This is a genomic window from Streptomyces sp. NPDC058000, from assembly GCF_042886435.1.
GTDB lineage: Bacteria > Actinomycetota > Actinomycetes > Streptomycetales > Streptomycetaceae > Streptomyces.
Map to the genome: position 1 here is coordinate 1 of NZ_JBHVQS010000036.1, position 56,387 is coordinate 56,387.

Genomic DNA, 56,387 nt, shown 5'->3' on the forward strand with positions numbered 1-56,387 from the left:
GTGCCGGACGTAAAGCGAAGCAGTCCGGCACACCCCAACCCCACAGCCCCGGCACCGCACCCAACAGCCCCGCGCAGCGGACCCGCCCGCCGCAGGCGAAACGACGCCGCACAGCGGCAACGTACGAAACCCAGCCAAGCGCAGCGGACCGGCCCAGGACGTGGGCCCCCCGGGGAAGCGCCGCGCTCCCCTATACGGCATCGTGTGCATGACCGGTCGGCAGGAGGCGTAGGTAAGAGGAGCGGAGAGACGTGGCGTCGGATCCACCACGCGGCAGCAGTGACGGCGGCAGCGGTAGAAGTAATGGCAGCGGTACCTCGGAGCAGGCCGGTCTTCCGGAGGAGCGCAAGCCGCAGTCGGACGAGGCGCGTAGTGCCTTCACCCCGCCGCTGGGCGTTCCGTTGCCCCCGCCGCCCGAGGAGGAGCACCCCACCTCCGAGTTCGCGTTGCCGGACGGGCTGCGGGCGGAGGTGCCGGCCGAGCCGGAGGGGTCGGCGTTCGCCCGGCCGGGGGGCACCACCGGTCAGACCCCGCTCTCCACGTTCACGCCGCCACACGGCATACCGGTACTCAGCCTGACCAAGGAAGCGCCGTGGCAGGACCGGATGCGCACCATGCTGCGGATGCCGATCCACGAGCGGCCGGTGCCCGAGCGCGCGGAGCGCGCCGAGGAGGAGGGCACCGGGCCCGCCGTGCCGCGCGTCCTGGACCTGACGCTGCGTATCGGCGAGATCCTGCTGGCCGGTGGTGAGGGCGCCGAGGACGTCGAGGCGGCGATGTTCGGCGTGGCGCACGCCTACGGGCTGGAGCGGGTCGAGCCGACCGTCACCTTCACCCTGTTGTCGATCTCGTACCAGCCGTCCCTGGTCGACGACCCGGTCACCGCGAGCCGGACGGTGCGGCGGCGCGGTGTCGACTACAACCGGCTGTCGGCGGTCTTCGGGCTGGTCGACGAGATCACCTCGGAGGGGATCAGCCTCGAAGAGGCGTACCGCGGCCTGGCCGAGATCCGTCGTAACCGGCACCCGTACCCGAGCTGGGGACTGACGCTGGCCTCCGGGCTGCTGTCCGGCGCGGCGAGCATGCTGGTCGGCGGCGGGACGCTGGTGTTCATCGCGGCGGCGATCGGCTCGATACTCGGTGACCGGATCGCCTGGCTCGCGTCCGCGCGCGGACTGCCGGAGTTCTACCAGTTCGTGGTCGCGGCGATGCCGCCGGCCGGGATAGGACTCGTCTTCGCCCTGGCGCATTCCAACGTGCAGTCCTCCGCGGTGATCACCGGTGGGCTGTTCGCCCTGATCCCGGGGCGGGCGCTGGTCGCCGCCGTGCAGGACGGGCTGACCGGCTACTACATCACCGCCTCCGCGCGCCTGTTGGAGGTCGGCTACCTGATCGTCGGCATCGTGGTCGGCGTGCTGTCCGTGCTCTACCTCGGGTTGCAGGTCGATCCCGGCCTCAAGCGGCTCAACCCGGAGCAGGCGCTGCAGCTGTACAACGAGCCGTTGGTGCAGACCGCGGCGTCGATGCTGCTGGCGCTGGCGTTCTGCGTCCTGCTCCAACAGGAGCGGCACACGGTGGCGTTCGCGACCATAAACGGCGGGGTCGCGTGGGTGGTGTACGGGGCGCTGACCTCCACCGCCGGATTCAACGCGGTGCCCTCCACCGCCATCGCCGCGGGGCTCGTCGGCCTCTTCGGCCAGCTGCTCTCCAGGTACCGCTACGCCTCGGCGTTGCCCTATGTGACCGCGGCGATCGGCCCGCTGCTCCCCGGTAGTGCGACCTACTTCGGGCTGCTCAACTTCGCCCAGGGGAATCTGCTGGAAGGCTTCTCGTCGCTGATCAAGGCCGCCTCGCTGGCGCTGGCGATCGCCGTCGGGGTCAACCTCGGAGGCGAGGTCGCCCGGCTGTTCCTCAGGGCGCCCGGGCTCACCGAGGCGGGCGCGGGACGCCGAGCGGCCAAGCGGACCCGCGGCTTCTAGGACCTGATCCACCGGACAGGGACACGTCCTGGGTCGGCGGACCCGCGACACGCACGACGGGCGGCCCCCAGATGGGTGCCGCCCGTTCGCGTATGAAAATCAGAGCGCGTCTGCGGGCGGTCGGGGCCCCGGAGAACCCCGTCCGCCGGCCGGATCGGCTCCGGTCGGGTCAGTGCCCGCCCTGCGCCTCAAGGCGCTTGTAGGACGCCTCGATCTCGGCCTCGGCCTCGGTGCGGCCGACCCAGTTGGCACCCTCGACGGACTTGCCGGGCTCCAGGTCCTTGTAGACCTCGAAGAAGTGCTGGATCTCCAGGCGGTCGAACTCCGAGACGTGGTGGATGTCGCGGAGGTGCTCCACACGCGGGTCGGAGGCGGGCACGCACAGCAGCTTGTCGTCGCCGCCGGCCTCGTCCGTCATCCGGAACATGCCGATGGCGCGGCACTTGATGAGGCAGCCCGGGAAGGTCGGCTCGTCCAGGATGACCAGGGCGTCCAGCGGGTCGCCGTCCTCGCCGAGGGTGTTCTCGACAAATCCGTAGTCGGCCGGGTAGCTGGTCGAGGTGAAGAGTCGACGGTCCAGGCGGATCCGACCGGTCTCGTGGTCCACCTCGTACTTGTTCCGCGAACCCTTCGGGATCTCGATGGTGACGTCGAACTCCACGGGTGGCTCCTCCATGATCAACACATACGTCTGGTGATTAAGTGTCCCCCACGCAGGTGTGTGGTGGCGAAAGGGGCTGGTCCGAAGTGCCCGAGACCCGAACGTGGCAGGTCAGATGGCAGTCGGCGCAGCGTTTCGCGCGGGTGGCGGCACGCCGGGCCGGGCGTTCCGCACGGACCGCGGCACGAGCCGCACAGCGCGCTGCGCACACGACGTCGAACGCCGCACAGCAGGCGTGGCAGAGCGCACCGCGGCATACGAGGCAGACCTGGCAACTGACCGCGCTGTCCGCCGCCACCGGTCTGTCGGTCGCGGTCGTCGCGGTGGCGGCGGCCGGGCCGTGGGACTCGGGTCAGCGTACGGCCGAGCGGGCGGCGGCGGCCCCCGCTCCGGCAACAGGTGGCGAGCATCACGATGACGGCCGGGCGCCCGGCCCGGCGCCCAGCGCGCCGGCCGTGCTGACCGCGCTCGGCACCCCGGCGCGCGGTGCGGCGGGCCGGGGCGCGGCGCCGGTGCCCACCGACGCGGGGCTGGCCGACGCCCTCGCGCCGCTGCTGGCCGACCCGGCGCTGGGCCCGCTGCGGACCGCGTCCGTCGTGGACGTCGCGAACGGTCGGCAGGTCTTCGGCGAGAAGCCGGACGAGGCGGCCACCCCGGCCTCCACGGTCAAACTGGCCACCGCGGTGGCCGCGCTCTCCCTGCTCGGTGCCGACCACCGCATCGACACCGGTGTCGTGCTGGCCGGCAAGGACCGGATCGTCCTGGTCGGCGGCGGCGACCCGACGCTCACCGCCCGGGCGTCCGGCGCCGGCCCCGGCGAGCGGCCGGCCAGTCTGCGGGACCTCGCCGACGCCACCGCCCGCGCCCTGAAACAGCGCAAGCTCACCACCGTCGGCCTCGGCTACGACGCCTCCGCCTACGCGGGGCCCGTCGAGCACCCCATCGGCCCCAACGAGAACATCGCCCCGGTCACCGCCCTGATGACCGACGAGGCCCGCCTCGACGACAGCGACCACGGCACCGCACCGCGCTCCACCGACCCCGCCCGCGACGCCGCCGGCGCCTTCGCGGGCCTCCTCAAGGAGCGCGGCATCACGGTCACGGGCGATCCCGACGAGGCCCGCGCCCCGAAGGCCCCCGAGCGGATCGCCGTCGTCCGCTCCCTGCCGCTCTCCGCCCTCGTCGAGTGGATGCTGACCTACAGCGACAACGACATCGCCGAGGCGCTGGCCCGCCAGACCGCGCTCGCCGCCCATCAGCCCGCCAGCTTCGACGGCGCCGCCCAGGCCGTACGGGACGCGCTGGCCGCCCAGCACCTCCCGCTGACCGGCGCCGTCTTCGAGGACGGCAGCGGCCTGGACCGGGACGACAAGGTCTCCGCGAACCTGCTCTCCCACCTCCTGTTGGCCGCCGCCGCCCCCAACAAGCCCGATCTCCGCCCGATCGTCACCGGCCTCCCGGTGGCCGCCTTCACCGGCACCCTCAGCGGCCGTTACGTGGGCGACACCGCCGGCGCCGGCACGGTACGCGCCAAGACCGGCACCCTCACCGGCGTCAACAGCCTCGCCGGCACCGTCGTCGACGCCGACGGCCGCCTGCTGGCCTTCGCCTTCATGACCACCGGCACCACCGACCCCCAGGCCGCCCAGAAGGCCCTGGACCGCATGGCCTCCACGGTGGCCAACTGCGGCTGCCGCTAGACCGGCCCCTCGGCCCTTCCGGTCCGTCACCGCATCCCGAAAGCCCCGCGCGGCGGGCATCGCCTGCCGTAGGCGCCATGGCGGGACAGCCGACAACGTGGACCGACCACCCCAGTCGGCTACCCCATAGCGGGGCGTCCCCGTACGGTGAACCCATGACGAGCATCGGTGGTGTGGAGATGGTCGACTGGAATCTCGCGGTGGCGACCGCGACCCGGTTCGTACGGCCCGGACCGGAGGTGAGCCGGGACGAGGCGCGGGCGATCGTCGCCGAGCTGCGCAAACACGCCAAGGAGTCCGAGGCGCACGTCCGGGGGTTCACCCGGATGGCGCAGCCCGGTGCGGAGGGCGAGGCGGCGCCGCACGACACACCGGTCCTGGTGGTGGACCGCCCCGGCTGGATCCGCGCCAACGTCGCCGGGTTCCGGGCGGTGCTGAAGCCGCTGCTCGCCAAGATGGAGGACCGGCGGTCCTCGACGCCCGGCGGTGCGGTGCTCGGCGCGGTCGGCGGCAAGGTGACCGGCGTGGAGCTGGGGATGCTGCTGTCGTTCCTGGCCTCGCGGGTGTTGGGCCAGTACGAGACGTTCGCCCCGGCCTCGCGGAACCTGCCGGCCGGGACGCAGGGCGGCCGGCTGCTGCTGGTGGCGCCGAACATCGTCCACGTGGAGCGGGAGCTCGACGTGGCGCCGCACGACTTCCGGCTGTGGGTGTGCCTGCACGAGGAGACCCACCGGACCCAGTTCAGCGCCGTGCCCTGGCTGCGGGACCACATCGAGGGGGAGATCCAGTCCTTCCTCGCGGAGACCGACGTCGACCCGGGGACGCTGCTGGAGCGACTGCGGGAGGCCGCCCAGTCGCTGGCCGGCGCCAAGCCGGAGGGCGAGGAGAGCGACGAGAGCCGGTCGCTGGTGGACCTGGTGCAGACGCCCGCGCAGCGGGAGATCCTCGGGCGGTTGACCGCGGTGATGTCGCTCCTGGAGGGACACGCCGACTTCGTCATGGACGGGGTGGGGCCCGAGGTGGTGCCCTCGGTGGCGGAGATCCGGGAGAAGTTCCAGAAGCGGCGGGCCAGCGGCGCGGGCCGGCTGGACGTGGCGCTGCGGAAGCTGCTGGGGCTGGACGCGAAACTCCGGCAGTACCGTGACGGCGAGCGGTTCGTGAGCTCCGTCGTCGAGGAGGTCGGCATGGACGGCTTCAATCGCATCTGGACGTCGCCGAACACCCTCCCCACCAAACAGGAGATCGCCAAACCGGCGGACTGGGTCGCGCGGGTGCACCGCAAGGTTGACGGGGCACCGTAAGCGCAGGACGTGAGCTGGGCACGCCGTGCGGCAGAAGAGCGCCCCTTCAATCACCCGTCTGAGGGACCGTGACCGATGGATAGGCGTGCAATGCTCGGGGAACTGCTCGTCTCTGTCACCATCTAGGCACTCTGTGTGACGAAGTGCCGTCCACGGCCCGAGCTCGCCCCCCAGCTGAACGATTGGAAACGGACATGGGTCCCCATCCAGCGGTCGCCGCGATACGCCTGGCGGTCCGCCGCGTACTCCACGACGTGCTCAACCACCACTGCGCGCAGGACCGGCACGGTGCCCCCCTCGTGCTCGTCGCGTGCTCCGGCGGCGCCGATTCGATGGCGCTCGCCTCCGCCCTCGCTTTCGAAGCCCCCAAACTGGGCGTCCGTGCCGGGGGCGTGACCATCGACCACGGCCTCCAGGAAGGCTCCGACCTCCGTGCCGCCGAGGTCGCGCTGCGCCTGCGGGCACTCAAGCTCGACCCCGTCGACGTGGTCAGCGTCGAGGTGGGCCGGGCCGGCGGCCCCGAAGCCGCCGCCCGGGACGCCCGTTACGCCGCTCTGGACGCCACCGCCGACCGCCACGGCGCCAGTGCGGTCCTCCTCGGCCACACCCGCGACGACCAGGCGGAGACCGTCCTCCTGGGGCTGGCCCGTGGCTCCGGGATCCGCTCGCTCTCCGGGATGGCCGCGACCGCCGGGACGAACGGCCGCTACCGCCGCCCCTTCCTGGACGTGGACCGGCAGACCGCCCGTACGGCGTGCCTCATCCAGGCCCTGCCCGTCTGGGACGATCCCCACAACACCGACCCCGCATACACCCGTTCACGACTGCGGCACGAGGGGCTGCCCGCCCTGGAGAAGTGCCTGGGCAAGGGCGTCGTCGAGGCCCTGGCGCGGACCGCCCAGCTCTCCCGCGACGACGCCGACGCGCTGGACGCCTGGGCCGCCGAAGCCGAGGCGTCGGTGCTCGACGAAGCCGGCGCCCTCGACGTCGCCGGGCTCTTCGCGCTGCCGCCCGCGGTGCGCCGTCGGGTGCTGCGCCGGACGGTCATCGCGGCCGGTTCGCCGGCCGGTTCGCTCTTCGCCCGGCACATCGAGGAAGTGGACCGACTGATCACGGCCTGGCGGGGGCAGGGGGCCATCAACCTGCCCGGGCGCGTGGGTGTGCGACGGCAGGGTGGCAGACTGGTCATTCGGCAGGGCTGAGCCGCAGGAGATCGAGCCCTGTTTCGTGACCTCGCGACCGGTTCCGGTTTCGTGAGCTCCGATCTGCACACCGAACCGAACGAGAGTGGCACGGGTGGACGACAAGGACATGGGCGCCGACCTTCAGTCGGTGCTCATCACCAAGGAAGAGATCGACGCCAAGCTGGCCGAGCTGGCTGCGAAGATCGACGCGGAGTACGCGGGCAAGGACCTGCTCATCGTCGGTGTCCTCAAGGGCGCGGTGATGGTGATGGCGGACCTGGCGCGTGCCCTGTCCAACCCCGTCACGATGGACTGGATGGCCGTGTCCTCCTACGGCGCGGGCACCCAGTCCTCCGGTGTGGTCCGCATCCTCAAGGACCTGGACACCGACATCAAGGGCAAGCACGTCCTGATCGTCGAGGACATCATCGACTCGGGCCTGACGCTGTCGTGGCTGCTGTCCAACCTCGGTTCGCGCGAGCCCGCCTCGCTGGAGGTGTGCACGCTGCTTCGGAAGCCCGACGCGGCCAAGGTGGCGATCGACGTGAAGTGGATCGGCTTCGACATTCCCAACGAATTCGTCGTCGGCTATGGCCTGGACTTTGCGGAGAAGTACCGCAATCTGCCGTTCGTCGGTACCCTCTCGCCCCACGTGTACGGCGGCTGAGGGCGCACTCCGCGCTCGCCGGTCACCGTGCCGGACGAGGGCTCGGACGGCCCGTTTCGCCCGGCGGGAACCCTTCGGGGTTTCCCGCCGTTGGAGCAGGGAGAGGGGAATCCCGGGCTTCATTGCTCCCCACCGGCGCAGGCGCCGGGTGACAATGCTGGGGTACCGTCCGAAGGCAATCTGTTTTCGGGCCAGTAATACACACCGTACGCACGACCAGCCCTCCCAAGGGCGTTGTGCCTCACTGTGGCAGGAGGGACGGGGCCTTACGCGGCTCCGTATGGATGGACGTGAAGCGATACTTCCGTGGGCCGGTCATGTGGATCGTGCTGGCCGTCCTCGCCGTGGTCGTGTTGATGCAGGTCGTCGGCTCGTCCGGCGGCTATAAGACGGTGGACACCGGTCAGGTCGTCAAGGCGATCGCTGACAACAAGGTGAAATCCGCCGAGCTGACCACCGGCGACGAGAACAAGATCAAGATCGAGTTGTCGGGCGACAACAAGATCTCCGGCTCCAACAAGATTCAGGCCAGCTACATCGGCGACCAGGGCGTTGACCTGGCGAAGAACCTGCAGGCCAAGTACCAGACCGGCGAGATCAAGGACGGGTACACCGTTGCCCCGTCGAAGCAGAACCCGTTCGTCGGTGTGCTGCTCTCGCTGCTCCCGTTCGTGCTCATCGTGGTCGTCTTCCTGTTCCTGATGAATCAGATGCAGGGCGGCGGCTCCCGGGTGATGAACTTCGGCAAGTCGAAGGCGAAGCTGATCACCAAGGACACCCCCAAGACGACGTTCTCGGACGTCGCGGGTGCCGATGAGGCCGTCGAGGAGCTCCACGAGATCAAGGAGTTCCTCCAGGAGCCGGCGAAGTTCCAGGCCGTCGGCGCCAAGATCCCCAAGGGTGTGCTGCTCTACGGCCCGCCCGGTACGGGTAAGACGCTGCTCGCGCGGGCCGTCGCCGGCGAGGCGGGCGTCCCGTTCTACTCGATCTCCGGCTCCGACTTCGTCGAGATGTTCGTCGGTGTCGGTGCCTCCCGGGTCCGTGACCTCTTCGAGCAGGCCAAGGCGAACGCCCCGGCGATCGTCTTCGTCGACGAGATCGACGCCGTCGGCCGGCACCGCGGTGCGGGTCTCGGTGGTGGTCACGACGAGCGTGAGCAGACCCTCAACCAGCTCCTCGTCGAGATGGACGGCTTCGACGTGAAGGGCGGCGTGATCCTGATCGCCGCCACGAACCGTCCGGACATCCTCGACCCGGCGCTGCTGCGCCCGGGCCGTTTCGACCGGCAGATCGCCGTCGACCGTCCGGACCTTCAGGGCCGGCTGGAGATCCTCAAGGTTCACCAGAAGGGCAAGCCGGTCGCGCCGGACGTCGACCTCTCGGCCGTCGCCAAGCGCACCCCCGGCTTCACCGGTGCCGATCTGTCCAACGTCCTGAACGAGGCCGCCCTGCTGACGGCCCGGAGCGACGAGAAGCTGATCAACAACCACTTCCTGGACGAGGCGATCGACCGCGTCGTGGCCGGACCGCAGAAGCGGACCCGGATCATGTCCGAGAAGGAGAAGAAGATCACCGCGTACCACGAGGGCGGACACGCCCTGGTCGCGGCGGCTTCGCCGAACTCCGACCCGGTCCACAAGATCACGATCCTGTCCCGCGGTCGGGCCCTGGGCTACACCATGGTCCTGCCCGACGAGGACAAGTACTCCACCACCCGCAACGAGATGCTCGACCAGCTGGCATACATGCTGGGCGGGCGCGCGGCGGAGGAGCTGGTCTTCCACGACCCGACCACGGGCGCCGCGAACGACATCGAGAAGGCGACCGCGACGGCCCGCGCGATGGTCACGCAGTACGGCATGACCGAGCGGCTCGGCGCGATCAAGTTCGGCTCGGACAACTCCGAGCCGTTCCTGGGCCGTGAGATGGCTCACCAGCGCGACTACTCCGAAGAGGTCGCCGCGCTGGTCGACGAGGAAGTCAAGAAGCTCATCGAGACCGCGCACAACGAGGCGTGGGAGATCCTGGTCGAGAACCGCGACGTGCTCGACAACCTCGTGTTGGAGCTCCTGGAGAAGGAGACCCTCAACAAGGAGCAGATCGCCGAGGTCTTCAAGCACATCGTGAAGCGCCCGGCCCGCCCGGCGTGGACCGGCTCCTCGCGCCGTACGCCCTCGACCCGTCCGCCGGTGCTGACGCCCAAGGAGCTGGCCCCGGCCAATGGCTCCGTGGCGCCGGCGGTCTCCATGGACAAGGCGGAGGCGTCCGAGGAACCGCGTCCGGAGAGCTGAGTCGGCGGGTCGTAAGGCCCCGGAATACATGCCGCGCCCCCCGTGGTTTTAGCCTGGGGGGCGCGGCATTCCGCGTTCAAGCGGGCCCAGAAGGAACGAGGCACCAATGACGGACCCTGTGACGCTGGACGTCGAGGGCGCGATCGGCACGTTTGACGAGAAGCGTGCCGAGAACGCCGTGCGAGAGTTGCTCATCGCGGTGGGCGAGGACCCCGACCGTGAGGGGCTGCTGGAGACGCCGGCGCGGGTTGCCCGGGCGTACAAGGAGCTCTTCGCCGGTTTGTGGCAGAAGCCCGAGGACGTGCTGACCACCACCTTCGACATCGGCCACGACGAGATGGTGCTGGTCAAGGACATCGAGGTGGTCTCGAACTGCGAGCACCACCTGGTCCCGTTCGTCGGGGTGGCCCACGTCGGCTACATCCCGTCCACCAACGGGAAGATCACCGGGCTGTCCAAGCTGGCCCGGCTGGTCGATGTGTTCGCCCGGCGCCCGCAGGTCCAGGAGCGGCTGACCACGCAGGTCGCCGACTCGCTGATGAAGATCCTGGAGCCGCGCGGGGTGATCGTGGTCATCGAGTGCGAGCACATGTGCATGACCATGCGCGGGGTGCGGAAGCCGGGGGCGAAGACGACGACGTCCGCGGTGCGCGGGCAGCTGCGCGATCCCGCGACGCGGGCCGAGGCGATGAGCCTGATACTGGCCCGCTGAAGTCTTAGGACCGGCTTCGGGGCGTCCTGCGGGGCGCCGCGGTCGGAAACGGAGAGCGGCCCGGGGCCCACGGCAATCCGCCGTGGGCCCCGGGCCGCTCCCGGGCTGTGAGGGCCTGGTCAGGCGCTGAGGTGGCCGCCCATCCACGCCAGGGCGGACGGGATCTCCCGGCGCCAGGTGTTGAAGTTGTGGCCGCCGCTGTCGAGGATGATCGACGCGACGGTGGAGGGCGACTTGGTGCCCTCGATGAACTTCAGGGTGGGCTTGTAGTTGCTCTCGCCGTGCTTGCTGCTGGTGACCAGCAGGTTCACCGGGGGAGCGGGCACGTGCTTCTGCCGCCAGTGGAGGTCGTTCTCCCGCTCCAGCTGCTTGCTGCCGCCGAAGAGGGCGCCGGTGGTGGCGTCGATCGGCGCCTTGTAGTCACCGGAGAGGGACACCGCGGTGGAGTACGCCTTGGGGTTGCGCATGGTCAGCTTCAGGGCGCAGTAGCCACCGGTGGAGTCGCCCATGATGCCCCAGCTCTTGGCGTCCTTGCCGACGCGGTACTCGCCGCTGATGTCGTGGCGCAGGTCGTGGGCGAAGAACGTCTCGGTCTGGGGGCCGTTGGGTATGTCCACGCACTCCGTGTCGCGGGGCGGGGCCACGGTCGGGCGCATCATCACCAGGACGGTCGGCTGGATGCGGTTCTGCTGGAGCAGGTCGTACTGGGTCTGCGGGTAGTGCAGCTTCTTGTAGAGCGCCTCGGCGGTGCCGGGGTAGCCGGTCAGGACCACCGCCGCCGGGAACTTCTTGTGCGCGTACTTCTGCTGGAAGTACTGCGGCGGCAGGTAGACGTACGCCGGGCTGGCGATCTTGGACTTCCCGCCGCGGATCAGGACCTTGTCCAGCCGGCCGGCGGTCGCCGGGACCGAGGCGCCCTGGATGCTCAGGCGCTCGGTGCCCAGCATCTTGAGGTTGGTGCCGTTCGGGGTGGACTTGTAGTTGGTGACCACGCCCGGTTCCTGCTCCTGGCCGAAGAGGTCGGCCCAGGAGGCGTAGAACCCGAAGCTGTTGTTGGCGAAGAGGCCGATGGCTGCGAAGAGTGAGAGCTGCGTGGCGAAGAGCAGACCGATGCGGCCGAGCACTGCGCGCCAGTTGCCCTTGGAGAGCCGCGGCCAGAGCCAGATGGTGAGAACGAACAGTGCCACCGCGACGAGGACGGTAAGAAGCAGCACTTTCTTGCTGGTGAGACCCATGTGGTGCTTTCTTCCGGGCGGCCGGGCCATCCGGACCGCAAGTGGAACCCCGAGCCCTGAGACGCCGTCATACAGGGCGCATAAGTCCAGATGCTGCGACTAAGGCTCGCACGTTCTCTCGACCGGGGCGACGGGAAAGTGATGTCTGACAGGCTAGATGGCGAAAAGTCGGAGAAGGTTGCGTGGTCTGCGCCACGCTGGCTCCGCGGCCCGCGGCCCGCATCGGTACCGGGGCTGGTGGGCACGGCCGGAGCCGTGGTCGGTCTGTTGAATCTGGTGTCCGGGATGTTCCCGCGCTTCCGGCACAGTCGGGTGCACGCGGTGGCCGAGGTGCTGCCGGGGGCGGTGAGCCCGCTGGCGGCCTCCGCCTCGCTCGTCGTCGGGATCCTGCTGCTGCTCCTGGCCCACGGGCTCAAGCGGCGCAAGCGGCGGGCCTGGGTGGCGGCGGTGGCGCTGCTGCCGGTGGGGATCGCGGCCCAGCTGGTGTACCGGCACTCGGTCTTCGGGGCGGTGCTGTCGCTGGTGCTGCTGGGGTTCCTGATCCGGCACCGGCGGGAGTTCGCGGCGCTGCCCGATCCGCGCAGCCGCTGGAAGGCGGTGGCCAACCTCGTCGTCCTGGGTGGGGTCAGCTTCGCCCTCGGCATGGTGATCGTCAGCTCCCACCCGCACAAGATCGTCGGCTCGCCGTCGTTCGGGGAGCGTGCCGAGCACGTGCTGTGGGGGCTCTTCGGCTTCGAGGGGCCGGTCGCCTACACCAACGGCGTGGACTACACCGTGGGCTACTCACTCGGTGCGCTGGGCCTGCTGACCGTGGCCACCACCGCGTATCTGGCCTTCCGCCCGGAGCATCCCGCGGCCCGGTTGACGGACGAGGACGAGCAGCGGCTGCGGGAGCTGCTGGACAAGCACGGCAGCCGGGACTCGCTCGGCTACTTCGCGCTGCGCCGGGACAAGGGCGCGGTGTTCTCGCCGTCCGGCAAGGCCGCGGTCTGCTACCGGGTGATCTCCGGCGTGATGCTGGCCAGCGGCGACCCGATCGGGGACGTCGAGGCGTGGCCGGGCGCCATCGAGCGCTTCATGGAGGAGGCGCGGGCGCACTCCTGGACCCCGGCGGTCACCGGGTGCAGTGAGACCGGCGGCCAGGTGTGGACCCGGGAGACCGGGATGGACGCGCTGGAGCTGGGCGACGAGGCGATCGTGGACGTGGCCGACTTCACCCTGACCGGCCGGTCGATGCGCAATGTGCGGCAGATGGTCAAGCGCATCGAGCGGAACGGCTACGAGACCCGGGTCCGGCGGGTCCGCGACCTGGATCCGGAGGAGCTGGCCCGTATCCAGAGGGCGGCGGACGCCTGGCGGGACACCGACACCGAGCGCGGCTTCTCCATGGCGCTGGGCCGGATCGACGCCGAGGCCGACGGCGACGCGGTGATCGCCACCGCGCACCAGGCGCCGGCCGAGGGCGAGGAGCCGGGCCCGTTCGGGGACCTCGAGGCGATGCAGCACTTCGTCCCGTGGGGGCGCGACGGGATCTCGTTGGAGCTGATGCGGCGGGACCGCAGCGCCGACCCGGGGATGAACGAGCTGCTGATCGTGGCGGCGCTGCAGGCGGCGCCGGAGCTGCGGATCAAGCAGGTGTCGCTGAACTTCGCGGTGTTCCGCTCGTCGCTGGAGCGCGGCGAGAAGCTGGGCGCGGGGCCGGTGCTGCGGGTCTGGCGGGGCATGTTGATCTTCCTGTCCCGTTGGTACCAGATCGAGTCGCTGTACAAGTTCAACGACAAGTTCCAGCCACGCTGGGAGCCGCGGTTCGTGGTGTTCCGCAACAGCCGGGACATCCCGCGGATCGGCCTGGCGACGTTGCAGGCCGAGGGGTACCTGGAGCTGCCGCGGGTGCTGCGCCGTCGGAAGGCCGCCGCGTCGCAGCCGTGCGGGCACCTGGAGGAGTCGGTGCTCGCGGCCGGGGCGCTGGAGAAGGTGGCGTAACGTCCCGGCGGCCGGGCCGGCCAGGCGTCCTTCAGAGGGCCCGACAACGGGCGATCCACGCAGCCGGCGGCGGCAATCCGGCCGGTCGGCACACGGCCTACGCTGGTGCCATGAGTACCTTGCGCGGCCGGGTGGCCGGACTGCCGGACTGGGACCGCTGCGCGGTGATGGGCGTCGTGAATGTGACGCCCGATTCGTTCTCCGACGGCGGCGACTGGTTCGACACCGAGCTCGCCGTCAAACACGGTCTGGACCTGGTGGCCCAGGGCGCCGACATCGTGGACGTCGGCGGTGAGTCGACCCGCCCCGGTGCGCCTCGGGTGGACGTGTCCGAGGAGCTGCGCCGGGTCGTCCCGGTGGTCCGGGAGTTGGCCGCGGCGGGGGTGGTGGTGTCCGTCGACACCATGCGCGCCGCGGTGGCCGAGCAGGCCGTGGAGGCGGGGGCGTGTCTGGTCAACGACGTGAGCGGGGGCCTGGCCGACCCGGCGATGGTGCCGGTGGTCGCCGCCCACCACGTCCCGTTCGTGGTGATGCACTGGCGCGGCCAGTCGATCGACATGAACAACCGGGCGGTCTACGCCGACGTCGTCGGCGAGGTGGTCGACGAGTTGGCGACGAGCCTGGAGCGCGCGGTCGCCGGCGGGGTGGACCCGGAGCGGATCATCGTCGACCCCGGACTGGGCTTCGCCAAGGAGGCCGGGCACGACCTGGCGCTGGTCGCCCAGATGGGTCGGCTGCGGGCGCTTGGCCGACCGCTGCTGGTGGCCGCATCGAGGAAACGGTTCCTGGGCAGGGTGCTGGCAGGCGGCGAGGGTGCCGCTCCACCGCCGGCCCGGGAGCGGGATGCCGCTACGGCGGCGGTGTCGGCGATCGTGGCGCGAGAGGGGGCCTGGGCGGTGCGGGTGCATGAGGTCAGGGCGAGCGCGGACGCGGTGCGGGTGGCCCGCGCCGTCGAGGGCGCGGTGCGGCCGGTCGGGGGCGCCGGGGCGTCCGGCGCGGTGCGGGCGAGCGGTACGGCGACGACGACGGGGACGAAGTGAGCGGCTTGGGCCCACGGACGGACATCGAGCAGGTCGAGCAGGCGAACACCGCGCTGTACGAGACCATCGAGCGGGGCGATCACGAGGCGCTGTCCGAGCTGTGGCTGGACGGGCAGGTGAGTGTGGTCCACCCGGGGTGGCCGGTGCTGCGCGGGCGCGGGGAGGTGCTCCGTTCGTACGCGCTGATCATGGCGAACACCGAGTACATCCAGTTCTTCCTGACCGATGTGGAGATCGACGTCATCGGTGACACCGCGCTGGTCACCTGCACGGAGAACATCCTCAGCGGCGGCCCCGCCGAGGACGACGGTTCCGTGGGGCCGTTGATCGGCCAACTGGTCGTGGCGACCAACGTCTTCAAGCGGACCGAGGACGGCTGGCGGGTCTGGTCGCACCATGGTTCGCCGGTGCTCGCGGACCGTGAGGACGACGACGGGGATGACGACGAGGACGAGGACGAGGAGAACGGGCCGGCCGGGCGGCTGTGAATCCCCCTCCGCAGCCCCCTCCACATCCCAGTCCGCGGACATGTGAGTGGCTTCACAAGCGCTGTGTCGGTGGGGGCGTGAGCTGGTGCGCCCGGTGTCAGCGGCCCGGGTGGGGCGCACCCGTTCGAGCCAAGTGCGGCATGGGTAGGGGTGGGGCGGGTGTGCGCGGGTAAGAGGCCGCGCGGACGATCTCCCGTGCTTTGCAAGGCTGGCCGCGCGACACGGCCTAGCAGTAGAGCGGGGTCTTGTCCATAGCCCCCATGGGCGAGCGCTGTCGGTGCTCGCAGGTAGATTCGAATGGGGCAGTGTCGCCGGCCGACTTTGGCGCCTGCCCGAATCCGACGAACAGTGGCGCCAGTGGCGCCGCGGGACCAGTGGGAGTGATTCGCGTGGATCGTGTCGCGCTGCGTGGGCTCAAGGCCCGAGGGCACCACGGGGTGTTCCCCCGGGAACGCGAGGAAGGCCAGACCTTCATCGTCGACCTGGTCCTCGGCCTGGACACGCGCCCGGCGGCAGCCTCCGACGATCTCGCGAAGACCGTCCACTACGGCATCGTCGCCGAGGAGGTGGTGGCCGTCGTCGAAGGCGAGCCCGTCGACCTCATCGAGACCTTGGCGGAGCGCATCGCCGACCAGTGCCTGAAGCACGAGGGGGTGCAGGAGGTGGAAGTGGTGGTCCATAAGCCGGACGCACCGATCACTGTCCCCTTCGACGACGTGACCATCACCATCACTCGGAGCCGAGTATGAAAATTACCCAGCAGCCGGCCCCCGCCACCTCCCGCACCTCCCACGCCGCATCCGTCAACGACCCGACCGTCCAGCCGGTGCCCGCCTCGGTGGTGGAGCAGGTGGACGCGGCGGACGTCACACTCTCCAACCCCAAGCGCGCGGTGATCTCGCTGGGCAGCAACCTCGGCAACCGCCTGGAGACGCTCCAGGGCGCCATCGACGCGCTGGAGGACACCCCGGGCGTCCGGGTCAAGGCGGTCTCCCCGGTGTACGAGACCGCGCCGTGGGGCGTCGACCCCGCCTCGCAGCCCGCGTACTTCAACGCCGCGGTGCTGATCAAGACGACGCTGCCGCCGGAGTCCCTCCTGGAGCGCGGGCACGCCATCGAGGAAGCCTTCGAGCGGGTGCGGGACGAGCGCTGGGGTCCGCGCACGATCGACGTCGACATCCTCGCCTACCAGGACGTGGTCTCCGACGACCCGCGGCTGACGCTGCCGCACCCGCGCGCCCACGAGCGGGCGTTCGTCCTGGTGCCGTGGCACGACGTCGACCCGGAGGCGGAGGTTCCGGGCCGTGGTGCGGTGGCCGCCCTGCTGGCCGCGATCGGCGTCGAGGGTGTGAACCACCGGGCGGACCTGGAACTGCGGCTGCCGGAGTAGTCGTTAGGGTTGCGGGCCGGTTGCGTACGGTGGCGATGCGCCCGGGACGCCTGATGCGCTGATGTACTGGCGTGTGGACGTCGCGGTGGCGCGCTCACGCGTGCGCGGACGGCCGGACGGATACGGCGGCCGCATCGACAGGTGCGGCCATGAGGCGGACTCGGTCATCGCGGTAGGGATGGCGGGGGACGGTGCGAGGGGCGATCGCTCGGTGAAGCAGCTACGGATCAAGGTCCTGGTCGGGCTGTTCGTGGTGGCCGGGATCCTGGCCTGGGCGGGCGCCCGGCTGTGGGACTCGTTCGGCACGCTCCCCGGCGTGCCGGTGGCGGCGCCGATCGTGCTGGCGCTGATCGCCGTGGTGCTGGCCGCCACCGCCCTCTCCCTGCGCGCCCGATTGCGGGCGCAGCGCGATCGGCAGCCCGATGCGAAGGGCGTCGATCCGCTGGTGGCCGCCCGCGCGGTGGTCTTCGGCCAGGCCAGCGCCCTGGTGGCGGCACTGGTCGCCGGGCTCTACGGCGGCGTCGGGGTCTTCCTACTGACATCGGGCGTGGACGACGCACGCCGCACCCAGGCGGTGTACGCCGGGTTCTCGGTGCTCGCCGGTGCGGGGGTGGTCGCCGCGGCGATCTTCCTGGAGCGGGTCTGCAAGCTGCCCGAGGGCGAGGACGGGGACGACGACGACCCCGGGGCGGCGCGGGCGTGACGTGGCCCCGGCCGGGTCGTGTCGGTCCGGCCGGGCCGCGGGCGGTTCAGGTGCTCGGGACGGTGTCCAGGGCGACCTCGTCGCGCGGGAGGTCGGCGGCGTCCGCGGTGGTGGCGCGGCGCAGGGCGCCGTGCAGTCCGGCGGGCGTGAGGACGCCCCGGTAGCGGTCGCCGTCGAGGACCGCGAGCCAGCCCGCGTCGTGTTGGAGCAGGGTGCTGAGCGCCTGCCGGAGCGGGGTGCCGAGCGGCACGGCGGCGGTCATCGGGCGGGCCAGGCCACGGACCGTGGTGGACCGGTCCGCGGCGGGGCCGGAGGTGCCGGTGAGCGCGTCGGCCGCCACCCAGCCGTACGGCGATCCTTTGGAGTCCAGGACGACGGCCCAGGGGGCGTCGGCGGCGGAGAGCGCGTCGGCGGCCCGGGAGGCCGGGTCGTCCAGGCGGACCACCGGGGGCTCGTCGAGGTCGGCGGCTTCGACGGGGGTGACCGCGAGTCGCTTCAGGCCGCGGTCGGCGCCCACGAACTCCGCGGTGTACGGGGTCGCCGGGGCGCCCAGGACCGTCGCCGGGGTGTCCAACTGCTCGATCCGCCCGGTGCCGTAGACGGCGATGCGGTCGCCGAGCCGGACCGCCTCCTCGATGTCGTGGGTGACGAAGAGGACGGTCTTGTGGAGCGTGGACTGTAGCCGCAGGAACTCGTTCTGGAGGTGCTCCCGGACGACCGGGTCGACGGCGCCGAAGGGCTCGTCCATCAGCAGCACGGGCGGGTCGGCGGCGAGCGCGCGGGCCACGCCGACGCGCTGGCGTTGGCCGCCGGAGAGTTGGTCGGGGTAGCGGTCGCCGTAGACGGACGGGTCCAGGCCGACCAGGTCGAGGAGCTCGGCGGCGTGGGCCCGGGCCGTTTTGCGCGGCCGGCCGAGGAGGTGCGGGACGGTCGCGGTGTTGTCCAGCACGGTCTTGTGGGGGAAGAGCCCGACCTGCTGGATGACGTAGCCGATGCGCCGGCGGAGTTCGACGGGGTCGGCGTCGGCGATGTCCTCGCCGTCCAGGAGGATCCGGCCGCTGGTGGGCTCGATGAGCCGGTTCACCATCTTCATCGTGGTCGTCTTGCCGCAGCCCGACGGGCCGACGAGGGTGATGAGTTCGCCCTTGGCGACCTCGAAGGAGAGGTCGTCGACGGCCGTCGTGCCGTCGGCGTAACGCTTGGTGACGTGCTCGAAGCGGATCATGAATTCCCCCTGTGTGGACGGGCCCCATTGTGTACGTGTCGTGCGCGGGTGCCGTGAACGCGGTGTTGCGAGTGGATGCCGGGCCGAGGTGATTGTCAGTGGTGGGGGTTAGGGTCGCAGACAGTCACCACGGTATCGGCGAGCGGGGGAGGTGACGGCGGTGGAGGTGCCGACGCGTGCGGCGGAGGTGCTGGCGAGCGCTCAGACCATGGCGCAAGGCGGCGGGCCCGGCTGCCTGGAGCGCAACGACTGGATCTGCGGGGAGTACCTCCGCACCCGGAGCCAGGAGTTGGTGGACGCCACACTCCAGCACGTCGGCATCACGGTGGTGTCGGTGCTGCTCGGGCTGCTGGTCGCCTTTCCGTTGGCGCTGCTGGCGCGGCATCGGCGGGGCGTCGCGGGGCCGGTCCTGGGACTGACGACGGTGCTGTACACGGTGCCGTCGCTGGCGATGTTCGCGCTGCTGACACCGGTCTTCGGGGTCTCGCCGTCGGTGGTCGTCACGGGCCTGGTGCTGTATTCGCTGACGATCCTGGTGCGCAACATCCTCGCCGGTCTGGAGGCGGTGCCCGCCGAGGTGCGGGAGGCCGCCCGCGGGATGGGGTACGGCCCGGCGCGGCTGCTGTTCGAGGTGGAACTACCGCTCGCCCTGCCCGCGTTGGTGGCGGGCGTGCGGATCGCCACGGTCTCGACGGTGGCGATGACGACGATCGGTTCGGTCGTCGGCTACGGCGGGCTGGGCAATCTCATAGCCAGCGGCATGGAGGGCTTCTTCAAGGCGGAGGTGCTGACCGCGTCGGTGCTGTGCGTGCTGCTGGCGCTGGTGGCGGACCTGCTCCTGTTGGGGTTGCAGCGGCTGCTGACGCCGTGGACGCGGGCGCGGTCCGGGGCGCGTCGGATGCGGCGCGGAGCGACCGTGGCGAAGGCGGTGGGGTGAGCGTGGACGCGATCACGGGGGCCTGGCAGTGGTTGACCACGGCCGCCAACTGGGCCGGGGAGAAAGGGGTGTGGCACCGCCTCGGTGAGCACCTCTGGCTGAGCGGGCTCTGCCTGCTCCTGTCCTGCCTGATAGCGCTGCCGGTGGCGCTGTGGCTCGGCCACATCGGCAAGGGCGGGGCGTTGGCGATCAACGTCTCCAATGTGGGGCGCGCGGTGCCGACGTTCGCGGTCCTGGTGCTGCTGACGCTGAGCCCGCTGGGGACGCACGGCGACTGGCCGACGGTCATCGCGCTGGTGCTGTTCGCGGTGCCGCCGTTGCTGACCAATGTCTATCTGGGCATCCGGGAGGCGGACCGCGATGTGGTCGAGGCGGCCCGGGGGATGGGGATGTCGGGCCCGCAGCTGCTGCGGCGGGTGGAGATACCGCTCGCCTATCCGCTGATCATGACGGGCCTGCGGTCGGCCGCCGTCCAGGTGGTGGCCACGGCGACGCTGGCCGCGCTGGCCGGCGGCGGGGGCCTGGGCCGGATCATCACCGCCGGGTTCGGCAATTACGACACCGCGCAGGTGGTCGCCGGAGCGGTGCTGGTGGCGCTGCTGGCCCTGATGGTGGAGGGGGCGCTGGTGCTGGTGGACCGGGCCTTCGACCCGATGCGGGGGCGGCGGCGCGGGCAGCCCAAGAAGGCCCCGGCCCCGGCCCGGACCCGACCCGAGACGTCTCAACCGACCTGATCCGAACGGACGGAGTGGAATTCCATGAGCAGCACAGCACGCGCGGTGCGTACCGCGCTCGCCGCCGGGACCGTGGTGGCGCTGGCGACCGGGCTGGCCGCATGCGGCGGGCAGAGCCTGGAGCAGAAGGGTGGCCAGGGCAAGGGGGGCGGGAAGGGCGAGATCGTCATCGGCTCGGCCGGTTTCACCGAGTCGAAGGTGCTCGCCGAGATCTATTCGCGGGTCCTCGCCGATGCCGGTTACCAACCGCGGGTGCAGACGCTGACCAATCGCGAGCTGTATGAACCGGCCCTGGAGAAGGGCCAGATCGATGTCGTTCCGGAATATGCCTCCACCCTCGCGGAATTCCTCAACGCGAAGAAGAACGGCGTCAAGGCGAAGCCCGTGGCGTCCAGCGACATCGACAAGACGGTGGTGGAGCTCAAGAAGCTCGCAGAGCCGCGCGGTCTGAAGGTGCTGACGGCGGGTGCGGCCACCGACCAGAACGCGTTCGCGGTCACCAAGGAATTCGCCGCCAAGCACAAGCTGAAGACACTCTCCGACCTGGGGCGTTCGCAGGAGAAGGTCAAACTCGCCGCGGGCGAGGAGTGCGAGACGCGGGTGTTCTGCAAGCCCGGCCTGGAGAACACCTACGGCATCGCCGTCGAGGGCATCGATCCCAAGGGCGTGGGGACCCCGCAGGCCAAGCAGGCGGTCAAGGACGGCACCGACCAACTGGTGCTCACCACCACCACGGACGCCACTCTCGACAACTTCGGTCTGGTGCTTCTCCAGGACGACAAGAAGCTGCAGAACGCCGACAATGTGCTGCCGGTGCTGAATGCCAAGAAGGCCGGCGACAAGGAGATCGAGACCACTCTCAACAAGATCACGAGCGTGCTGACGACCGAGGACTTGATCAACTTGAACCGCAAGGTCGATGCCGAGCGCTTGAAGCCCGCCGATGTGGCGCAGGCGTATTTGGAGTCCAAGGGACTGGTCAAGAAGTAACCAGCGGGAAACGGATCCGTATGCGGGGCCCCATAGGTCTCGCACGCACGGTAAGTTTCTGGCCATGCCACGAGGACGCCACCGCCATTCCCCACCCCTCCACCGGCTGCTTCCTCCCGCGACGGTCGCCGGTGCGTCACTTGCTTGCGCCGCGGGCGCGTGGTTCGTCGGCGACGACCTCGTGCAACGGGTGCTCGCCGCCGGTGCCGCGGCCGCCGCGCTCACCGGCGCCGTCCTGCTGCGCACTTGGGACCGCAAGGCCGGCAAGCGGGTCGCCGAGCTGACCCGGGCCCGGGCGCGCGACGAGTGGCGCACCGAGGAGCGGGTCGCAGAGCTGGAGACGGACGTCGAGGAGGCGCGCGAGATCCGCGCCGCCCTGGACGCCAAACTCCGCGCCAAGCGCGCCGAACTCGCCCGACTGCGCAGCGAACACGCCGCCCTGCTGCGGCGTTACGCCACCGCCGAGACCGAGCGGGCCAGTGCCCTGGAGGGCCGCCGACTGCTCGCCATCGAGGCCGGGCAGCCGTCCTCCGGCGGCGAGCTCGTCCCGGCCCGGCGGGAGCCGGCGACCGGCGCCGGCCGCCCCGCACCGGCCGCCCAGGGCGCGGACGACCCGTCCGCGGCCCGTCCGGTCGCCACGTTCGCGCAGGCGGACCGGGCCCTGCGCGAGCTGGCTCGCAACGCCGCCCGACAGCGCGCCGCCGCCCAGGGCACCGGCCAGGACGGCACCCGAGCCCAGGGGAAGCCCGGGGCGACCGGCCAGGGGAAGCCCGAGGCCGACGACCAGGGGAAGGCTAGGGCGGCCGCCGCGCAGGGGGTGGGCGGACCCGCGCTCCGCCCGGTGCCGGCCGCCGCCGCGATCGCCCCGCCCCGCCCGGCCGTGTCCCGCACGCTGGGCGGCTTCGACTTCTTCGGCAACGCCGACGTCGCGCAGCACCAGCTGACCGCCCCGCTGGAGGAGGACCTGGCGGACGTCGTCGGCGACGAGGCGGTCGCCGAACAGTCGGCGCGTGCGGAGGCCCAAACGGAGGCCCGCGCGGCGCTTCCGCCGGCCACCGACGGGACCGCCGCCGCGGCGCGCAAGGGAGCCGGGGACGCGGAGCCCGGCACCGCGGACGGCGACGAGCCGACCCACGGCGCGGCGTCCGATGGCGCGACCGCCGACGGGGAGACGACGCACGGTGCCGGTGAGGTCATCGACCTGACCGCGCACGACGAGACCGAACAGCTCGATCTCGCCGAACTGCGCAGCGCCATCTCCTGAGCGCGGGAAGACCGCGGACGTACCGAGCGGCGGGGAGTTCATCCACAGGCTGTGGATGAACTCCCCGCCGCTGTGCTGTGTGCGCGGACGTCCGCCGGTGCGCGCTCCGAGCCGTTGGTGCGCCGTCGGTGCGCTTCCAATGCGCCCCTGGTGCGCCGTCGGTGCGACGGCGATACGTCGACGGCCGCAGCGGCCCGACTACTTGTCGATGTCCCCGACCACGAAGAACATCGACCCCAGGATGGCGACCATGTCGGCCACCAGGGTCCCCGGCAGGAGTTCCATCAGCGCCTGGATGTTGTTGTACGACGCGGAGCGCAACTTCAGGCGGTACGGGGTCTTCTCGCCCTTGGAGACGAGGTAGTAGCCGTTGATGCCGAGTGGGTTCTCGGTCCAGGAGTAGGTCGTGCCCTCGGGGGCCTTGAGGACCTTGGGCAGCCGCTGGTTGATCGGGCCGGGCGGCAGCTCCGTGATCCGGTCCAGGCAGGCGTCGGCGAGGTCGAGGGAGATGTGGGTCTGCGCCAGCAGGCACTCGAAGCGGGCCAGGCAGTCGCCCTCCTCCCGGGTGACCACCTTGAGGATGTTCTGGAGATCGCCGTACGCGAGGTACGGCTCGTCGCGCCGCAGGTCGAAGTCGACGCCGGACGCGCGGGCGATCGGCCCGGAGACGCCGTAGGCGTGCACCGCCTCGCGGGTCAGCACGCCGATGCCGCGGGTGCGGCCGCGGAAGATCTCGTTACCGAGGACGAGGTCGTCGAAGACGTCCATACGGGAGCGGACGTCGGCGACGGCCTGCCGGGCCCGGCCGAGCCAACCGGCGGGCAGGTCCTCCTTGAGGCCGCCGACGCGGTTGAACATGTAGTGCATCCGGCCGCCGGAGATCTCCTCCATGACGGTCTGGAGCTCCTCGCGCTCCCGGAAGGCGTAGAAGACGGGGGTGATGCCGCCGAGCTCCAGTGGGTACGAGCCGAGGAACATCAGGTGGTTCAGGACGCGGTTCAGCTCGGCGAGCAGCGTCCGGGTCCACACCGCGCGCTCGGGGACCTCCATGCCGAGCATCCGCTCGACGCCGAGCACCACGCCCAGCTCGTTGGAGAACGCCGACAGCCAGTCGTGGCGGTTGGCGAGCATGATGATCTGGCGGTAGTCGCGGGCCTCGAAGAGCTTCTCGGCGCCGCGGTGCATGTAGCCGATCACCGGCTCGGCGTGCCGGATGCGCTCGCCGTCCAGGACGAGGCGCAGCCGCAGCACGCCGTGCGTGGAGGGGTGCTGCGGGCCGATGTTCAGCACCATGTCGGTGCTCTCCGCCGCGCCGCCGATGCCGACCGTCGTCTCCGTCATGGGGACAGTGTCGCAGGGCGGGACGATGCGGAGGAGCGCGGTCCGTGGTGTGGAACGGGCCCGCTCAAGGGGCGGGCCAGGGCGGTCAGGCGGTGCCGTCGGAGGTGAGCAGACCGGCACAGGCGGTGCCGCCGACCGGCTCCAGCAGCCAGCCGAAACCGCCCAGGCCGGCCGGGTCGGTCAGTTCCGCGGCGGCACCGGCCGCGCCGAGCGCCCGTAGGTAGCCGGCCGGGTCGGTGGTGGCCAGGGACAGCGGCGGGCGCCGGCCGGCCACACCGAGGGCGTGCAGCGCGGCGCGCTGGGTCAGCCGCTCGGCGGCGGGGCCGGCGCAGGCGTCCAGCGCGACGTGTGCGGTGAGGTCGCAGCTGCCGTCCGGGACGGGGCGGACCTCGCGGCCCGCCCGGAAGCCGGTGAGGGTGCCGAAGGGCGGGCGGTCGGCGCGGCCGTGGGCGTAGTCGACGGCGACCGCGAGCCCGGTGCGGAGGGTGCGGACGGCGCGCGCCCACGCGGCGTCCCGGGGGCGGCCGATCTCGGCGCGCAGCCCGGGGGCGGGGGCGTCGCCGGCGGCCTCCGGTGCGGGCCGTGGCCACCAGCGGGCGAGCCACTCCGCGTCCGGGCCGTCGACCGGTGCGCCCAGCCGTTCCGTGCCGTCGGCCCGTACCTCGACGCGGCGCGGCACCCCGTCGGCGTCCGTCTCGACGACGTCGACCGGGACGTTGTCCAGCCATTCGTTGGCGAAGAGCAGGCCGGTGAGCGAGCCCGGTGCGGGGAGTTCGGCGAGCCAGGTGATGCGGGGGTCGAGGTCCTGGGGGCGTGCGGCGCGTTCGACGGCGTACGGATGTGTCCGCGCGCTCACTTCCTCGGGCAGTGCGGCCAGTACGCCGCTCAGCAGCTCGCCGCGGCCGGCGCCGACGTCGATCAGGGCCAGCTCGTCGGGGTGCCCGAGTGCGGTGTCGACCCGGCGGAGGAGGGTGGCGACGGCGTCGGCGTACAGCGGGGAGGCGTGGACGGAGGTGCGGAAGTGGCCGGCGGGGCCGGGGCCGCCGGGGCGGGTGTAGAAGCCGTCGGGGCCGTAGAGCGCCCGCTCGGTCGCCTCCTGCCAGCCGCGCCAGGTGCCGTCGGGCGCGTCGTGGGGAGCGCCGGCGGGGGGCTCGGGGTGGGTGGGGTGGCCGGGGGTGTCGGGCGCGGCCGGTTCGGCGGCGGGGCGGTGGTCGTCGGCCGCGGCCCGTCGGGCGTGTTGGTGCTCGTTTGCCACGTACCCACGTCCCTCTTTCGTCACGTGCACCACGGTACGGGGGGCGGTTCGCGGGGCGAGGGGTCGACCCGTGGTGTGGTGGTCGGCCTACGGTATGAGGCGGTGCGGGAACGAAAAGCCCTGTTCAGGGACGTTTTTCAGGCCCCGGTACGTGGGCTTCCGCATCGCGTGATCATGGGTCAACCCCGAGGGCGACACAATTGGGGCACGCGGCCTCCACCTAGGGGAGTAGGCCCCGTTGAAGAGGATCGCCCCTCCGGTTGACTCCGCAGCCTGTCCGGGCTGCCTACGCTGGGTTACGTGCAGCGCCTCTATGACTTCTTCCGCAGGCACCCGACGGGAGTGGACAGCTTCTGGGCTTTCCTCCTCTTCGGGTTCACCGGGTTGTGGGTCATCTCCCGGTCGGGCCTTGAGGGCAAGTTCATCGGTCTGGTCTTCAGTACCGGTCTGTGCCTGGTCATCGCCCTGCGCCGGAAGTACCCGGTCAAGATGTTGTTGCTGGCCACCGCCCTCGGCGTCGGCCAGCTGATCTTGAACGTGCCGCCCAACATAGGCGACTTCGCGCTGATGGTGATCATCTACACCGTCGCCTCCGAGACCTCGGCCCGCCGCTGGGCCTCACGCTTCGCACTGGCCGGCGCGCTGATCGGCCCCGGCCTGTCCCAGTTGCGCTTCCGGGACAGCCCCGTCGCCCTGCCGGTGTGGGCGGTGGTCTTCTTCATGGTGCTGCTCACCGTGCCGTTCGTGCTGGCCTGGGTGCTCGGCGACTCGATACGCACCCGCCGTGCCTACTGGGCCCAGCTGGAGGAGAAGGCCGCCCGCCTGGAGAAGGAGCGCGAGGCCCAGTCGCGGATCGCGGTCGCGGCCGAGCGTGCCCGGATCGCCCGTGAACTGCACGACGTCGTCGCGCACAACGTCTCGGTGATGGTCGTCCAGGCCGACGGCGCCGCCTACGTCCTCGACGCCGCGCCCGAGCAGGCCCGCCAGGCGCTGGAGACGATCTCCGGCACCGGCCGGCAGGCGCTGGCCGAGATGCGCCGGCTGCTGGGCGTGCTGCGCACCGGCGAGCAGGCCGAGGGCGGGGAGTACGTGCCCCAGCCCGGCGTCGAGCAGCTCGCCGACCTCATCGACCAGGTCCGGGGCGCGGGGTTGCCGGTCGACTTCCGGGTGGTCGGTGAGCCGCGCCCGCTGCCCAGCAGCGTCGAGCTGACCGCGTACCGCATCGTCCAGGAAGCACTGACCAACACCCGCAAGCACGGCGGCCCCGACGTCAGCGCCACCGTCCGCCTCACCTACCGGGAAGGCGACCTCGATCTGCTCGTCGAGGACGACGGCCGGGGCGCTCAGCACGAGCTCTACGAGTCGGGCGGTGCGGACGGGCTCGGCCACGGCCTGATCGGTATGCGCGAGCGGGTCGGCATGGTCGGCGGGATCCTCGACGCCGGGCCACGGCCGGGCGGCGGCTTCCGGGTCAATGCCGTGCTGCCGCTCAAGGCGGAGCGGTGAGCCGCCCGGTCGCGCCAGCGGACGGTCGGCTGGGTCGGAGGGCGGGGTACCTCGTTGGCTGCCGGGCGGCAGCCTGCCGGCTGGTCGGCTGCCGGCTGGGGCGGCGCCCTGTGGTCAGGTTCTTCCGGTTCTTCCAGACGACGCAGGTTCGCTCGGCCGGTTGCCGTGCGGACGGTTGCCACCTCGTTGGCTGCCGCGTGGACGGTTGCCACCTCGCTGGTTGCCGTGCGGCCGGTTGTCACATGGCCGGTTTCGCTATTCCGCGGCGCCCTACGGGCCGGCTCTTCCGGAGGGCTCGGCGCCGCGCGGACCGATCGGGTTCGCCCCGGTCCCGTACGGTGTCACGCCATGCGCTCCGGCCTCGCTCGTCTCCAGCCGGTTCGTCTCCACCCGGTTCGTCTCCAATCGGTTCGTCTCCACCTTGTTCGTTGCGGCCCCGTGCGCTTCCGTCTCGTCCGCCCCAACCGACCCGTGAAGGGATCTCCCTGCCATGACCATCCGCGTGATGCTTGTCGACGACCAGGTGCTGCTGCGCACCGGCTTCCGGATGGTGCTGGCCGCACAACCCGACATGGAGGTCGTCGCCGAGGCGGGCGACGGGGCGCAGGCCCTGGAGGTGCTGCGGACCGCCGAGGTGGACGTGATCCTCATGGACGTCCGGATGCCGCACCTCGACGGTGTCGAGGCCACCCGCCGGATCTGCGGGGGTGGACAGCCGGAGGGCGCCCCGAAGGTCCTCATCCTGACCACCTTCGACCTGGACGAGTACGCCTTCTCCGCGCTGAAGGCCGGGGCCAGCGGCTTCATGCTCAAGGACGTGCCGCCGAACGAACTCCTCGCCGCGATCCGCGCGGTGCACAGCGGGGACGCGGTCGTCGCGCCGTCCACCACCCGCCGCCTCCTGGACCGCTTCACGCCGATGCTGCCCGCCACCTCCGGTGAGCCCGCGCGGCCCGAGTTGGGGCGGCTGACCGACCGTGAGCGGGAGGTGCTGCTGTTGGTCGCGCAGGGGCTGTCGAACGGTGAGATCGCGGCGCGGCTGGTGCTGTCCGAGGCCACGGTCAAGACCCATGTGGGCCGGATCCTGACGAAGTTGAGTCTGCGGGACCGGGTGCAGGCGGTGGTGCTGGCGTATGAGACGGGGCTGGTCCGGGCCGGGGGCGCCGGAGCGTAGCGGGGCCGACCGGGTCGGTCGTGCCACGGGATCGGCCCGGTCCGTGCGCTGGGAGCGATGGCCGATACGTGCATTGACGCGGACACGTAAACAAGAGCAGATTGGCGCGCGGTAAGGAAACTTTCCTAACAGAAGGGTTCCCCGTGCGCAGAAGCATGCTTGCCCTCGCCACCGGCTCCGGCGCCGCACTCCTCGCCGCCGCGGCGCTTCCCGCCACCGCCCAGCCGGCCGCCCACCGCGCCGCGCCGCACACCGCCCTTCAGGAAGGCTCGGTCTCCGCGGCCCAACTGCTCGCCAGGTTCAAGGACTGTACGCAGCTGTCGAACGGCAAATACAGCACCGACGAGGGGACCCCGGCCACCGTCCCGGTCTGCGGCAAGAACGGCGCCGTCTTCTGGAAGGCCGACATGGACGTCGACTGCGACGGGCAGACCACCGCGCAGTGCAACGCCGACACCGACCCCTGGTTCCAGGACGACACCGCGTTCCCCCAGTCCGACGGCAAGCCCCTCAACGCCGCGAAGCTGCCCTACGTCGTGGTGCCCAGCGTCAGCGGCATCTGGAACTACCAGTCCGCGGGAATCAAGGGTGGCGGCGTGGTCGCCATCATCTACAACAACCAGGTCGAGTACGCCGTCGTCGGCGACACCGGCCCCAACAAGATCATCGGGGAGGCGTCCTACGCGGCCGCGAAGGGGCTGGGCATCGACCCCAACCCGGAGACCGGCGGCGCGGATTCGGGCGTCACCTACGTGCTGTTCAAGAACTCCCAGGCATCGCCCATCGAGAGCCACGCCGACGCGGTCAGCCGCGGCGACGCCCTGGCGAAGAAGTTCCTACAGGAGAACTGACTGGGGGAGGGGGCGAGGCGCGAGGTGGTGAGGGGGAGGCCGTGAGGGGGCGGTGGGGGGAGGGGTGGCTGGGTTTGGGGTCTGGGGAGAGTGGTGGTGGGTGGTGGGCGGTGAGCCGGAACGGTTGTCCGCTCCGCGCCCCGTCCGGCCTGCCGTCAACGGCGTCTGCTCAGCGCGGTACGCGCTCTTAGCGCAGTACGCCCTCAAGGAAGTCGCTGCCCAGCCGGGCCACCACCTGGAGGTCCAGCTGGTGCAGGACGTAACGCCCGCGGCGCCGGGTCTGTAGCAGTCCCGCCTTCTTCAGTACCGCGATGTGCCGTGACACCTCCGGTGCCGTGATGCCGAACGTGGTCGCCAGCTCCCCCGTCGTGTGCGGACCCCGCGACAGGGTGCGGCACAGCCGCATCCGCATCGGGTGACCGAGCGCCTCCAGCCGCTGCTGGACGAGTTCCAGCGTGGCGGGGGCCGGCAACTCCGGGCTGGCAACCGGGTATTGGAGCACCGGGCGCCAGCCGGGAGCGTGGCTGAATAGCAGATGCGGCCAGCCGAACGACGTCGGAAGGAAGGTGACGCCGGGATCGGCGGGGTCGGCGAACCCCGTCGTACGGCCACTGGCCAGCTTGTCGACCAGGATGCGGGTGGTGCCGCTGCCGTCCTGGGCCTCGTCCAGCCGCAGCGCCAGCGAGGTCGCGGTCAGCGTTTCGGCGAGGCCCTTGCGGCGCAGCAGCTCGGTCTTGTGTCGGGCGTCGGCGGCCAGTTGGATGCTCACCCGCCGCCAGATGTCCCCGAAGAACGCGTCCTCGCAGTCCTCGAAGAGACGGCGCAGCCACACCCGCAGGCCGTCGGGGTCGGTCAGCATCCGGTCCGTGAACGCCGCCTGTCGCGGGCCGCGGGCCGCCGCCATCTCCCGTACGCGCGCCCGCTCGCCCTCGTCGACCAGGGGCGACGGCGTGGGCCGGGTGTACTTGGGCGAGCAGCTGATCTCGAAGGCGGCGGCCACGAACCGCTCGTCGTCGATCTTGTCCAGCTCGTCCAGTTCCTCGGCCAGCGTCGCTCCGGGGCGGGTGGGCAGCAGGATGTCGGAGCGGGCGGACCGCCACAGGAAGTCCGCCTCGCACAGCCGGTCCGCCAGGTCGGTCTTCAGTCCGGCGTTGGTCGCGGTGACCCAGCCGTGCAGCCCGGGGTGGTGACCCGGCTCGGACAGCGCGTGCAGCGCCGCACCCAACTCGGCCAGCGGAGAGGGCGCGAAGACGACGCGTTCCAGCGGCAGCCCGGTGATGTCGATGACGTTGGACATGTGTCCATCATGCGTGAGGCCGTGACCTGCAACGTCGTCGATTGACGGCTCTCGTCAATCGACGCGCCAGGGGACGCCCGGCCGTCCCACAGTGAGAGCCATGGACACCACGCAGCAGCACCTCCTCGACAGCTACCGTGCCGCCCAGCGAGGCGAGGCCGTCCCGCCCGCACCGGGTGAGGCCACCGTCCGCACCGCCAGGGAGATCCAGCAGTGGCATCGCTTCCAGGCCGTGGTCACGGATCCCGCGGAACGCTGGTGGGGGCGCGACGGGCGGCTCCTACGCGGGGCCGCGGCCCTGCTGGCCCGCCGCGCCCGGCCCCTGGACGGCCACACCGCCGCACCGACCTGGCCCCGCCCCGGACAGCTGCCAGCCGAGCGCGCTGGCAGCCACCACGTGGGCGCGAACCGTGCCGCAACCGCCCTCGCGGAACCGTGCAACGCCGGTCCGAGCGACGCCTGAGCGGACCATGAGGGAACGGGCCATGCGGGGCCATGCGGGAACGGCCATGCGATAGCGGGAATGATGCGCCGTCGCCGTCACACGGATCGATGAGCCGTTGCCGTCACCGGGATCGATGCGCCGTAGCCGTCACGGCAACGATGAGCCGCAGTCGCAGCCGCAGCCGTAGCCGCACCCGTCACCCGTCGATGCGTCGGATGAAGTCGCCCACCGCCGTGCGTATCTCCTCCGCTGTCCACTCCAGTGCGGGGGACGCGACCGTCACCTCCGTCATTGCCACGCCGGGCGGTCCGGCCGAGCCGGGCTCGTACCACTTGCGGAACAGCGTCGTCCTGGTTTCCTCCGCCTGGCGGGTGCCGGCTTCGGTCAGGACCTCCGGTGGGTGCGGCAGCCATACCTGGAATTCATGGGTGTGCGGCTCTTCGGGGTGTACCCGGAACCAGGGCACGCCGGCCTCCGCCAGGCCCTCCCGCAAGGCCCGGGCGACGACCTTGGCCTGCGCGACGTACGCCGGTAGTCGGGGCAGTTCGCGGTCCAGTCCGGCCAGGGCGGCGAGTGCGGTCGGCCACTGCTGGAACAACTGGCCGCCGTAGCGGTGCCGCCAGGCGCGGGCCTCCGCGACGAACTCCTCGGTGCCCGCCAGGGCGGCGCCCGCTATGCCGTCCAGCGACTTGTAGAAGGAGACGTAGACGCTGTCCGCGAGGGCGGCGATCTCCGGGAGCGACCTGCCGAAGTGCGGAGCGGACTCCCACAGCCGGGCGCCGTCGAAGTGCACCACCGCGTCCAGGTCCCGCGCCGCGGCGACCACCGACTCCAGCTCCTCCCAGCTGGGGAGGACGTATCCGGCGTCCCGCAGCGGGAGTTCGAGGGCGAGGGTGCCGAACGGCTCCTGGAGGTCGTAGATCTCGTCGGCCGTCGGTAGGCGCGGGGCGCTCGTCGGATGCACCATGCGCAGCCCGCTGACCACCGCATAGGCATCGCGCTCATGGACCTCCAGGTGGGACAGCGGGTGGCCGGCGACCGTCGCATTGCCCGTGCGGCCTGCCCAGCAGCGCAGCGCCACCTGCTGCGCCATCGTGCCGGTCGGGAAGAACACGGCGGCCGCGGTGCCCAGGGCGTCGGCGGTCCGGCGCTCCAGCTCGCCGATGATGCTGTTGTCGTCGCCGTAGACGTCCGTCCAGTCGTCGAGGTCGTATACGCCGGGGGCGTCGGCCGTCAGGCGGGCCAACCGCTCGGCGATCGTCTCCGGTGGGCGGGCGCCGGACAGCGTCCGCACCGAGCCGCGGTACGCGGCCAACCGCCGGGCCCGCTCGTCCACCGCGCCGTCCGGGCCGTCATCCGCCGCGGTCTCCACCGGGTCGTCCGTCGCCGTGGCCGCCGCGGGGCTGCTCCCCCTGTCGTCGACCACCGTCTCCGTCGCGGCCCCGGTCCTGCCTGCCGCAGCTGCTCCCGCGCTCCCGGTCGCCGTCCGCTCGTCGCCCCCGCCAGGGTGCTTCCCGTCCTCGACCGGTGGCTTCCCGGTCTCCGTCGTGTGCTTCCCGCCCTCGGTCATGGCCCCCGCCTTCGCTTCGTCCCGCGCCGTCCGCGCGTGGTGTCGGAACCGATCATCGCGCAGCCGCCGGCGCCGCCGCGAGCCCTGTGGATAACTCTCCGAACCGGTGCGGAGCAGAGGATTCCGGTTCTGCTCCGATGGTGCTCCGAGACCCTCGTCTCACCCTCTGTACGGCTCTCAGGCCGGCGGGAGGTACTCGCGTAGCATGGCGACGAATCGTCCGGTACCCCTCGCGGACTGGAACGGAAGGCCATCGCCCCGTGAATCCACACCCATCCATCGAGGCCCAGGACCGGCCCGCCCGGCTCACCGTCGGAGTCGTCGGGGCAGGTCGTGTCGGGCCCGCGCTCGCCGCTTCGCTCCAGCTCGCGGGGCATCGTCCGGTGGCCGTCTCGGGGGTCTCCGACACCTCCGTGCGGCGCGCCGCCGAACTGCTGCCCGGTGTCCCGCTGGTCACCCCGGCCGAGGTGCTCGCGCGTGCGGACCTCGTGCTACTCACCGTCCCCGATGACGCCCTGGCCGACCTGGTGAGCGGCCTCGCCGAGACCGGTGCCGTACGGCCGGGCCAACTGCTGGTGCACACCTCCGGGCGTTTCGGGACGGCGGTGCTGGACCCGGCCACCCGGGCCGGTGCGCTGCCGCTGGCGCTGCACCCGGCCATGACGTTCACCGGGACGTCCGTGGACGTGCAGCGCCTGGCCGGCTGCCCGTTCGGGGTGACCGCGCCGGAGGAGCTGCGGATGGCCGCGGAGGCACTGGTCATCGAGATGGGCGGGGAGCCCGAGTGGATCGCCGAATCCGCCCGCCCGCTCTACCACGCAGCGCTCGCCATCGGCGCGAACTACCTGGTCACCCTGGTGGCGCAGGCCATGGAGCTACTGGAGAAGGCCGGGGTGCGGGCCCCGGACCGGATGCTCGGTCCGCTGCTCGGCGCGGCCCTGGACAACGCGCTTCGGTCCGGTGACGCCGCCCTGACGGGCCCGGTCGCCCGAGGGGACGCCGGGACCGTGGCGGCCCACGTGGCGGAGTTGCGCAAGCACGCCCCGCAGGCCGTCGCCGGCTATCTGGCCATGGCCCGTACGACCGCCGACCGGGCGCTGGCGCACGGCCTGCTCAAGCCGGAGCTGGCCGAGGAGTTGCTGGATGTGCTCGCGGGGCCGGCCGCCGACGGTGGTGCCGCCGGCCCGGCCGCGTCCTCCGGAGGGCAGACGCCCTCCGACGGGCCAGCGAGCGAGCGGGACGGCGACCGGCCCACCGGCCACAACGGCGACGAGCCCACCGGCCCCGCACCCACCGGCCCCGAGCCGACCGACACAAGACCGCCCCGCCCCCCTTCCCCTGGTTCCCCTGGTTCTGAGTCCCCTGATTCCGAATCCCCCGAGCCCGGCCCCCACGGAGGCGACTCATGACCTCCTCGCCCGTCAGCCCGACCCCGGACGCCGCCCGACCGGCGCCGGGACCCCGGCTCGTGCACACCGCCGCGGCGCTGCGCGCGCTGCCGCGGCACAGCGGCGTACGGGCCGTTGTCATGACCATGGGCGCGTTGCACGAGGGGCACGCCGCCCTGATCCGGGCCGCTCGGGAACGGGTGGGGCCGCAGGGTCAGGTCGTGGTCACGGTGTTCGTCAACCCGCTGCAGTTCGGGGCGGGCGAAGATCTCGACCGCTACCCGCGGACCGTGGACGACGACGTGCTGCTGGCCGCCCGGGCGGGCGCGGACGCCGTCTTCGCGCCGTCGGCCGACGAGGTCTACCCGGGCGGAGAACCGCAGATCCGTATTTCCGCCGGCCCGATGGGCGCCGTCCTGGAGGGCGCCAGCCGCCCCGGGCACTTCGACGGGGTGCTCACCGTCGTCGCCAAGCTGCTCCATCTGACAGCGCCGGACCTGGCGTTCTTCGGGGAGAAGGACGCCCAACAGCTCGCCGTCATCCGGCGGATGGCCGCCGACCTGAATTTCCCGGTCGAGATCGTCGGCGTCCCGACGGTCCGGGAGGCCGACGGGCTGGCCCGCTCCAGCCGCAACCGCTACCTGTCCGGCCCGGAACGGCGCACCGCGCTCGCGCTGTCCGCGGCGCTCTTCGCCGCCCGCGACCGGCTCACCGCCGAGGAGGCACTGCGCGCCCGCGCCGCCTCCGCCGGGTACCCCGGGCAGGACCGTTCCGCGGCGCTGGCCGCCCTCGGGGAGGACCGGGCGGCCGCCGACGCGCACGCCGTCGCCTACGCCGCGGGCCCGCTGCACGGCCCGTCCGTGGCCTGCGCCGCGGCCGGCACGGTGCTGGAGGACGCCGCCCACCTGGACCCGCCGCTCCACCTGGACTACCTGGCCCTGATCGACCCCCGCGACTTCACCGAGGTCCCCGACGGGTACGAGGGCGAGGCGATCCTCGCGGTGGCCGCCAAGGTGGGCACCACCCGGCTCATCGACAACATCCGGCTCGTCTTCGCGGCGAGCGGGGCCCCGTATCCGCCCGCCGCCCCAGAGCGGCACGCCGGCTCCCCGGAGGAGCCCGCACCCGGGCCGGCCTCCGGAGCCCCGAGGAAATCCAGGAAGTCCACTCCACCCCAAGGCCCCCTCGGAGCGACCCGATGACCGCTACCGGAACCGCCGCCGCCCCCACCGGCATACGTCTCACCGCCCCCGCCCCCGGCTGGTCCATCACGGCGGACGTCGTCGTGGTGGGCTCCGGCGTCGCCGGGCTGACCGCCGCGCTGCGCTGCGCCGCCGCCGGCCGCCGGACCGTCGTCGTCACCAAAGCCCAGCTCGACGACGGCTCCACCCGTTGGGCGCAAGGGGGGATCGCCGCGGCCCTGGGGGACGGCGACAGCCCCGAGCAGCACCTGGCCGACACTCTCGTCGCGGGCGCCGGCCTGTGCGACGAGGAGGCCGTGCGGATGCTGGTGACCGAGGGCCCGGACGCCGTCCACCGGCTGATCGCTGCCGGCGCCCGTTTCGACACCGCCCCCGGGAGCGACGAGATCGCGCTCACCAGGGAGGGCGGCCACCACCGCCGCCGGATCGCGCACGCCGGCGGCGACGCCACCGGGGCGGAGATCTCCCGCGCGCTGGTCGCCGCGGTCCGCGCCGCGGGGCTGCGCAGCATCGAGAACGCGCTGGTCCTCGACCTCCTCACGGACGCCGAGGGCCGGACCGCCGGCGTCACCCTGCACGTCATGGGGGAGGGCCAGCACGACGGCGTCGGTGCAGTACACGCGCCGGCGGTGGTGCTCGCCACCGGGGGCATGGGCCAGGTGTTCTCCGCGACCACCAACCCGGCCGTGTCCACCGGCGACGGGGTGGCCCTGGCACTGCGCGCCGGTGCCGAGGTCTCGGACCTCGAATTCGTCCAGTTCCACCCGACCGTGCTCTATCTGGGACCGGAAGCGGAGGGCCAACAGCCGCTGATCTCCGAGGCGGTACGGGGCGAGGGCGCCTATCTGGTCGACGCCGACGGCACTCGCTTCATGGTCGGACAGCACGAACTCGCCGAGCTGGCCCCGCGCGACATCGTGGCCAAGGCGATCACGCGCCGAGCCCAGGAGCAGGGCGCCGAGCACATGTACCTGGACGCCCGCCACTTCGGCGCCGAGATGTGGGAGCACCGCTTCCCGACCATCCTGGCCGCCTGCCGCGCCCACGGCATCGACCCGGTCACCGAGCCGATCCCGGTCGCCCCGGCCGCCCACTACGCCTCCGGCGGCGTCCGCACCGACCTGTACGGCCGGACCACCGTGCCCGGCCTGTACGCGTGCGGCGAGGTGGCCTGCACCGGCGTGCACGGTGCCAACCGGCTGGCCTCCAACTCCCTGCTGGAGGGCCTGGTGTTCGCGGAGCGGATCGCCGCGGACATCGTCGCCAACGGGACGACGGCCCCGGCCGCCGCCCCCGTGGAGGCCCGCGCCCCGCTGCCCCTCCTGGTGCCCGAGGCCCGCACCGCCGTCCAGCGGATCATGACCGCCGGTGCCGGTGTGCTGCGCAGCGCGGCCAGCCTCGCCCGGGCCGCCGACGACCTCGACCACCTGCAACGGGAGGCCGCCGAGGCGGCCGTGGAGCCCGTCGCCGCCTCCGCCAAGGCCCCCGAGCCCGGTGTGGAGGCATGGGAGGTCACCAACCTGCTGTGCGTCGCCCGGGTCCTGGTCGCCGCCGCGCGGCGCCGCGAGGAGACCCGCGGCTGCCATTGGCGCGAGGACCACCCGGACCGCGACGATGCCTCCTGGCGCCGGCACTTCCGCATCACCCTCGGTGCCGACCGCACCCTGAGCATCCATACGACACAGACCGCCGGCTTCCCGTCGACCGTCGGTCCCACCCCTCAGTCCGCCCTCACTCCCGATACGGAGCCCACCCCGTGAGCAGCACCCCCGGCACCCCCGGTGACCTCCCCCTCCTCCAGATCGGTCGGCCCGGCGCCGCCCCCGCCGGCGGAGGCTGCGGCGACGCCTGCGGGTGCGCCGGCGGCGACGACGCCTACGAGCTGGACCCGCTGACCTGCGGGTTGGACCCGGACCTGGCCGCGCTCCTGGTGGACGCCGGGCTCGACCCCGTCCAGGTGGAGGACATCGCGCACATGGCCATCGAGGAGGACCTCGACCAGGGCGTGGACGTGACCACCGTGGCGACCGTCCCCGAAGACGCCGTCGCCACCGGGGACTTCACGGCCCGTGAGGACGGCACGATCGCCGGGCTGCGGATCGCCGAGGCGGTGCTGTCCGTCGTGTGCACCGACGAGTTCGCGGTCGAGCGGCACGTGGAGGACGGCGCGCGGGTCGTGGCCGGGCAGAAGCTGCTGTCCGTCACCACGCGGACCCGTGACCTGCTCACCGCCGAGCGCAGCGCGCTGAACCTGCTGGGCCGACTGTCCGGTATCGCCACCCTGACCCGCGCCTGGGCGGACGTCCTCGAAGGCACCGGGGCCAAGGTCCGCGACACCCGTAAGACGACGCCGGGCCTGCGCGCCCTGGAGAAGTACGCGGTGCGCTGCGGCGGTGGCGTCAACCACCGGATGTCGCTGTCCGACGCGGCGCTCATCAAGGACAACCACGTCGTGGCGGCGGGCGGCGTCGCGGAGGCGTTCACGGCCGTGCGGGACGAGTTCCCCGGGGTGCCGATCGAGGTGGAGGTCGACCGGCTCGACCAGATCCCGCCGATCCTCACCGAGGGCGCCGACCTGATCCTGCTGGACAACTTCACGCCGGAGCAGACCCGGGAGGCCGTGGAGCTGGTAGCCGGCCGCGCGATCCTGGAGTCCTCGGGCCGACTCACCCTCGACAACGCCCGCGGGTACGCGGAGACCGGCGTCGACTACCTGGCGGTGGGGGCGCTCACCCACTCCGCCCGGGTCCTCGACATCGGCCTGGACCTGCGTGAGGGCGACGACGCGACCGAGGCCGCGACCGCCGGTGCGCACGACGACGAGAGCCGCTGACCGCCATGCTGCTGACCATCGACGTGGGCAACACCCGCCCACCCGTCACCCCACCCACCACCCCAGGCGAGCCCTTCGTGCGTGACGTGAACCGGAGGCGGTGCGGACCATGCTGCTGACCATCGACGTGGGCAACACCCATACCGTGCTGGGCCTGTTCGACGGCGAGGAGATCGTCGAGCACTGGCGGATCTCCACCGACGCCCGGCGCACCGCCGATGAACTGGCGGTGCTCCTCCAGGGCCTGATGGGCATGCACCCGCTGCTCGGGGAAGACCTGGGCGACAACATCGAGGGCATCTCCATCTGCTCCACGGTCCCCTCGGTGCTCCACGAGCTGCGCGAGGTGACCCGCCGCTATTACGGGGACGTCCCCGCCGTCCTGGTGGAACCGGGCGTCAAGACGGGCGTGCCGATCCTCATGGACAACCCCAAGGAGGTCGGAGCCGACCGGATCATCAACGCGCTGGCGGCCGTTGAGCTCTACGGCGGCCCCGCGGTGGTCGTCGACTTCGGTACGGCCACCACCTTCGACGCGGTCAGTGCGCGCGGCGAGTACGTGGGCGGTGTGATCGCCCCCGGCATCGAGATCTCCGTGGACGCGCTGGGCGTCAAGGGCGCCCAGCTCCGCAAGATCGAGCTGGCCCGGCCGCGCAGCGTCATCGGGAAGAACACCGTCGAGGCGATGCAGTCCGGCATCCTCTACGGCTTCGCGGGCCAGGTGGACGGCGTGGTGCAGCGGATGGCCCGGGAGCTGGCCGACGACCCGGACGACGTGACGGTGATCGCCACCGGCGGGCTGGCACCGATGGTGCTCGGCGAGTCCTCGGTGATCGACGAGCACGAGCCCTGGCTGACCCTCATCGGCCTGCGGCTGGTGTACGAGCGCAACGTCGGGCGGCTGTAACGAGGGCGGCGGCAGGGGCGCGGCCGGTTCCGCGCTGGCGCGGCCGTGTGACGCGCGCGCCGCTGCCGCGCCACCGAATGCAAATTAAGAGGCTTTTGTCCGAATTAGTCGTAAAGTCGCGGCATGCCAATGCCATACGGATCCCGCGGCGGCATGGCCTTCGGCGCCGATGAGTTGCGTGTACTCCGTCGCGCCCTCGCCCATGCCCTCCAGACGACCTCTCCCGCCGTGCCCCTGGGCGCTCCCGGCCCGGACCGGTCACAGGACGTCCAGGAATACCTCCGGCTGGCCGAGGCGGTGGACGAAGCGGTCCGCGAAGGCGCCCGCCTGCGCGCCTTCCTGCTCGCCGACCTCGCCCGCTACCGCGACGCCCTGCCCGGTGCCGCCACCGGCTACCTCACGCGGCTCCAGGAGGTGCTGACGGCCGGCCATGTCCCCGGCCCCGACGACCTCGCCGCACTGCGCTCGCTGCTCGTCCGGCCCGCCGCCGAGGCCGAGCGCAAACGCCGCAGCGCCCTGCTCCGGCACTGCGAGCGGCTGGCCGAACAATCCGTACGGACGCGACTGCGCGCGCTGCCGGGCGGGCGCTCAGGCGCTTCCCCGGACGCCCTGCCGAGCGGTCGCACCGGCGGCCGTTCGCGCCCTTCCGGCCTGGTGTCCCGGAGCGGGGCGGCCTCCCGGCTGGACTCCGGGGCGGACCCGAAGCAGGACCCCCAACAGGAGCCGCGCCCGACACCCCGCCGGGAGCCGCCCCAGCCCGCACCGGGTCCCAAGGCGCCGCGGCCCGACCGCCCCATCCCGACTCCAGGTGAGGTGTTCCCGCCCCGCCGCAAGCCCGCCCCGCCCCCGGAGACCCGCACCGCTTGAGCGCTGCGTACTCTGGCTGGGTACTGTCGCGGGCTTACGCCTTGAAGGAGGCCCATGCCATGGATTACGTCGCTGCGCTGCTCCCGCCCGTAGTGATGGCCATCGCCTTCACCTGCCTGATCGTCACGATGATCAAGAGTCAGGGCGGTCAGAACAAGTCGAAGGAGGACGCGGCCGTCGACGAGGCGTTCGCCCGCGCCGAAGCCGCCGGGCAGGAGCCCAAGGCGTTCAGCGCCTGAACTGCCGCTATTTCCGGCGGACCGCTTGCTCAGTACGGCCCGGGATTGACCGTCCCGGGCCGTACTTCCTTTTTCCGGACCAAACGCAACGAGATCAACCGGCATTCGCGACATCTCCCACTATTCTTCTTGTGTGCCGAGACGCTTGGGTGATCTGGAAGACGCGGTGATGACGCGGGTCTGGGAGTGGAACCGCCCAGTCACCGTTCGAGAAGTTCTGGAGGATCTCCAGAAGGAACGGTCGATCGCCTACACCACCGTCATGACCGTATTGGACAACCTCCATCAGAAGGGCTGGGTGCGCCGCGAAGCCGAAGGCCGCGCCTATCGATATGAGGCGGTCTCCACTCGCGCCGCCTACTCGGCCGCACTGATGAACGAAGCGTGGTCCGCCAGTGACAACCCCGCGGCCGCACTAGTGGCCTTCTTCGGCATGATGTCGCCGGAACAACGGCACGCACTCCGCGATGCCGTACGGATGGTGCAGGTCGACGATCGACCGGTAGCCGAGGAAGAACAGGTGGCGGCCCCGGAACACTCGGGGGAACAGGCCCGGGAAGAAGAGCCGCAAGCCGCGGATGAAGCGCCGGCCGGCGAAGGAGATGAACCCGGAGCGGGGCCCGGCAGCAAGGGGCGATAGCGTCCGGGCATGCCAGCGCATTCAAAAGGGCTCACCGTCCGCCGTGCCCGGACCAGCGATGTACCGGCCGTACGCCGCCTCATCGACGCCTACTCGCGCGACGGGATCCTGCTCGACAAACCCACCGTCACGCTTTACGAGGACATCCAGGAGTTCTGGGTGGCCGAGCGGGACGAAGACGCCGAGGTCGTCGGCTGTGGCGCACTGCACGTCATGTGGGAGGACCTGGCAGAGGTCCGCACCCTGGCAGTGGACCGGACGCAGCGGGGTACCGGGGTCGGCCATCAAGTCCTGGACAAGTTGCTGGCTACCGCCCGGTGGCTGGGAGTGCGGCGAATTTTCTGCCTCACCTTCGAAGTCGACTTCTTCGTCAAGCACGGCTTCGTGGAGATCGGCGAGACTCCCGTAGACGGGGATGTCTACAGCGAACTGCTGCGTTCCTATGACGAAGGCGTTGCGGAGTTCCTCGGCCTCGAACGAGTGAAGCCCAACACCCTGGGCAACAGTCGCATGCTTCTGCACCTGTGATCAGCGTTCTATGTCCGAATCGCTCCCCTATCTCATGGCTACGGAAGCATGCGTTCCCCGGTCGGTGGGCAAGTGAACCCTACCCAAGGGTTTGTGTTTTTCCCGGAAAAGCGGTTTGCTTTCCGTCGTAATCCACATTCGATGAAAGGGAATCCTGGTGGCACAGAAGGTTCAGGTTCTTCTTGTCGACGACCTCGACGGTGGCGAAGCCAACGAGACCGTGACGTTCGCTCTCGACGGTAAGTCCTACGAGATCGACCTCTCCGACGCCAACGCGGACAAGCTGCGCGAGTCGCTTGCCGACTTCGTGAAGGCCGGCCGCAAGACCGGTGGCCGTTCTGGCGGTCGCGGCAAGGCCCGTGCGGCGGCTGCCGGCTCTCCGGACACCGCGAAGATCCGCGCCTGGGCGAAGGAGAACGGCTACAACGTGAATGACCGTGGCCGAGTCCCCGCCGACATTCGTGAGGCATTCGAGAAGGCCAACGGCTGATCGCCGTAAGGGCGATCCGATTGGCCATTACCAGCACGCACCAACCGGGCCCGGTGGCACTCCGTTGCCGCCGCGCTCACGAGCCGTACGAGGTCGGGGGCGCCCCCAACGTCCCCGATTCCTGTCCCGATCCCCGTGGTGGGCAGGGAATCCTCCGCCTCGTATCCGGGCCGGGGAGGCCGCACCCACCCCGCGGCCTCCCGCGCGCCGCAGCCGCCTGATGCGCGGCCCTGTGAGGGGAGCGCCGGTGCGGGCATCCGCCCCCCGGCCCCACGTGCGGTGAGATCCGCCGCGAGGGTGCCCCACTCCAGCCATTCCAGGATTCCCGGAAGCTCCTCCGCGCCGCCGGGCGCGATGAGCAGGAGCAGTTTCGGCCGATCCTGCGCTGTCTTCCCGCCCCGTCCGGGCCGCAGCAGCGCTACCGGGCCGGTGCGCGCCACCCGCTTCAATACGGCGCCGCCCGCATCGGCGGGCATTTCCAGGACGTCGAAGCGCAGTCCTGTGAGCAGCTCCAGCGGCTCCGTGCCGGTCGTCGGCCAGCCCAGTTCCTCCTCGTACCACCGGCGGACGGTGGAGCGGGGGGAGCGGGGTCGCGGAAGCGCGCGGGCCATGTCCGGTGCAACTGCCGGCATCGGCGAAGGTTACGTTGCGTATATGGGTAGTTGCGTTGCGTGTAATGCCGCGGGGGGCATGGAAGCGCTGTGGGGTGTGCGGGTGTTCGCCCGTAGCGGAGGGGAAACACCCGCGCCGCATGGAGTGTCAGTAGCAGCGGGTAAGAAAGTCTCAGTGGGAAGAGACGCTGTGACCGGCGGGCTCAGCAGTTTGTCGGCACCTTTGGCCGGCGGTGAACGGTGTGTCGGCGAGGGGCGCGTTCGCCACGGGCGTAGTGGCGGCATGCGTATATGCCTGGCCTGCGGGAACATCGTCTCGCACCATCGAGTTGGAGCAGATGTCAGCTGTTCGGCAGTAAATTTCCCCGTCGGAGCGGGGTGATCCGGACGGGTGTCGGCAGTTGGAATGAGCTGTCCCGCCCTGCGGGACTAGCATGCGGAAGGACAGGGAGGGGACCGACCCCTAACTGCCTGACCGCTCTGAGGAGCGATTAACGATGTTCGAGAGGTTCACCGACCGTGCGCGGCGGGTTGTCGTCCTGGCTCAGGAAGAAGCCCGGATGCTCAACCACAACTACATCGGCACCGAACACATCCTCCTGGGTCTGATCCACGAGGGTGAGGGTGTCGCCGCTAAGGCCCTGGAGAGCCTCGGCATTTCGCTCGAGGCGGTCCGCCAGCAGGTGGAGGAGATCATCGGTCAGGGCCAGCAGGCCCCGTCCGGCCACATCCCCTTCACGCCCCGTGCCAAGAAGGTCCTGGAGCTGTCGCTCCGCGAGGCCCTCCAGCTCGGCCACAACTACATCGGTACCGAGCACATCCTGCTCGGCCTGATCCGCGAGGGCGAGGGCGTCGCCGCCCAGGTCCTCGTGAAGCTGGGCGCCGACCTGAACCGAGTGCGGCAGCAGGTCATCCAGCTGCTCTCCGGTTACCAGGGCAAGGAGGCCGCCACCGCCGGCGGTCCCGCCGAGGGCACGCCCTCGACCTCCCTCGTCCTGGACCAGTTCGGCCGCAACCTCACGCAGGCCGCCCGGGAAACCAAGCTCGACCCGGTCATCGGGCGCGAGAAGGAAATCGAGCGGGTCATGCAGGTGCTGTCCCGCCGCACCAAGAACAACCCGGTCCTCATCGGCGAGCCCGGCGTCGGCAAGACGGCGGTCGTCGAGGGACTGGCGCAGGCCATCGTCAAGGGCGAGGTGCCCGAGACCCTCAAGGACAAGCACCTCTACACCCTCGACCTGGGTGCCCTGGTCGCCGGCTCCCGCTACCGCGGTGACTTCGAAGAGCGCCTGAAGAAGGTCCTCAAGGAGATCCGCACCCGCGGCGACATCATCCTGTTCATCGACGAGCTGCACACCCTGGTCGGCGCGGGCGCCGCCGAGGGCGCCATCGACGCCGCGAGCATCCTCAAGCCGATGCTGGCGCGTGGCGAGCTGCAGACCATCGGTGCGACGACCCTGGACGAGTACCGCAAGCACCTGGAGAAGGACGCGGCCCTGGAGCGCCGCTTCCAGCCCATCCAGGTCGCCGAGCCGTCGCTGCCGCACACCATCGAGATCCTCAAGGGCCTGCGGGACCGCTACGAGGCGCACCACCGCGTGTCCATCACGGACTCCGCGCTGGTCGCCGCGGCCACCCTCGCCGACCGCTACATCTCCGACCGCTTCCTGCCGGACAAGGCGATCGACCTGATCGACGAGGCCGGCTCCCGGATGCGGATCCGCCGGATGACCGCGCCGCCGGACCTGCGCGAGTTCGACGAGAAGATCGCCGACGTCCGTCGCGAGAAGGAGTCCGCGATCGACTCGCAGGACTTCGAGATGGCCGCCGGCCTGCGCGACAAGGAGAAGCAGCTCCTGGCCGCGAAGGCGAAGCGGGAGAAGGAGTGGAAGGCCGGCGACATGGATGTCGTCGCCGAGGTGGACGAGGACCTGATCGCCGAGGTCCTGGCCACGGCCACGGGCATCCCGGTCTTCAAGCTCACCGAGGAGGAGTCCTCGCGGCTCCTGCGGATGGAAGACGAGCTGCACAAGCGCGTCATCGGCCAGAAGGACGCCATCAAGGCGCTCTCCCAGGCCATCCGCCGTACCCGTGCCGGCCTGAAGGACCCCAAGCGTCCCGGTGGCTCGTTCATCTTCGCCGGCCCGTCCGGTGTCGGTAAGACCGAGCTGTCCAAGACGCTCGCCGAGTTCCTCTTCGGCGACGAGGACGCGCTGATCTCCCTCGACATGTCGGAGTTCAGCGAGAAGCACACGGTCTCGCGGCTCTTCGGTTCGCCCCCCGGCTACGTGGGCTACGAAGAGGGCGGCCAGCTGACCGAGAAGGTCCGTCGCAAGCCGTTCTCCGTCGTCCTCTTCGACGAGGTCGAGAAGGCCCACCCGGACATCTTCAACTCGCTGCTGCAGATCCTGGAGGACGGTCGCCTGACCGACTCCCAGGGCCGGGTCGTGGACTTCAAGAACACGGTCATCATCATGACCACCAACCTCGGCACCCGGGACATCTCCAAGGGCTTCAACCTGGGCTTCGCCGCCCAGGGCGACGTCAAGACCGGCTACGAGCGGATGAAGAACAAGGTCAACGAAGAGCTCAAGCAGCACTTCCGGCCCGAGTTCCTCAACCGTGTCGATGACACCGTCGTCTTCCACCAGCTCACCGAGGAAGACATCATCCAGATCGTCGACCTCATGATCGACAAGGTGGACGAGCGGCTGAAGGACCGCGACATGGGCATCGAGCTCAGTGGCGAGGCCAAGTCGCTGCTGGCCAAGCGCGGGTACGACCCGGTGCTCGGCGCCCGTCCGCTGCGCCGCACGATCCAGCGCGAGATCGAGGACGCCCTCTCGGAGAAGATCCTCTTCAACGAGCTGCGTCCGGGCCACATCGTGGTCGTCGACGTGGAGGGCGAGGGCGAGTCCGCCAAGTTCACCTTCCGCGGCGAGGAGAAGTCGGCGGTGCCGAGTGCTCCGCCGGTGGAGTCCGCGACGGGTGGCTCGGGTCCCAACCTGAGCAAGGACGCGTAGTCCGTACCTGAGATACGGAGCCGCGATATACGCAGCCGCCCCGGAACCGTTCGATCGACGGTTCCGGGGCGGTTTTGTGTTGCGGTCCGGCTCGCCGCGCGGCCGGTCAGTCGCGGGGGCGGGGGAAGAAGGTGACGTCGAGGTGGGGCGGGAGGGCGTAGGGAGGGGACGGAGTGACGTATGAGAGGTAGAGCTCTTGGAGGGCGGGGAGGGCCTCGATGGGGGAGAGGTCGAGTAGGCCGCCGACCAGGCTGTAGAGCCGGAGAGTGTGGACGCCCGGGAAGGCCGGGAGGGCGGCGGGCAGCAGGGCGCCGAATTCCGGGAGGGGGCGCTTCTCCGTATTGATGAGGCTGAGGGTCTTTACCTGGGGGAGGCGGACGTCCGGGGGAATGCGGAAGGAGGTTTCTCCTCCCGCCAGGCCGAAGGAAAAGTCCGCCAAGCTGTCGAGGCGGGAAAGCGCGCGCCACTGATCGGCGGTGAGGTCGCCCGGGAGCTGCCGTAGCTGGAGGTTCTTCAGGCCCGGCCAGGTGGTGAGGCGGGCGAGGTCGGGAATCCGCGCGCCGACGAGGAGATGGGCCAAGGCGGCATTCGACGGGAGGGCGTCGAGGCCCTCGGGTGGGAGCGGGGCCATGAGTGTCAGGGATTCCAGCCGGTCCAGGCGGTCGAGTCCTGACGGGGTGCGTGTCAGGTCGTCGTTGATGCTGCTTACTCCGAGGGAGCGCAGGGGCAGGTCGGCGAGCGGGGCGACGGATTCGATCGAGGGGCAGTCCTGGAGCGTCAGCGATTTCAGGGCCGGGAACTCCCTCAGGAATCCCAGGTCGCCGAGGACCGGATTGCTCATCAGCGCGAGATGTGTGACCTGCTGGGGGTGCAGGCCCGCCAGGAGTTCCGCGGCGGTGAATGCGCCGCTGACGGTTGCACGGGGGCGCCCGCCGAGGGAATTCAGCAGCTGCAGTTCCTCGTCGGAGGAAACGGTGACGAAGGTGTCTGTGCCGAGGTGCTGGATGACCTCTTCCGCATAGCTGGCGGTGTCGAACTGGTGCCAGCGTGAGCCGAGTTGGACGCGGATCGTGGATGACGGATGGTCCCGGAAGGGCTTGACGCATTCCACGGCCGCGTCGGTGCCTATGGCGGCGGCGGTGTAGATCACTTCCTGGGCCTCGTCGTCCTCCAGGCCGTTCGGGCCGGGTAGGAGTTCCAGGACCAGGGGGCCCGCATCGACGAGCAGGTTCGACTCCTCGCGGGTGCGCGGCGGCAGGATGGACCGCGCCCGCGCGTTGACCGCGTCGCGTACCGAAGGGTCCAGTTCCGTCGCGTGCTCCAGGCAGGCCATGGCGAGCAGGTCGACGCGGAGTTCGCCCCTGGCGAGCAGGCCGCGCAGGAGCTCGACGCGTTCGCGGGGCCGGGCGTGGGCGACGGCCATGCGGATCACGTCCTCCCATTGGGAGTCCGTGGCGTGTTGCAGCAGGAGGCCGAAGTCGCCCTCTTCCACGGCGGCCTTGGCGCCCAGGTAGTCCTGGAAGGTGCGGTGGACGAAGTCCACGGTGCCGGGGGCCGGTTCGCGGAGCAGGCCGCTGCGGTGGAGGAGGTGGCGGAAGACGGCCGGGGCGGGGCCCTGGGAGGCCGCGGCGGGGACGGCCGGGAGGATGTCGGCCAGGATGCGTTCGGCGCGGTCGTGGTCGAGTTCGGTGCGGCCGTTGCGGATCAGCCAGTAGGCGAGGCGCTGGAGGAGCTGGATCTGGGGCTCGTCGGCCAGCTCGATGCCGTCCGGGCCGCGCATGTCGCGTTCCCGGTCGCGGCGGGAGAGCAGCATGCTCAGGGCGGCGTCGTAGAGCTCCTTGCGGCCGTGCGGGAGGTAGCCGCGGCGGTCGCGGTGGAGGGCGCAGATCAGGCCGCACATCAGGGGGTTGGTGGCGAGGCGGCCGAGGTCGGGTTTGGTGCGGACGGCGGTCAGGAGCGACTGCTCGTAGGCGGCGAGGAGGTCGGGCGCATCGGGGTCGGGGGCGGAGGCGCGGTGCCAGCGGGCGATGAAGGCGGCGACCTCGTCGCGGCTCATGGGGGAGAGGGTCAGTTCGTCGAAGCCGTCGGGGGTGAGCCAGTCGTCGCGGACGGCGGACGGGCGGGTGGTGACCAGCCAGAGGTTGCCGGGGAAGGCGTCGAGGAGGTCGCGCAGCCAGCGGCGGGTGGCCTCGCGTTCGTCTTCGGGGATTTCGTCGAGGCCGTCGACGAGGAGGAGGGCGCGGCCGGAGGTGAGGGTGCGGTGGGCCCAGCCGTCGGGCTGGGCGCCGGACACCGGGCTGCCGACGGCGGCCAGGAAGCGGTCCGGGGTGGGGAGGGCGGCGCCGGCGCGGGTGAGGGTGCGGAGGGGGAGGACGAAGGGGACGCGGCCGTAGAGGTGGGGGAGGCCGCTTTCGCCGAGGGGTTTGGTGCAGGAGACGGCCAGCCACTGGACGAGGGTGCTCTTGCCGGAGCCGGCGACGCCGCGGAGCAGGACCCGGTCACGGCCGGTGAGGGCCTGGTCGGCGGGGACGGGGGCGCGGGGCGGCAGGTCCTCGAACGGGTCCTCGGCGCGGCTCGGCCCGGTCGTCTGGAGGCTCATGTACGCGGCGTCCAGGGGCCAGCGGTCCGGGGAGTTGTGCAGGTCGATGCCGTAGATGGTGAGGCGGCCGTGCTTGCGGGCGAGGTGGGAGAGGTACGTGCGCTCGAAGGCGGCGTCGGCGGTACGGGGTGACGGATGCCGCTCGATGAACTCGTCGACGATCGCGATCAGGGCGTCCAGGCTGCGGCTCTGCTGGACCAGTGTGCGGGCGATGAACGTCGAGCGCTGGGTGAAGAAGTGGACGATGTGCAGGCAGGCGGTGCCGGTGAGGGTCTGATGGAGGAGCTCGGCGTCCTGGGACAGCCCGCGGGCGGTCTGCGGGGCGGCGGCCGTCAGGCGCTCCGCCAGGGCGGTGGGGCCGAGGGCGACGGCCTGGACGTCGTCCATGTCGAGGGTGCCGAGGCCGGCGAGGGTTTTGGCCAGGGCGTCGGCGACGGCCGTCTCCTCGTCCTCGGGGATCGGGCGTTCGCCGGGGCCGGCGGACCGTACGGCCCGCCGCACCAGTTCCGCGGCCAGTTTGCGCAGGTCCTTGTCGCTGAGCGTGCGCCGCTCGCCCTTGAAGGAGACGAGGGCGGAGATGCGGACGGGGGCGTCGACGAGGCCGGCGCCCGGGCCCTCCTGGACGAAGAGCTTCTTGACGAGTGGTGCGACGACGCTGGACGCGAGCCGGGCGCCCAGTGCTGACGGGTCCATATGCGGTCCGTTCCCCCTGGCCGGCCCTGGCCCTGGCTGGCCGGTGCTGCCTGCCGGCTGCTGCCTGTGGTGTTGTCCGGATCAGGCTAGAGGGCCGGGTGGGGGCCGGTCAGGCGTTTCGGGATTTCCCTGCGCCCGGGGATGAGGAATTGCGTAACGCGGGTCACAGATTTTCCCGTAACGCGGGTCACATTCCCTTCCGGGATTGTGTAATGCGGGTCACGTGAAGGCTTTGGGATCTCGTGACATGGCGCACAGGGATTTGGGTCCTACTAGCGGGAGTAGGGGAATTCTGGGAGATGGGGGGAAGGGGGGCGGGGAAGGTGAATGCGCAGGTCAGGCCGTATTTTGCGGGCGGTCTGGGGTGTGCTCGCGGTCGTTCCTGGCCGTCCCGGCTATTACGGGTCCCGGTAGTAGGAAGGGGGCCTTGGCGTCAGGGCGGAGGCGGGTTACCAAGGAATGGCAATCCCGGACCGCAGCCGGGAAAACCATTCACTTCTCTCCGGAGGAAAAACCCGCATGTCGAAGTTTGCCGCGATACGTAATTCCAAGAAGTCCGCGAAGAACGGCAAGTTCGCGCTGCGGCATCGGGTGGCTGTCGTGGCCGCCGGTGCCGGTATCACCGCCGCGCTGGGCGCCGGTGTCGCCACCGCCGCCGACGCCGGGCTGCTGCACCTGACCGCGGGCGTCGGCAAGGCCGTCGCCGCGCAGGCCGACGCGCAGGCCAAGGCCGCCACGGACGCCAAGACGGCCGCGGCGAAGGCGAAGGTGGACGCGGCGAAGAAGGCCAACGCCTGGGTGAAGCCGGTCGAGAGCTACGTCCTCGGCGAGCCCTTCGGCATCCCCGGCAGCCACTGGGCGCACAAGCACAGCGGTCAGGACTTCGTCGTGCCGACCGGCACGCAGGTCCACGCCGTCCACGCGGGCACGGTCGTCAAGGCCGGTCCGAACGGTGGCGGCGACGGTCCGGCCTACGGCAACGCGATCGTGATCAAGCACGCCGACGGCATGTACACCCAGTACGCGCACCTGTCACAGATCCAGGTCCAGGTCGGGCAGCAGGTGTCCACGGACCAGCAGATCGGTCTGTCCGGCAGCACCGGCAACTCCACCGGTCCCCACCTGCACTTCGAGGTCCGCACCGGCCCCAACTACGGGTCGGGCATCGAGCCGACCGGATTCCTGCGGGCTCACGGCGACGCCGTCTGAGCTGAATCCGGCCGGGCTGGCCGGCGGCTCGGCGGGTTCGCCGCCGTGACCAGTTCTGTGGCGACCCTGAGGATGGCTTCGCGCTTCTCCTCGGGGTCGCCCGTCACGTTCTGCATCGCGAACATCCCCGCGTGCATCGCGAACAGCGCCGTGATGCAGCGCACCTGGTCGACCAGCTCGGCGTCGTCGTCCTTGAGCAGGTCGTAGAGGGTCAGCATCCGCTCCTTGAAGCGCAGGCCGATGGTCAGGTCCCGGACCGTGGCCTGGTTTTCCTGCATGAAGCGGAAGAGGTCCTCGGAGGAGCGCAGCGATTCGTGGTAGCGCCGGATCACTTCCTGCTTGGTCTCCAAGGTGCGCGGCTGCTCCTGCGCCCAGGTGATCAGCTCGTCGATGGGCCGGCACAGGTCCTCGAAGAGGCTGATGACGATGTCTTCTTTGGTCTTGAAGTGGTAGTAGAGCGCGGCCTTGGTGACGCCCAACCGCTCGGCGATCTCGCGCAGCGAGGTCTTCTCGTAGCCGTGTTCGGAGAACAGCTCCAGGGCGACGTCCTGGATGCGCTGGCGGGTGTTCCCGCGGCGCGGCTGTGATGCGCTGCTCATGCTGCTCTCCTGCGTGACGGCGGTGTCGGTGCGGGGTCCGGGCGCGGCCCGCTTCCCCAGCAATCATCTGCTGCCCCGCTGGTCACGGACGTACCCACCCCGGCATCAAAAAACTTACTTGACGCCCGGCTAGTAACCCTTCTACCTTCTGCACTGTACAGAACTAGCCGGGCGGCAAGTAAGTAAGAATCGATGGGGAAGTGATGGGGATGTCGCGAACAGCGACCCCGACGGGGGAAATACAGGAGCCGGCGCAGGGCACGGGCAAACAGCCCGCCAGCGTGCGCATGGTGGTCTTCGCACTCATGATCGCGATGCTCCTCGCGATGCTCGACAACATGATCGTCGGCACCGCGATGCCGACCATCGTCGGTGAACTGGGCGGGCTGTCGCACCTGTCCTGGGTCGTCACGGCCTACACGCTGGCCACCGCGGCGTCCACGCCGATCTGGGGCAAGCTCGGCGACATGTACGGCCGGAAGGGCGTCTTCCTGACGTCCATCGTGATCTTCCTGGTCGGCTCCGCGCTGTCCGGCATGGCGCAGGACATGGGCCAGCTGATCGGCTTCCGCGCCGTGCAGGGCCTGGGCGCGGGCGGTCTGATGGTGGGCGTCATGGCCATCATCGGCGACCTGGTCCCGCCGCGGGAGCGGGGCAAGTTCCAGGGCATGATGGCCGGCGTCATGGCCGTCGCGATGATCGGCGGACCGCTGGTCGGCGGCACCATCACCGACCACCTCGGCTGGCGCTGGAGCTTCTACATCAACCTGCCGCTCGGCGCGATCGCCCTGATCATGGTCACCGCCGTGCTGCACCTGCCGAAGAAGCGGTCGCAGACCCGGATCGACTACGCGGGCGCGGCCCTGCTGACCATCGGCATCACCTCGCTGGTGCTGCTCACCACCTGGGGCGGCACCGAGTACGACTGGCTGTCGAAGCAGATCGTGGGCCTGGGCGTCCTGGCCGTCGTCGCGCTCGCCGCCTTCGTCGTCGTCGAGACCAAGGTCAGCGACCCGATCATCCCGCTGCGGATCTTCCGGAACGCCAACTTCTCGCTCGTCACGGTCGTCGGCTTCCTGGTCGGCTTCGTGATGTTCGGCTCGATGACCTTCCTGCCGCTGTTCCAGCAGACCGTGCAGGGTGCCTCGGCGACCAACTCCGGTCTGCTGCTCCTGCCGATGCTGCTGGCGATGATGGCGGTCTCGCTGATCGCGGGCCGGGTCACCACCCAGTCCGGCAAGTACAAGATCTTCGTCACCGGCGGCGCCGCGCTGATCACCATCGGCATGGCCCTGCTGTCCCTGATGGACGTCGGCACCACGCGCTTCACGTCCGGCCTCTACATGGCCGTGCTCGGCGCCGGTATGGGCTTCCTGATGCAGACCACGATGCTGATCGCGCAGAACAGCGTCGAGATGAAGGACATGGGCGTCGGCTCCTCGTCCGCGACCCTGTTCCGGACGATCGGCGGCTCGTTCGGCGTCGCGATCCTGGGCGCGCTCTTCACCAACCAGGTGACGTCGACGATGACCACCCGGCTGGGTGCCGCGGCCGGGAAGATGAGCGGCGGCGCGCAGATGGACCCGAAGAAGCTGCCGTCGCTCCCGCCGGTCGTGAAGGACGCGTACGCGCACGCGGTGGCGTCCGGCGCGCACCAGGTGTTCCTGTGGGGCGCGATCGTCAGCGTCATCGGTTTCGTCGCGGCATGGTTCCTCAAGGAGGTCCCGCTGCGGGGCGGCCCGTCGACGAAGTCGGCTGACGCTGACGCCGACGCCGCTGTCGAGCGGCCGATGGTCGTCGAGGCCGTCTGACGGTCTGACCGCCCGCGGACAGCGAACGGCCCCTGGCGTACGTGCGGTTACGTACGCCAGGGGCCGTTTTCCGTTCAGGCGCCGGGCAGTTGGAGCTGGCCGCTCTTGACGGCCGCGACGAACGCCGACCATCCGGCGGCCGGGAACACGAGCGCCGGGCCGTACGGGGTCTTGCTGTCGCGGACGGGGACGAGGCCGGGGAGGGTGTCCGAGACCTCGATGCATTCGCCGCCGTCACCGTTGCTGTAGGTGCTCTTGCGCCAAGTGGCAGTGTTCAGGTCATTCCCGTTGCTGCGCTTCATCTCGATAGCCCCTTGCCGCTTCCTCGATCATGGCCAGGGACGCCTTAGGCGACAGTGCGGCGGCCCTGAGCAGATCGTACGACCTCCGATAGCTCGTCACGAGCGTTGGATAGTCGATGGATTGGCCGGTGAACTCGCCCTCGACGTAGATGAGTGGCGGTGCATCGGGGAACGTCATGACTTTGGCCAGGCCGTGCATCAGGGGATGTGTGGCGGTCGATTCCGGAACGATCTGCAAGACGCTCTGCGTGGACCGGATCACGTTGAGGATGTGTTCCAGTTGCTCGGCCATCCCTGCGGGTGGGAGTACCGACCTACGGATCAAGTCCTCGCGGAGGATCGCCCAGTAGTAGGGGCGTTCCTTTCGCTTCCAGATCTCCGCGCGCTTCAGTCGGGCGCTGACCTTCTCCTCGGCGCTCTCGGGCTCCTCCCACGGCTTGGCTGTTTCGCAGAGCTTCCGCATGTATGCCTCTGTCTGCAACAGGCCAGGGATGACGAACGGCGCCCAGTCCTCGATCGTCGTCGCGGACTTCTCCATGTCGGGGATATCCGCGAAGTACGGTGCATGACCCGCCCGGCGGGCCTTCTGCACCTCGTCGCAGTGGCGCTGGAAAAAGCCGCCGGTCTTGAGCCTCTTGTCGATGTGGATGGCAAGGTCCATCGGCATGCCGAGCTCGCCACGCTCGATTCGGCTGAGCAGCGGTGCGCCGCGGAAACTGCCCTCGACTAACTGGTCGAGCGTGAGGCCCGCACTCTCCCGCAAGAAGCGCAACTCGGCGCCGTAGAAGGACGGGACACTCGCCGCCGGGTCGGTATCCTTGCGCGGGGACATGACTCACCACCACCACTTGTTGGTTGGGCGTGAAAGCCCAATTCCCTTCCAAAGTACGGCGCCCGACGCCAGTCTGTGAGCGATTCGTCACAATGCGCACAGGAAGGTGAATGACCATGGACGACGTGCAGGAATGCGCCGAAGGGCTGCGGTCCGCGTTGAAGGCCAACGGGATCACGCTGCCCTCGCTCGGCGTCGATCTCCCCTCGTTCGCGGGGGCCTACCCGCCCCCGCTCGTCGCGCTCGGTAACTGCAACATGGCCACGGCGCGGAAGTTGGCCGAGGTGCTGCACAAGGCGGCGGCGCGGTGATGACGGTGCGGCTGCTGGCCGTACCGAAGGAGGTGCCGCTGCTGCGGCGGGCGGTGCGGGATCATCTCGGTACGTCGGCATCCTGCGAAGTGGAGTTGTGCGTCAGCGAGTTGGTCGGGAACGTGATCCGGCACGTGGGGGAGGGTACGCCCGTCACCGTGTACGTCGGCAGGACCGCGGACGGGCGGACGCGCGTCGAGGTGACCGATCCGGATCCGCGTGCCCTGCCCGTGCTGCTCCGGGCCGCCGTGGACGACGAGGGCGGGCGCGGGATAGCGCTGCTGGACGCCGTCGCGCTGCGGTGGGGCGTGCGGCAGGAGGAGGCGAGCAAGACCGTGTGGTGCGAGGTCGGGCCCGGTCCGTGTCCGGGTCAGCGGGTGTAGTGGTAGCCCTGGCCCTCGGAGGGGTCGTCGAGGTGGTAGATGCCGCCCTCCGCGGCCACGTAGAGGATGGACGCCTTGCCCGCTTGGCAGCTGCCCTTGGAGTGGGTGGTGTCCACGGCGGCGGAGGTGAGTTCGATGCGGCTGCCGCCGTTCTTGACCCCGTCGAGGCGGGCCACCGTCTCGCAGTGGCCGACGTACGGCACGTCGTAGACGAACCGGGCGGCCTGTTGGCCGACGGCGGCCCGGTAGACGGTGATCTTCTGCGGCTGGTTGCTTATCGCCGGGTAGGACCAGTTGCCGAGGAAGTACGACGGGACCGCGCCGCCGCCGGAGGTGCCGCCGCCGCTGGTGGAACCGGAGCCGCCGGAGCTGCCGGAACCGCCGGACGTACTGCCGCCGCTGCCGCCGCTGCTGCCCGAGGAGCCGGAGCCGCCGCCGGTGGTCGTTCCGCCGGAAGTGTCGGAGGCGCCGCCGGGGCCACCGGCGGGGCTGCCGCCCGGGCCGCCGTTTTGGGGCGCACCGCCGCCGCCGTTCGGCCCTCCGCTGGGCGAGGGGGACGGGCTCTTCGCGCTCGGGGGCGGTGAAGTGGCGGGTGGCGTGGGGGAGTTGGGGTTCTTGTGCGGCGTGTTGTCGCTGCTGCTCGCGCTCGGTGGTGAGGCGTCCGCCCGGTGTCCGCCGTCGCCGGGCAGCAGCATGACCGCGGTGCCGCCGCCGATCGTCACGACGGCGACCATGGGCACCACGATGGGCCAGGGGCGCCTGCGGGCGCGTCGCTCCTGTCCGGGGTCCTCGGCCTTGCCCATTCCCTTGCGCTTGCCCTTGGCCGGGTCCGGCTGCGGGGTGGGGCCGGGGTCGGGGCCGCCCTTCGGCCGGATGTCGACCGTGGCCAGGTCGGTGGGCTGTTCCCGTAGGGGGGCCGCGTCCACGTCGAGGAGGTGGGCCGCGCGTTCGGCGAGGTGGGCGACGATCTCCGGGGGGAGCCAGGAGCCGACGGCGGGCGCGGGGCGGGCGCGGTCCGGGTCGTCCAGCAGGGCGTCCACGTCCGGGCGGTCGGCCACGTCCTTGGTGAGGCAGCGGGCGATCAGGGCCCGCAGGGACGCGTCCGGCACCTGGTCCAGGTCCGGTTCGCTCTCCACGCAGTGGTAGTTGATCGCGTGCGGGTTGGTCACGCCGTTGCCGAAGGCCAGTTGGCCCGTCGCCGCGTACGCCAGGACGCAGCCGAGTGCGAAGACGTCGCTGCGCGGGCCCAGGTCGCGGCCCAGGACCTGTTCGGGCGACATGAAGCCGGGGGAGCCGACGATCAGGCCGGTGCTGGTCAGCAGCGACTCGACGGAGGTCTCCAGGGCGCGGGCGATGCCGAAGTCGATGACGCGGGGGCCCTTGACGGTGAGCATGACGTTGGAGGGCTTGAGGTCGCGGTGGATGATGCCCGCCGTGTGGATGTCCTTCAGCGCCCGCAGCAGGCCGTCGGCGAGGGCGGTGACGGAGGCTACGGGGAGCGGGCCGTAGTGGCGGACGACCTGTTCGAGGGAGAGGCCGGGAACGTAGCCGGTGGCGACCCAGGGGTGGTCGGCGTCCGGGTCCGCGTCGAGTACGGGCGCGGTGTGGCGTTCGCCGACCCGCCGAGCGGCGTCGATCTCCCGCCGGAAGCGGGCGCGGAACTGCGCGTCCGCGACGTGTTCTTCGTGGACGACCTTGACGGCCACGGTGCGTCCGCCCTCGGAGCGGGCGAGGTAGACGCGGCCCATACCGCCGGCGCCGAGCCTGCCGAGCAGCAGATACGGGCCGATCCGCGGCGGGTCGTTCGCCTTGAGGGGTTGGACGCCCTCGATGTCGTCGCCCTGGTCGTCGGCGCTTCCGCTGCTCATGGTGGTGTGGTCCCCCGGAACTACCGCCTACGTGTCTGCCGAAGGGGAGGACGTGTAGTGAGGGGGGATGGTTCTGTCCAACTGGGCAGTAGGAGCGGGGAGATGGGCCGGACCCGCACCCACCGTAGGGCGAGCGCTCAGCGGTCCGGCAGCTGGATCACCGGGAAGCTGCCGGTGGCGGTCGGGGCGTTCTCCGGGAGCCAGAGGACCGAGATCGCGCCCGTCGAACCGTCCGTCAGCTCGTCGGCGTTGCGGAAGGTGAGGCGGGCGCCCAGGACGCGGGCCTGGCCGACGGCGATGGTCAGGCCCAGGCCGTGGCCGACGCCGGCCCGGTCGCTGCTGCCGGTGCGGAAGCGGCTCGGGCCCTCGCGGAGCAGGGCTTCGGGGAAGCCGGTGCCGTGGTCGCGGACCCGGATGACGCGGCCCTCGACGGTGACCTCGATGGGCGGCTTGCCGTGCCGGGAGGCGTTGGCGATCAGGTTGCCCAGGATGCGTTCGAGGCGGCGGGGGTCGGTGGAGACCTCGGCGTCGCGGAGCACCTCGACGGTGACGCCGGAGTCGAGGGCGCGGACCCGTCGGGTGACGAACTCGCCCAGGGCGACGTCCTGGAGCTCGGCGCGCTCGGCGTGGCCGTCCAGGCGGGCCACCTCCAGCACGTCCTCGACGAGGGTGCGCATGGCCTGCGCCCGGTCGCGGACCAGCTCCGAGGGGCGGCCGGGGGGCAGGAGTTCGGCGGCGGTCAGCAGGCCCGTCACCGGGGTGCGCAGCTCGTGGGCGATGTCGGCGGTCACCCGGCGCTCGGCCTCGATGCGCTGCTGGAGCGCGTCGGACATGGCGTCCACGGCCCAGGCCAGGTCGTCCGTCTCGTCGCGGACCCGGCCGCCGCCCACCTCGTCCCGGATCCGGACGGAGGTGTCGCCGTCGGCGAGCTTCCCGGCGGCCGCGGCCGCCTTCCGGAGCCGCTTGGAGAGCCGGCCGCCCACCAGGACGCCCAGCGCGCAGCCGCCGACCACCACGGCCGTGGAGCCGATCAGCAGCGCCTGGTCGAGGTCGTCGAGGACGGCGAAGCGGTCGGGGAAACGGTCGTGGAGGGACAGGATGCGGCCGTTGCCGAGGGGGGAGGCGGCCC

General features: G+C 71.1%; 50 protein-coding genes (1 of these 50 running past the window's edge). 36 read left to right on the top strand and 14 right to left on the bottom strand.

What is annotated here, in order from left to right; all coding sequences use genetic code 11:
• The first annotated feature begins 251 nt into the window (after positions 1-251).
• On the top strand, positions 252-1,979 hold the full coding sequence (locus ACFVT2_RS28230) for a threonine/serine exporter ThrE family protein (protein WP_390022362.1): 1,728 nt from the start codon (positions 252-254) through the stop codon (positions 1,977-1,979).
• A 169-nt stretch (positions 1,980-2,148) separates the two neighbouring features.
• On the opposite strand, the gene ACFVT2_RS28235 is transcribed toward ACFVT2_RS28230, so the two are convergent.
• Positions 2,149-2,640, bottom strand: a complete 492-nt coding sequence (locus tag ACFVT2_RS28235) for an inorganic diphosphatase (RefSeq protein ID WP_364852626.1) — start codon at positions 2,638-2,640, stop codon at positions 2,149-2,151.
• Between the two features lie 86 nt (positions 2,641-2,726).
• On the opposite strand from ACFVT2_RS28235, the gene dacB reads away from it, so the two are divergent.
• The 6 genes from dacB (at position 2,727) to folE (ending at position 10,495) form a co-directional block, all read left to right on the top strand.
• Positions 2,727-4,340: a D-alanyl-D-alanine carboxypeptidase/D-alanyl-D-alanine-endopeptidase gene (gene dacB / locus ACFVT2_RS28240; protein ID WP_390022363.1), complete on the top strand. Its 1,614-nt coding sequence runs from the start codon at positions 2,727-2,729 to the stop codon at positions 4,338-4,340.
• 155 nt (positions 4,341-4,495) lie between these two features.
• Entirely contained in the window at positions 4,496-5,641 is a 1,146-nt protein-coding gene (locus ACFVT2_RS28245; RefSeq protein WP_390022365.1) for a zinc-dependent metalloprotease, read from the top strand.
• A gap of 194 nt (positions 5,642-5,835) precedes the next feature.
• Positions 5,836-6,843: a tRNA lysidine(34) synthetase TilS gene (gene tilS, locus ACFVT2_RS28250; RefSeq protein ID WP_390022367.1), complete on the top strand. Its 1,008-nt coding sequence runs from the start codon at positions 5,836-5,838 to the stop codon at positions 6,841-6,843.
• 109 nt (positions 6,844-6,952) lie between these two features.
• Positions 6,953-7,492, top strand: a complete 540-nt coding sequence (gene hpt / locus ACFVT2_RS28255; RefSeq protein ID WP_039641113.1) for a hypoxanthine phosphoribosyltransferase — start codon at positions 6,953-6,955, stop codon at positions 7,490-7,492.
• 284 nt (positions 7,493-7,776) lie between these two features.
• Positions 7,777-9,783 (top strand): ATP-dependent zinc metalloprotease FtsH, encoded by a 2,007-nt coding sequence (ftsH, locus tag ACFVT2_RS28260; protein WP_390022368.1) that lies wholly within the window; start codon positions 7,777-7,779, stop codon positions 9,781-9,783.
• A gap of 106 nt (positions 9,784-9,889) precedes the next feature.
• Positions 9,890-10,495 (top strand): GTP cyclohydrolase I FolE, encoded by a 606-nt coding sequence (gene folE / locus ACFVT2_RS28265; RefSeq protein ID WP_390022369.1) that lies wholly within the window; start codon positions 9,890-9,892, stop codon positions 10,493-10,495.
• A gap of 119 nt (positions 10,496-10,614) precedes the next feature.
• Here the strand turns inward: folE and ACFVT2_RS28270 are convergent, their stop codons facing one another.
• On the bottom strand, positions 10,615-11,730 hold the full coding sequence (locus ACFVT2_RS28270; RefSeq protein ID WP_390022370.1) for an alpha/beta hydrolase: 1,116 nt from the start codon (positions 11,728-11,730) through the stop codon (positions 10,615-10,617).
• A gap of 141 nt (positions 11,731-11,871) precedes the next feature.
• On the opposite strand from ACFVT2_RS28270, the gene ACFVT2_RS28275 reads away from it, so the two are divergent.
• From ACFVT2_RS28275 to ACFVT2_RS28300, 6 genes are all read left to right on the top strand, one after another.
• A complete protein-coding gene (locus ACFVT2_RS28275; RefSeq protein ID WP_390022371.1) occupies positions 11,872-13,713 on the top strand; it encodes a phosphatidylglycerol lysyltransferase domain-containing protein in 1,842 nt (613 codons plus the stop codon).
• A 110-nt stretch (positions 13,714-13,823) separates the two neighbouring features.
• Entirely contained in the window at positions 13,824-14,753 is a 930-nt protein-coding gene (folP, locus tag ACFVT2_RS28280) for a dihydropteroate synthase (RefSeq protein ID WP_390022373.1), read from the top strand.
• A 5-nt stretch (positions 14,754-14,758) separates the two neighbouring features.
• Entirely contained in the window at positions 14,759-15,241 is a 483-nt protein-coding gene (locus tag ACFVT2_RS28285) for a nuclear transport factor 2 family protein (RefSeq protein WP_390022374.1), read from the top strand.
• A gap of 389 nt (positions 15,242-15,630) precedes the next feature.
• Positions 15,631-15,990: a dihydroneopterin aldolase gene (gene folB, locus ACFVT2_RS28290; protein ID WP_016574864.1), complete on the top strand. Its 360-nt coding sequence runs from the start codon at positions 15,631-15,633 to the stop codon at positions 15,988-15,990.
• Complete coding sequence (gene folK / locus ACFVT2_RS28295) at positions 15,987-16,631, top strand: 2-amino-4-hydroxy-6-hydroxymethyldihydropteridine diphosphokinase (protein WP_390022376.1); 645 nt, start codon at positions 15,987-15,989, stop codon at positions 16,629-16,631. The genes folB and folK overlap by 4 nt, the downstream gene beginning before the upstream one ends.
• Positions 16,632-16,842: 211 nt before the next feature.
• Positions 16,843-17,334: a DUF3180 domain-containing protein gene (locus tag ACFVT2_RS28300; RefSeq protein WP_390022378.1), complete on the top strand. Its 492-nt coding sequence runs from the start codon at positions 16,843-16,845 to the stop codon at positions 17,332-17,334.
• Positions 17,335-17,380: 46 nt separating this feature from the next.
• Here the strand turns inward: ACFVT2_RS28300 and ACFVT2_RS28305 are convergent, their stop codons facing one another.
• Entirely contained in the window at positions 17,381-18,559 is a 1,179-nt protein-coding gene (locus ACFVT2_RS28305; RefSeq protein ID WP_390022379.1) for an ABC transporter ATP-binding protein, read from the bottom strand.
• 208 nt (positions 18,560-18,767) lie between these two features.
• Between ACFVT2_RS28305 and ACFVT2_RS28310 the strand changes: the two genes are divergently transcribed.
• The 4 genes from ACFVT2_RS28310 to ACFVT2_RS28325 all read left to right on the top strand — a co-directional run bounded on the left by ACFVT2_RS28310 (position 18,768) and on the right by ACFVT2_RS28325 (position 22,484).
• Positions 18,768-19,496 (top strand): ABC transporter permease, encoded by a 729-nt coding sequence (locus tag ACFVT2_RS28310; RefSeq protein ID WP_390022446.1) that lies wholly within the window; start codon positions 18,768-18,770, stop codon positions 19,494-19,496.
• 2 nt (positions 19,497-19,498) lie between these two features.
• Positions 19,499-20,230 carry an ABC transporter permease gene (locus tag ACFVT2_RS28315; protein ID WP_390022380.1) on the top strand — a complete coding sequence of 244 codons (732 nt, stop codon included), beginning with the start codon at positions 19,499-19,501 and terminating at the stop codon, positions 20,228-20,230.
• Positions 20,231-20,254: 24 nt separating this feature from the next.
• The gene (locus ACFVT2_RS28320; protein WP_390022381.1) at positions 20,255-21,220 is read left to right on the top strand and encodes an ABC transporter substrate-binding protein; all 966 of its coding nucleotides are present in this window, start codon (positions 20,255-20,257) and stop codon (positions 21,218-21,220) included.
• A 64-nt stretch (positions 21,221-21,284) separates the two neighbouring features.
• The gene (locus tag ACFVT2_RS28325) at positions 21,285-22,484 is read left to right on the top strand and encodes a hypothetical protein (RefSeq protein ID WP_390022383.1); all 1,200 of its coding nucleotides are present in this window, start codon (positions 21,285-21,287) and stop codon (positions 22,482-22,484) included.
• Positions 22,485-22,682: 198 nt separating this feature from the next.
• Here the strand turns inward: ACFVT2_RS28325 and ACFVT2_RS28330 are convergent, their stop codons facing one another.
• Complete coding sequence (locus ACFVT2_RS28330; RefSeq protein WP_390022384.1) at positions 22,683-23,825, bottom strand: NADH-quinone oxidoreductase subunit D; 1,143 nt, start codon at positions 23,823-23,825, stop codon at positions 22,683-22,685.
• A gap of 85 nt (positions 23,826-23,910) precedes the next feature.
• Complete coding sequence (locus tag ACFVT2_RS28335; RefSeq protein WP_390022386.1) at positions 23,911-25,080, bottom strand: SAM-dependent methyltransferase; 1,170 nt, start codon at positions 25,078-25,080, stop codon at positions 23,911-23,913.
• A 300-nt stretch (positions 25,081-25,380) separates the two neighbouring features.
• On the opposite strand from ACFVT2_RS28335, the gene ACFVT2_RS28340 reads away from it, so the two are divergent.
• From ACFVT2_RS28340 to ACFVT2_RS28350, 3 genes are all read left to right on the top strand, one after another.
• On the top strand, positions 25,381-26,586 hold the full coding sequence (locus ACFVT2_RS28340) for a sensor histidine kinase (RefSeq protein WP_390022388.1): 1,206 nt from the start codon (positions 25,381-25,383) through the stop codon (positions 26,584-26,586).
• A gap of 490 nt (positions 26,587-27,076) precedes the next feature.
• Positions 27,077-27,760, top strand: a complete 684-nt coding sequence (locus tag ACFVT2_RS28345) for a response regulator (RefSeq protein ID WP_390022389.1) — start codon at positions 27,077-27,079, stop codon at positions 27,758-27,760.
• Positions 27,761-27,915: 155 nt separating this feature from the next.
• Positions 27,916-28,611, top strand: a complete 696-nt coding sequence (locus tag ACFVT2_RS28350; RefSeq protein ID WP_390022448.1) for a glycoside hydrolase family 75 protein — start codon at positions 27,916-27,918, stop codon at positions 28,609-28,611.
• A 187-nt stretch (positions 28,612-28,798) separates the two neighbouring features.
• On the opposite strand, the gene ACFVT2_RS28355 is transcribed toward ACFVT2_RS28350, so the two are convergent.
• A complete protein-coding gene (locus ACFVT2_RS28355; protein WP_390022390.1) occupies positions 28,799-29,908 on the bottom strand; it encodes a DUF5937 family protein in 1,110 nt (369 codons plus the stop codon).
• Positions 29,909-30,008: 100 nt separating this feature from the next.
• Between ACFVT2_RS28355 and ACFVT2_RS28360 the strand changes: the two genes are divergently transcribed.
• Positions 30,009-30,371: a hypothetical protein gene (locus tag ACFVT2_RS28360; protein ID WP_390022391.1), complete on the top strand. Its 363-nt coding sequence runs from the start codon at positions 30,009-30,011 to the stop codon at positions 30,369-30,371.
• Between the two features lie 178 nt (positions 30,372-30,549).
• Here the strand turns inward: ACFVT2_RS28360 and ACFVT2_RS28365 are convergent, their stop codons facing one another.
• Complete coding sequence (locus ACFVT2_RS28365) at positions 30,550-31,923, bottom strand: threonine aldolase family protein (RefSeq protein WP_390022392.1); 1,374 nt, start codon at positions 31,921-31,923, stop codon at positions 30,550-30,552.
• 260 nt (positions 31,924-32,183) lie between these two features.
• On the opposite strand from ACFVT2_RS28365, the gene ACFVT2_RS28370 reads away from it, so the two are divergent.
• The 10 genes from ACFVT2_RS28370 to ACFVT2_RS28415 all read left to right on the top strand — a co-directional run bounded on the left by ACFVT2_RS28370 (position 32,184) and on the right by ACFVT2_RS28415 (position 41,017).
• A complete protein-coding gene (locus tag ACFVT2_RS28370; protein ID WP_390022393.1) occupies positions 32,184-33,332 on the top strand; it encodes a Rossmann-like and DUF2520 domain-containing protein in 1,149 nt (382 codons plus the stop codon).
• A complete protein-coding gene (gene panC / locus ACFVT2_RS28375; RefSeq protein WP_390022394.1) occupies positions 33,329-34,513 on the top strand; it encodes a pantoate--beta-alanine ligase in 1,185 nt (394 codons plus the stop codon). Before ACFVT2_RS28370 ends, panC begins: the two co-directional genes overlap by 4 nt.
• On the top strand, positions 34,510-36,273 hold the full coding sequence (locus ACFVT2_RS28380; RefSeq protein WP_390022395.1) for an L-aspartate oxidase: 1,764 nt from the start codon (positions 34,510-34,512) through the stop codon (positions 36,271-36,273). Before panC ends, ACFVT2_RS28380 begins: the two co-directional genes overlap by 4 nt.
• Complete coding sequence (gene nadC / locus ACFVT2_RS28385) at positions 36,270-37,346, top strand: carboxylating nicotinate-nucleotide diphosphorylase (protein WP_390022396.1); 1,077 nt, start codon at positions 36,270-36,272, stop codon at positions 37,344-37,346. The genes ACFVT2_RS28380 and nadC overlap by 4 nt, the downstream gene beginning before the upstream one ends.
• A 109-nt stretch (positions 37,347-37,455) precedes the next feature.
• A complete protein-coding gene (locus ACFVT2_RS28390; protein WP_018540416.1) occupies positions 37,456-38,253 on the top strand; it encodes a type III pantothenate kinase in 798 nt (265 codons plus the stop codon).
• Positions 38,254-38,406: 153 nt separating this feature from the next.
• Positions 38,407-39,120: a hypothetical protein gene (locus ACFVT2_RS28395; RefSeq protein WP_390022450.1), complete on the top strand. Its 714-nt coding sequence runs from the start codon at positions 38,407-38,409 to the stop codon at positions 39,118-39,120.
• A gap of 59 nt (positions 39,121-39,179) precedes the next feature.
• Entirely contained in the window at positions 39,180-39,359 is a 180-nt protein-coding gene (locus ACFVT2_RS28400; protein ID WP_390022397.1) for a hypothetical protein, read from the top strand.
• A 169-nt stretch (positions 39,360-39,528) separates the two neighbouring features.
• Positions 39,529-39,999 (top strand): BlaI/MecI/CopY family transcriptional regulator, encoded by a 471-nt coding sequence (locus ACFVT2_RS28405; protein ID WP_390022452.1) that lies wholly within the window; start codon positions 39,529-39,531, stop codon positions 39,997-39,999.
• Positions 40,000-40,008: 9 nt separating this feature from the next.
• Positions 40,009-40,527, top strand: a complete 519-nt coding sequence (locus ACFVT2_RS28410) for an amino-acid N-acetyltransferase (protein ID WP_390022398.1) — start codon at positions 40,009-40,011, stop codon at positions 40,525-40,527.
• 157 nt (positions 40,528-40,684) lie between these two features.
• On the top strand, positions 40,685-41,017 hold the full coding sequence (locus tag ACFVT2_RS28415; RefSeq protein ID WP_390022399.1) for an Lsr2 family protein: 333 nt from the start codon (positions 40,685-40,687) through the stop codon (positions 41,015-41,017).
• Here ACFVT2_RS28415 and ACFVT2_RS28420 read toward each other — a convergent pair.
• On the bottom strand, positions 40,948-41,628 hold the full coding sequence (locus ACFVT2_RS28420; RefSeq protein WP_390022454.1) for an SCO3374 family protein: 681 nt from the start codon (positions 41,626-41,628) through the stop codon (positions 40,948-40,950). The two genes, ACFVT2_RS28415 and ACFVT2_RS28420, sit on opposite strands and share 70 nt — an antisense overlap.
• 497 nt (positions 41,629-42,125) lie before the next feature.
• Between ACFVT2_RS28420 and ACFVT2_RS28425 the strand changes: the two genes are divergently transcribed.
• Positions 42,126-44,651 (top strand): ATP-dependent Clp protease ATP-binding subunit, encoded by a 2,526-nt coding sequence (locus ACFVT2_RS28425; RefSeq protein ID WP_390022401.1) that lies wholly within the window; start codon positions 42,126-42,128, stop codon positions 44,649-44,651.
• Positions 44,652-44,757: 106 nt separating this feature from the next.
• On the opposite strand, the gene ACFVT2_RS28430 is transcribed toward ACFVT2_RS28425, so the two are convergent.
• Positions 44,758-47,943, bottom strand: a complete 3,186-nt coding sequence (locus ACFVT2_RS28430; RefSeq protein WP_390022403.1) for an NACHT domain-containing protein — start codon at positions 47,941-47,943, stop codon at positions 44,758-44,760.
• Positions 47,944-48,462: 519 nt separating this feature from the next.
• Between ACFVT2_RS28430 and ACFVT2_RS28435 the strand changes: the two genes are divergently transcribed.
• A complete protein-coding gene (locus ACFVT2_RS28435; RefSeq protein ID WP_390022404.1) occupies positions 48,463-49,152 on the top strand; it encodes a M23 family metallopeptidase in 690 nt (229 codons plus the stop codon).
• On the opposite strand, the gene ACFVT2_RS28440 is transcribed toward ACFVT2_RS28435, so the two are convergent.
• Positions 49,134-49,751 (bottom strand): TetR/AcrR family transcriptional regulator, encoded by a 618-nt coding sequence (locus tag ACFVT2_RS28440; protein WP_390022405.1) that lies wholly within the window; start codon positions 49,749-49,751, stop codon positions 49,134-49,136. The two genes, ACFVT2_RS28435 and ACFVT2_RS28440, sit on opposite strands and share 19 nt — an antisense overlap.
• A gap of 203 nt (positions 49,752-49,954) precedes the next feature.
• Here ACFVT2_RS28440 and ACFVT2_RS28445 point away from each other — a divergent pair, with 203 nt between their 5' ends.
• A complete protein-coding gene (locus ACFVT2_RS28445) occupies positions 49,955-51,562 on the top strand; it encodes an MDR family MFS transporter (RefSeq protein WP_390022406.1) in 1,608 nt (535 codons plus the stop codon).
• 74 nt (positions 51,563-51,636) lie between these two features.
• Here ACFVT2_RS28445 and ACFVT2_RS28450 read toward each other — a convergent pair whose 3' ends face one another.
• On the bottom strand, positions 51,637-51,864 hold the full coding sequence (locus tag ACFVT2_RS28450) for a DUF397 domain-containing protein (protein ID WP_390022408.1): 228 nt from the start codon (positions 51,862-51,864) through the stop codon (positions 51,637-51,639).
• Positions 51,842-52,696: a helix-turn-helix domain-containing protein gene (locus ACFVT2_RS28455; protein WP_390022409.1), complete on the bottom strand. Its 855-nt coding sequence runs from the start codon at positions 52,694-52,696 to the stop codon at positions 51,842-51,844. The genes ACFVT2_RS28450 and ACFVT2_RS28455 overlap by 23 nt, the downstream gene beginning before the upstream one ends.
• 116 nt (positions 52,697-52,812) lie before the next feature.
• On the opposite strand from ACFVT2_RS28455, the gene ACFVT2_RS28460 reads away from it, so the two are divergent.
• Positions 52,813-53,007, top strand: a complete 195-nt coding sequence (locus ACFVT2_RS28460) for a hypothetical protein (RefSeq protein ID WP_390022455.1) — start codon at positions 52,813-52,815, stop codon at positions 53,005-53,007.
• Positions 53,007-53,390, top strand: coding sequence for an ATP-binding protein (locus ACFVT2_RS28465; protein WP_390022410.1), 384 nt, complete (start codon positions 53,007-53,009; stop codon positions 53,388-53,390). The genes ACFVT2_RS28460 and ACFVT2_RS28465 overlap by 1 nt, the downstream gene beginning before the upstream one ends.
• Here the strand turns inward: ACFVT2_RS28465 and ACFVT2_RS28470 are convergent.
• Positions 53,378-55,258 (bottom strand): serine/threonine-protein kinase, encoded by a 1,881-nt coding sequence (locus tag ACFVT2_RS28470; protein WP_390022411.1) that lies wholly within the window; start codon positions 55,256-55,258, stop codon positions 53,378-53,380. The genes ACFVT2_RS28465 and ACFVT2_RS28470 overlap by 13 nt on opposite strands.
• 137 nt (positions 55,259-55,395) lie before the next feature.
• Positions 55,396-56,387: the 3' portion of a two-component system sensor histidine kinase CseC gene (gene cseC / locus ACFVT2_RS28475; RefSeq protein ID WP_390022412.1), read on the bottom strand. Its footprint extends 313 nt past the window's final position; 992 of the gene's 1,305 nt are visible here — the last part of the coding sequence; its start codon lies off the right edge, out of view; its stop codon occupies positions 55,396-55,398.

Bases quoted from the DNA above. Each gene is read 5' to 3' on its own strand.
- ACFVT2_RS28245 (WP_390022365.1), top strand. From the start codon at position 4,496: ATGACGAGCATCGGTGGTGTGGAGATGGTCGACTGGAATCTCGCGGTG.
- tilS (WP_390022367.1), top strand. From the start codon at position 5,836: ATGGGTCCCCATCCAGCGGTCGCCGCGATACGCCTGGCGGTCCGCCGC.
- hpt (WP_039641113.1), top strand. From the start codon at position 6,953: ATGGGCGCCGACCTTCAGTCGGTGCTCATCACCAAGGAAGAGATCGAC.
- ftsH (WP_390022368.1), top strand. From the start codon at position 7,777: ATGGACGTGAAGCGATACTTCCGTGGGCCGGTCATGTGGATCGTGCTG.
- folE (WP_390022369.1), top strand. From the start codon at position 9,890: ATGACGGACCCTGTGACGCTGGACGTCGAGGGCGCGATCGGCACGTTT.
- ACFVT2_RS28270 (WP_390022370.1), bottom strand. From the start codon at position 11,730: ATGGGTCTCACCAGCAAGAAAGTGCTGCTTCTTACCGTCCTCGTCGCG.
- ACFVT2_RS28275 (WP_390022371.1), top strand. From the start codon at position 11,872: ATGTCTGACAGGCTAGATGGCGAAAAGTCGGAGAAGGTTGCGTGGTCT.
- folP (WP_390022373.1), top strand. From the start codon at position 13,824: ATGAGTACCTTGCGCGGCCGGGTGGCCGGACTGCCGGACTGGGACCGC.
- folK (WP_390022376.1), top strand. From the start codon at position 15,987: ATGAAAATTACCCAGCAGCCGGCCCCCGCCACCTCCCGCACCTCCCAC.
- ACFVT2_RS28305 (WP_390022379.1), bottom strand. From the start codon at position 18,559: ATGATCCGCTTCGAGCACGTCACCAAGCGTTACGCCGACGGCACGACG.
- ACFVT2_RS28310 (WP_390022446.1), top strand. From the start codon at position 18,768: ATGGCGCAAGGCGGCGGGCCCGGCTGCCTGGAGCGCAACGACTGGATC.
- ACFVT2_RS28320 (WP_390022381.1), top strand. From the start codon at position 20,255: ATGAGCAGCACAGCACGCGCGGTGCGTACCGCGCTCGCCGCCGGGACC.
- ACFVT2_RS28325 (WP_390022383.1), top strand. From the start codon at position 21,285: ATGCCACGAGGACGCCACCGCCATTCCCCACCCCTCCACCGGCTGCTT.
- ACFVT2_RS28330 (WP_390022384.1), bottom strand. From the start codon at position 23,825: ATGACGGAGACGACGGTCGGCATCGGCGGCGCGGCGGAGAGCACCGAC.
- ACFVT2_RS28345 (WP_390022389.1), top strand. From the start codon at position 27,077: ATGACCATCCGCGTGATGCTTGTCGACGACCAGGTGCTGCTGCGCACC.
- ACFVT2_RS28350 (WP_390022448.1), top strand. From the start codon at position 27,916: ATGCTTGCCCTCGCCACCGGCTCCGGCGCCGCACTCCTCGCCGCCGCG.
- ACFVT2_RS28355 (WP_390022390.1), bottom strand. From the start codon at position 29,908: ATGTCCAACGTCATCGACATCACCGGGCTGCCGCTGGAACGCGTCGTC.
- ACFVT2_RS28360 (WP_390022391.1), top strand. From the start codon at position 30,009: ATGGACACCACGCAGCAGCACCTCCTCGACAGCTACCGTGCCGCCCAG.
- ACFVT2_RS28365 (WP_390022392.1), bottom strand. From the start codon at position 31,923: ATGACCGAGGGCGGGAAGCACACGACGGAGACCGGGAAGCCACCGGTC.
- panC (WP_390022394.1), top strand. From the start codon at position 33,329: ATGACCTCCTCGCCCGTCAGCCCGACCCCGGACGCCGCCCGACCGGCG.
- ACFVT2_RS28380 (WP_390022395.1), top strand. From the start codon at position 34,510: ATGACCGCTACCGGAACCGCCGCCGCCCCCACCGGCATACGTCTCACC.
- ACFVT2_RS28390 (WP_018540416.1), top strand. From the start codon at position 37,456: ATGCTGCTGACCATCGACGTGGGCAACACCCATACCGTGCTGGGCCTG.
- ACFVT2_RS28395 (WP_390022450.1), top strand. From the start codon at position 38,407: ATGGCCTTCGGCGCCGATGAGTTGCGTGTACTCCGTCGCGCCCTCGCC.
- ACFVT2_RS28400 (WP_390022397.1), top strand. From the start codon at position 39,180: ATGGATTACGTCGCTGCGCTGCTCCCGCCCGTAGTGATGGCCATCGCC.
- ACFVT2_RS28405 (WP_390022452.1), top strand. From the start codon at position 39,529: ATGACGCGGGTCTGGGAGTGGAACCGCCCAGTCACCGTTCGAGAAGTT.
- ACFVT2_RS28410 (WP_390022398.1), top strand. From the start codon at position 40,009: ATGCCAGCGCATTCAAAAGGGCTCACCGTCCGCCGTGCCCGGACCAGC.
- ACFVT2_RS28420 (WP_390022454.1), bottom strand. From the start codon at position 41,628: ATGGCCCGCGCGCTTCCGCGACCCCGCTCCCCCCGCTCCACCGTCCGC.
- ACFVT2_RS28425 (WP_390022401.1), top strand. From the start codon at position 42,126: ATGTTCGAGAGGTTCACCGACCGTGCGCGGCGGGTTGTCGTCCTGGCT.
- ACFVT2_RS28430 (WP_390022403.1), bottom strand. From the start codon at position 47,943: ATGGACCCGTCAGCACTGGGCGCCCGGCTCGCGTCCAGCGTCGTCGCA.
- ACFVT2_RS28435 (WP_390022404.1), top strand. From the start codon at position 48,463: ATGTCGAAGTTTGCCGCGATACGTAATTCCAAGAAGTCCGCGAAGAAC.
- ACFVT2_RS28440 (WP_390022405.1), bottom strand. From the start codon at position 49,751: ATGAGCAGCGCATCACAGCCGCGCCGCGGGAACACCCGCCAGCGCATC.
- ACFVT2_RS28445 (WP_390022406.1), top strand. From the start codon at position 49,955: ATGGGGATGTCGCGAACAGCGACCCCGACGGGGGAAATACAGGAGCCG.
- ACFVT2_RS28450 (WP_390022408.1), bottom strand. From the start codon at position 51,864: ATGAAGCGCAGCAACGGGAATGACCTGAACACTGCCACTTGGCGCAAG.
- ACFVT2_RS28455 (WP_390022409.1), bottom strand. From the start codon at position 52,696: ATGTCCCCGCGCAAGGATACCGACCCGGCGGCGAGTGTCCCGTCCTTC.
- ACFVT2_RS28460 (WP_390022455.1), top strand. From the start codon at position 52,813: ATGGACGACGTGCAGGAATGCGCCGAAGGGCTGCGGTCCGCGTTGAAG.
- ACFVT2_RS28465 (WP_390022410.1), top strand. From the start codon at position 53,007: ATGACGGTGCGGCTGCTGGCCGTACCGAAGGAGGTGCCGCTGCTGCGG.
- ACFVT2_RS28470 (WP_390022411.1), bottom strand. From the start codon at position 55,258: ATGAGCAGCGGAAGCGCCGACGACCAGGGCGACGACATCGAGGGCGTC.